The sequence below is a fragment of the Pseudomonas sp. NPDC089396 genome, from assembly GCF_044749545.1.
In the GTDB taxonomy this organism is placed as follows: Bacteria; Pseudomonadota; Gammaproteobacteria; order Pseudomonadales; family Pseudomonadaceae; genus Aquipseudomonas.
In genome coordinates, this window is sequence record NZ_JBIVIC010000002.1 from 111,687 (window position 1) to 167,163 (window position 55,477).

Consider the following 55,477-nt stretch of genomic DNA (forward strand, 5'->3'; position numbering starts at 1 on the left):
ATACCTGGAAGTAATCGCCGCTGCGGGTCAGGATCGTGCCGGGGCGCAGCAGCAACTGGTCCAGATAGCCATGGGCCTGGATGCCGTTAGCCTGCAGCAGCGCTCGGGTGGTCTGGTCGCGCCGGCTTTCGTTGATGCCGTACTCATCGTTCCAGTGCACCGCCTCGATCGCGTGCTGACGGCACACTTCAAGTACGCAGGGCGCTGCTTCATCCCACCTGTCGATCTTGCGAATCAACAGCGGAATGTTCAGCTTGCCAAGGGACTGGCGCAGGTCGCGCAGGTTGCGCAGCCAGAAGTCCACCTTGCACGCCGCGTCGTCATGGTCCTGCCATTGGCCGGGGCTGGCCAGCCACAACGCCACGACCGGGCCGCGCTCGGCGGCGGCGCTCAGGGCGGTGTTGTCGTCGATGCGCAGGTCAGTGCGCAACCAGATCAATTGCATCGTGAATTCATCTCGGTAATCCGGTGGTCATGGCGTTGCAGTAAACGCAGTGCCGCCTGGGGGGTATCGAACAGAAAAAGCTCGGGAAGATCGAACGCTTGCAACTGCGCCTGATGAAGCGAAACCGTGGCGCCGCCGAGCAACTTCACCCCGGTCATTCCCTGGAGTGTGCGCTGCAAGGTCTTTGCGTCGATACGTGGGCCCAGGTGCAGGAGCAGCGCTCTGGGTTGCAGTGCGGTTATAGCGCGTTGCAGTTGCGCGCCGCTGACGGGCTGTTCCAGCACTTCAACGGCTATACCGTTGCTGCTCAGCAGCCAGGCACATAGCCACAGGGTGGGGTCGAAGGGGCGCTCAGCGTCTTCGGCCAGCAGTACCGCTGGTCCCTGCAGCAGCAGGTTGTCATGGTAGACGCGTGCGCCCAGCTTGCTGCGCAGCCAGGTGTGGAAAAACACCTGTTCGAGCTGGGCGTTGAAATAGGTGCGCCAGCGCAGGGTCAGGCTTTCCAGCAACGGCAGCAGCAGCTGTTCGCACAGGGTGATGGCAGGGTACAAGGCCATGGCCTGGTTCAACTGCTGGTCCAGGGTGCGCTGGGAAAGGCCGGCAATGGCTTCGATGAGCTGCGCCTGCCGCACCTGCCAATCGCCCCGGGGAGTGGCGCCGGTTGGTTTGTCGATCAGTTCGCGCACCTGGCCCACCGATGCGCCGCGTTCGAGCCAGGCGAGAATCGCTTCGACCCGTTCCACCTGCTCGTCGGTATACAGGCGATGTCCTTTGGCAGTACGTTGCGGTTTCAGCAAGCCATAGCGCCGCTCCCACGCACGCAGCGTCACCGGGTTCACGCCGGTGCGGCGCGCCAGTTCACCGATGGGCAGAAGCCCTTCAGACGGCATTGCGCAGCCCCAGGCTGTCGGGGTGTGGTTGCAGGTAGGCCTGCTGCTGCAGATAGGGGTCAGGGTGCTTGCGCAGGTAGTGCTTGAGCAAGGTCAGCGGTACGACAAGGGGCACCACCCCTTGTTGGTACTGATCGATGATGTGCGCAAGCTCCGCTTTGTCCTGTTGCGTCAGTGCCCCTTTGAAATAGCCGCTCAGGTGCTGCAGGACGTTGCCGTGGGTGCCTCGGCTGGCGCATCGGCGCAGGGCCTGCATCAGCGCGCTGAAATAGCGAGGCCCGATCACCTGCGGGTCGTCATCCCGGCTCATGCTGCCGAGCAGGCGACCGAGTTGGCGATAGGCGTGTGGGTTGTTGGCCATCAACAGGTACTTGTAGCGCGAATGGAAGCGCACCAGGGCGCCGCGGCTCAAACCTTCACTCAACAGGCGTTGCCAATCGGCGTAGGCATAGACGCGGCTGATGAAGTTTTCCCGCAGCACCGGGTCGTGCAGGCGGCCTTCTTCTTCCACCGGCAGGTCAGGGCGCAGGGCGCAGAACGCCCCCGCATAGGCACCTGTGCCACCTTGTGGGGCAGGGTGGCCGTTGTCCTGGTAGACCTTGACCCGTGCGAGTCCGCACGATGGTGACTTCTGCATGAAGATATAGCCGCAGATATCATTCAGCTCACTGGCCATCTGCTCGCCATAACTGCGCAGTGGGCCAGTCAGATCCATGCCGGGGTTGCGGGTACTCACCACTGCAGGGTGGTCCGGGTCGCCAACCAGTCTTATCGGGTCGCGCGGCACGCCCAGGCCGATGGCGACTTCCGGGCAGACGGGCAGCCAGTCGAAGTGTTGTTCCAGTTGCTCGCGGCACAGTTCGGAGGCCTTGTGCCCGCCGTTGTAACGCACGCTATGCCCGCTCAGGCAGGCACTGATGGCGATACGAGGTTTGGACGTGGCAGCGACGTCGAGCATGGCTATCTCCGTAATAAACTTGTACATGGAAGATGGCATGTACAAGTTTATTCCAGCATAGCTGCGAACTTATGCAAGTGATTTCTTCTGTACAGCTTTTTCGCGCAGGCTAATCGAGGTGTTCAAGCAGCCGTCTTGCGGCTTCCTGGCCACTGAGCCAGGCGCCTTCGACGCGGCCGGACAGACACCAGTCGCCGCAGGCGTAAAGCCCCTGGTCGGCATCGGCGAGCGCGCCCCATTCATGGTTACCGGCAGGCCGTGCATACAACCAGCGATGGGCGAGGGCGAAGCTGGGCGCGGGTACGACGCAGCCGACCAGCTCGGCAAACTCCCCCCAAAGCTGCTCGATCACTTCTTCCTTGGCCAGGTCGATGTGCTGTTTGCTCCAGGCCGAAGTGGCATGCAGTACCCAGGTGTCGAGGTGTTCGTCGCGACCGGGTTTGCTGCGGTTGCGGGCGAGCCAGTCGAGGGGGCTGTCCTGCACGAAGCAGCCTTGCATCGGGGTGTCCAGTGGGGTCTGGAATGCCAGGGCGACGGCCCAGGTAGGTTCCATCACCACCCCGGCGGCCACCGCCGCGAGCTTGGGGGTGGCGGCCAGCAACGGCGTGGCCTGGGGCGCCGGTACGGCAATCACCACACGGCTGTACGGGCCGTGGCTGCAGCCTTCGGTGTCCTGCAGGTGCCAGTACTGTTTGCCACGGAACACTTCGGCAATGCGGCAGCCAAAATTCACCGTCACGTCCTTGAGCAGGCCGCGGGTAATGGCACTCATGCGCGGTACACCGACCCAGCGGGTCTGTTCGTCGGGGGAGGGCGTGAGCTCGCCATCACGGTAGTTGTACAGCTGAGGCTTCCACTGTTCCGCCCAGCCAGCTTCCACCCAGTGCTGCACCTGTTCGACGAAGCGCCGGTCGCGGGCGGTGAAGTACTGTGCGCCCAGGTCGAGGGCACCGGCTTCGCTGCGTTTGCTGGCCATGCGCCCGCCACTGCCGTGGCCTTTGTCGAACAAGTGAACGGACTGCCCGGCCTTTTGCAAGGCCTGGGCGGCGGACAGGCCGGCGATACCGGCACCGATGATGGCAATAGGTACTGTCATGATGGCCTCTTCAAACCTTGCTGTTCGCAGACTACGCTGTCAGGCAAACCTGTACAATGCACAATGTTTGTATAAGGTTATTCCGCTTATGAGGCAGGTTGGCCTATGTTTATCCGAGAGCGTTTGGTTAAAAAAGTGCCTTGTTGTTAAAAATAGACCATCGCCGCACTCTGCGAGGACACAGCCATGCATATATTGCTGACAGGCGGTACCGGCTTGATCGGCCAGCACCTGTGCCAGTTCTGGCTAGGGCAGGGCCACCGGCTTACGGTGTGGAGCCGGCGCCCCGATCAGGTGCCGCGTTTATGCGGCAAGGGCGTGCGAGGCATCGCGCAACTGCAGGAACTGGCTACGGATGACCCGCTGGACGCCGTGATCAACCTGGCGGGTGCGCCGATCGCCGACCGGCCCTGGACGGCTGCCCGACGACAGCTGTTGTGGACCAGCCGCATCACCCTTACCGAGCAATTGCTGGCCTGGTTGGAAAGCCGCGAGCAGCGCCCGGAGGTGTTGATTTCCGGTTCCGCCGTAGGTTGGTACGGCGATGGTGGCGAGCGGGAGTTGACCGAGGTCTCGCAACCCGTGCGCGAAGACTTCGCCAGCCAGTTGTGCATAGCCTGGGAAGAAACCGCCCAGCGTGCGCAAAGTCTTGGCATCCGGGTAGCGCTGGTGCGCACGGGTCTGGTGCTGGCCAGCGATGGCGGCTTTTTGTCGCGCCTGCGCCTGCCGTTCAAACTGGGGCTGGGTGGGCCGTTGGGCGATGGTCGGCAGTGGATGCCATGGGTCCATATAGACGACCAGGTCGCCCTGATTGATTTTCTCTTGCAGCACAAGGACGCCAGCGGTCCTTATAATGCCTGCGCGCCGGAGCCGGTGCGCAACCGCGAGTTCGCCAGGCGCCTGGGCCGTGCCCTGCACCGGCCGGCGTTCATGCCGATGCCGTCGCTGCTGCTCAAGGCCGGGCTTGGCGAGCTGTCGACCTTGCTGCTCGGCGGTCAGCGGGCGCGCCCGGTACGCCTGCTGGCAGCGGGCTTCACTTTCCGCTTCAACGATCTGCAATCGGCCCTGGATAATTTGTCCAGCCGCCTCTGACATAGGACGCTGCATGACCGATCACGCCCTGCTGCTGGTCAACCTGGGTTCCCCGGCCTCTACCTCGGTGGCCGATGTGCGCCGCTATCTCAACCAGTTCCTGATGGACCCCTACGTGATCGATCTGCCCTGGCCGGTGCGGCGTTTGCTGGTGTCGCTGATCCTGATCAAGCGCCCGGAACAGTCTGCCCATGCCTATGCCTCGATCTGGTGGGACGAGGGCTCGCCGCTGGTGGTGTTGACCCGTCGTCTGCAGGCAGCAATGGTCGAGTACTGGCCCCATGGCCCGGTGGAAATGGCCATGCGCTATGGCCAGCCGGCCTTGCCCGAAGTGCTTGCCCGCCTGGCCGCTCAAGGCGTGCGCAAAGTGACGCTGGCGCCGCTTTATCCACAGTTCGCCGACAGCACGGTGACCACGGTGGTGGCCCAGGCCGAACAGGCCGTCGCCGAGCGGGGCTTGCCGCTGGAATTGCGCGTGCTGCAGCCGTTCTACAATCACCCCGAGTACATCGATGCCCTGGCCGCCAGTGCCAGGCCGTATCTGCAGCAGGACTACGACCACCTGTTGCTGAGCTTCCATGGTTTGCCGGAGCGGCACTTGAAGAAGCTCGACCCTACCGGCAAGCATGACTTCCAGGCAGCGGATTGCTGCAAGGACGCCAGCGCCGAGATGCGTGCGGTGTGCTATCGCGGGCAATGCCTGGCGACGGCCAAGGCCTTTGCGGCGAAGATGGGCATCCCCGATGGCAAGTGGTCGGTGTCGTTCCAGTCAAGGTTGGGGCGGGCCAAGTGGATCGAACCCTACACCGAGACGCGCCTGGACGAACTGGGCAAGGCTGGGGTGAAGAAGCTGCTGGTGATGTGCCCGGCGTTCGTCGCCGATTGCATCGAGACGCTGGAAGAGATTGGCGATCGCGGCAAGGAGCAGTTCATCGAGGCAGGGGGCGAGGAGTTGGTGCTGGTGCCGTGCCTGAATGATCACCCGGAGTGGGTGAGGGTGTTGGCGGGGCTGTGTGAAAAGGCCTGATTTCCTGGTTGCCTGTACTGGCGCTATCGCTGGCAAGCCGGCTCCCACAGGTTGTGTGTTGTCCCTGTGGGAGCCGGCTTGCCGGTGATAGGGCCCGTGCAGTCCCTGCAGAACTGAAGGTCAGTTACCTCAAGGCAACTGATCATCCAGCTGCTTGTGCTTCCAGCTGTCGTTGCCCGGCAGGATCAGGTTCAGCGCAATAGCCACCACGGCGCACAGGGCGATGCCCTTCAGGCCCCAGTCGTCCGGGCCGTCGCCGCTGCCGATCAATACGCCACCGATACCGAACACCAGGGTCACCGAAACGATCACCAGGTTGCGCGCCTCGGACAGGTCGATCTTGTGGCGAATCATGGTATTCATGCCCACCGCCGCGATCGAACCGAACAGCAAGCACAGGATGCCGCCCATCACCGGTACCGGAATGCTCTGCAGCAGCGCGCCGAACTTGCCGATGAAGGCCAGGGTAATGGCGAAGATCGCCGCCCAGGTCATGATCTTCGGGTTGTAGTTCTTGGTCAGCATCACCGCGCCGGTGACTTCGGCGTAGGTGGTGTTGGGCGGACCGCCGAACAGGCCGGCGGCGGTGGTCGCCAGGCCGTCACCCAGCAAGGTGCGATGCAGGCCGGGCTTTTTCAGGTAGTCACGGCCGGTCACGCTGCCCACCGCAATTACCCCGCCGATGTGCTCGATCGCCGGCGCCAACGCGACCGGAACGATGAACAGGATCGCCTGCCAGTTGAACGCCGGGGCGGTGAAGTTGGGAATCTCCAGCCACGGCGCGGCGGCGATCTTGGCGGTGTCGACCACGCCGAAGGCGAACGACAGGGCAAAGCCGACCAGCACGCCGGAAATGATCGGCACCAGGCGGAAGATGCCTTTGCCGAACACGGCGACGATGAGGGTGGTCAGCAGCGCCGGCATCGAGATCAGCATGGCGGTCTGGTAGGGCAGCAGTACGCTGCCGTCACCGGCCTTGCCCATCGCCATGTTGGCGGCGATCGGCGCCATGGCCAGGCCGATGGAGATGATCACCGGGCCGATGACCACCGGGGGCAGCATGCGGTCGATGAAACCGGTGCCCTTGATCTTCACCATCAGGCCCATGAAGGTGTAGACGAAGCCTGCAGCCACCACCCCGCCCATGGTTTCGGCCAGGCCGAACTGGCCCTTGGCGAGGATGATCGGGGTGATGAAGGCAAAGCTCGAGGCCAGGAACACCGGAACCTGACGGCCGGTGACCAGCTGGAACAGCAGCGTGCCGATGCCGGCGGTGAACAGTGCGACGTTCGGATCGAGGCCGGTGATCAGCGGCATCAGCACCAGCGCGCCAAATGCCACGAAGAGCATCTGCGCGCCCGAAACGACCTGGCGCCAGAGCGGGTCGTTGAAGCCGTCCTGCATGGTCAGGCGTCCTTCTGCTTGGTGCCGAAGATCTTGTCACCGGCATCGCCCAGACCCGGCACGATATAGCCGTGTTCATTGAGGCGCTGGTCGATCGACGCGGTGTAGATATGCACGTCCGGGTGGGCTTTTTCCACCACGGCGATGCCCTCAGGCGCCGCGACCAGAACCATGGCACGGATTTCCTTGCAGCCAGCCTTCTTCAGCAGGTCGATGGTGGCGACCATCGAGTTGCCAGTGGCCAGCATCGGGTCGATGATCAGGGCCAGGCGCTGGTTGATGTCCGGCGCGAGCTTTTCCAGGTAGGTGTGGGCTTCGAGGGTTTCCTCGTTGCGCGCGACGCCGACGGCACTGACCTTGGCGCCCGGGATCAGGCTGAGGACGCCGTCGAGCATGCCGATACCGGCGCGCAGGATCGGTACCACGGTGATCTTTTTGCCGGCGATTTTTTCCACTTCGACCTTGCCACACCAGCCTTCGATCTCGTAGGTTTCGAGGGGCAGGTCCTGGGTGGCTTCATAGGTCAGAAGGGCGCCGACTTCCTGGGCGAGTTCGCGAAAATTCTTGGTGCTGATGTCGGCACGGCGCATCAGGCCGAGCTTGTGGCGGATCAGCGGGTGGCGGATCTCACGAGTGGGCATAGGGGGGCTCCGAAAGGCGGGCAAAAAAACCGCGCTAGGTTAATCTATTCAGCCTTTGCTGTCGTGCAGTCCTTTTGCACGTTAGTCCATAAATGCTTGATCTGTGACGAGCGGATGCGTACCTTTGCCCGCTTTTCCAAAATGCACCCCCCGGAGAGCGCCATGTCCGCTGATCTCGAGCACATCCGTCAAGTCATGCGCGAGGCAGACTGCCTGTACAACGAAGCCGAAGTGGAAGCGGCCATCGCCGAGGTCGGCAAGCAGATCTGCAACGACCTGCACGACAAGAACCCGGTGGTGTTCTGCGTGATGAACGGCGGCCTGATCTTCGCCGGCAAGCTGCTGACCCACTTGCAGTTTCCGCTGGAAGCTTCGTACCTGCACGCCACGCGCTACCGCAACCAGACCAGCGGTGGTGAACTGTTCTGGAAGGCCAAGCCTGAAGTGTCGTTCATCGACCGCGACGTACTGATCGTCGACGACATTCTCGACGAAGGCCACACCCTCAGTGCCATCATCGAGTTCTGCAAGCATGCCGGCGCCCGTTCGGTGCACACCGCCGTGCTGATCGACAAGGACCACGACCGCAAGGCCAGCCCGGACCTCAAGGCCACTTACGTGGGCCTGTCCTGCGTGGACCGCTATATCTTTGGTTATGGCATGGACTATAAAGCTTACTGGCGCAACGCAAACGGCATCTTCGCCGTCAAGGGAATGTAATCATGAGCCAGCCTGCTTTCATCGACCAATCGCTGTTTGCCGGGCTGGCGCTCAAAGCTGCAGAATCCCCACGTGGGCGGCATCATCACAGCTTCCATGACGCACTGGAGCCTTTCCATCGCCTGGCAGTTGGCTTGCAGCCGTCCACCTACGTTGCACCCCACCGCCACCTCAGTGATGACAAGGCTGAAACCCTGCTGGCGCTGAAGGGGCGGCTGGGTCTGCTGGTATTCGACGACCAAGGTGCGGTTATCGACAAGCGCGTCCTGGAGGCCGGTGGTGATTGCATCGGCGTGGACCTGCCGCCTGGCGTCTACCATTCGCTGGTAGTGCTCGAAGCCGACAGTGTGTTGTTCGACTGCAAGGCGGGGCCCTATATACCGCTGACCCAGGACGAGCAAGCCCAGTGGGCGCCACGCGAGGGCGAAGAGGGTATGGCCGAGTACCTCACCTGGATGCTCGCGCAGTTCGATTGACGGCGGCTGTGGTTCAGCATGCTAGAGTGCGCCTTCATGCCAAGGAGCTTCACATGCGTGCGATTGTTCCCCTGTTGTTGGCGTTCAGCCTGCCTCTGGCCGCCGCTCCCCTGCACAGCCAGTTTCTCCCCCCCGATGACCAAGCCTTGCGCCAGGAAGCGCCAACCGCCCAGCAATTGCTCCAGGTGACCGATTACTCGGTGGTGGTGGGTGCCCAGCGCCAGTCCGACCAGCAGCCCATTCCGATCACCGCCTCCCTGCAGATGCGCCTCAAGGGCAAGCCACTGAGCAAGGGCGCGACCATCGGCCAGGTGCTGCTCACCTTCGATGGCGAAGCGGGCAAGAGCCTGAAGAAACCGGTTTACGACGAAAAAAGCCGGACCCTGAGCCTCAACTACCCGGTCAGTGATTACCGGGTGATCATGGACCTGCTGCGCAACGAGACCGTCTACGTGCAGTTTCTCACCTATGCCAATGGCCATGTCTGGGCTGACCTGCACACAGGGACCGTACGTACGCGTTGAGGCGCGCCGCCTGTGGGGGGTACACTGCCGGCCTTCGAAATCCCGTGATGGTCCAGTTGGAGCCGGCAATGCGCAAAGACAAGAAGCAGGTGATTGGTGACGAGATCAGCGATGACTACGTCAAGACGTTCCTCCAGTTCGAGCCGGCCGATGGCGTGACCTCGCCGTCGCTGCACAAGCTGGTCAAGGCCTACCGCGGCCTGCGCGTCGATGACTTCGAGCGTTTCGTCGGCTTCTTCGTCGAGGCAGGCTATGACCTCGATGGCAAGGACGAGCACGGCAAGACCTTCGTCGAGCAGATCGCCGACCAGCGCAATGCGCCTGAGTATGTCGAGATCATCAATAAGGCCCGTGGCTGAGCTGTAGCCCGCACCGGCCTCATCGCCGGCAAGCCGGCTCCCACAGGTACAGCGCAGATTTCAAGAACTGAGGTGTACCTGTGGGGGCCGGCTTGCCGGCGATGAAGCCGCCGCAGTCCAGGCACAAAAAAACGCCCCGAGGGGCGTTTTTTCGTTTCAGCCGGTTCAGGCGTAATGCTTGGCCGGGCTGTCTTCCACCAGTTCCAGTGCCACATCGTTTTCGGCGCTGATCTTGCGGTACAGGGCTGCATCGGTAGCCAGGATCTTCTCGCGAGCCGGGAAGATTTCCTTGAGCTTGGCAGCCCAGGCACCTTTGGCCTGCTCGGGGAAGCAGCGTTCGATCAGCTCAAGCATGATCGACACGGTCACCGAAGCACCCGGCGAGGCGCCGAGCAGTGCCGCCAGGCTGCCGTCCTGAGCCGAGACCAGCTCGGTACCGAACTGCAGGATGCCGCCTTTCTTCGGGTCTTTCTTGATGATCTGCACGCGCTGGCCGGCCACTTCCAGGCGCCAGTCTTCTGCTTTGGCCTCTGGGTAGAAGCGGCGCAGGGATTCCAGGCGCTGTTCCATCGACTGCATCACTTCGCTGACCAGGTACTTGGTCAGGTCCATGTTGTCGCGGGCCACGGCCAGCATCGGGCCGATGTTGCCCATGCGCACCGACAGCGGCAGGTCCATCAACGAACCGTGCTTGAGGAACTTGGTGGTGAAGCCTGCGTACGGGCCGAACAGCAGCGAGGTCTTGCCGTCCACCACGCGGGTGTCCAGGTGCGGTACCGACATCGGCGGCGCACCGACCGCGGCCTGGCTGTAGACCTTGGCCTGGTGCTGCTTGACGATTTCCGGGTTGTCGCAACGCAGCCACTGGCCGCTGACCGGGAAGCCGCCGAAGCCTTTGCTCTCCGGGATGCCGGACAGTTGCAGCAACGGCAGCGCCGCGCCACCGGCGCCGAGGAACACGAAGCGGGCGTCGACTTCACGGCTGCCGCCGCTGTTGACGTCCTTGATGCTGACGGTCCAACCGCTGCCGTTACGGCGCAGGCCAACCACTTTCTTGCTGTACTTGACCTGCGCGTCCGGCGCGTCGGCCAGCACCTTGAGCAGCTTGTTGGTCAAGGCGCCGAAGTTGACGTCGGTGCCTTTCGTCACGCGGGTGGCGGCGATGCGCTGGTCGGCCGGACGGCCTGGCATCATCAGCGGGATCCAGTCCTTCATCACCGCCTGGTCTTCGGTGTATTCCATCTCGGAGAAGGCGTGGTGCTGCTTGAGCAGCTCGAAGCGCTTCTTGAGGAAGGACACACCCTTGTCACCTTCGACGTAGCTCAGGTGCGGGACCGGGTTGATGAAGGCACGGGCCGAGCCGAAATTGCCTTTCTTGCTCAGGTAGGCCCAGAACTGGCGCGAGACCTCGAACTGGGCATTGATGTGCACGGCCTTCTTGATGTCGATGCTGCCATCGGCGGCCTGAGGCGTGTAGTTAAGCTCGCACAGGCCGGCGTGGCCGGTACCTGCGTTGTTCCAGGGGTTGGAGCTTTCCGCGGCCCCGGAGTCCATCGCCTCGACGACCTCCAGCTTGAGGGTCGGGTCGAGCTCCTTGAGCAGTACGGCCAGGGTGGCACTCATGATGCCCGCGCCTACCAGTACCACATCAACCGATTCGTTCTGCGCCATTTAACGCGTCTCCACAATCTACAGCTACCTAATTGACAGCATAGGACCCCAGGGTCACCAGGATCGCCATGTCCGACTCTTCGCAGTTCTTGCAACTTCCGCGGACACCGCCAATCAGTCTTCGGGTTCGAGTATTGAACGCCGTTTGCCACGGGTGCGGCAATTCGACTTATGGTCAAGGTGTCGTGCGTGCGCTATGGGAGCGGCCTCAATTACCCATGGGGAATGAGCGTTTTAGCCGCCTGTTCAGGGCTGTTAGGGACACATCTGTCGCTTTTGCACATGCCAGACTGTTCATTGCTCGCCACACTCTCGTGAAGTTGTGAAAAACCGTTTTTTCACGCTCTTTTGGAGTCGTGAACCTCAAAAGGGGAATGCGCGATGGCAACCCATAGGTTCATGCAGTGCGAAGGGCCGGAAAAGCAGGCACGACAGCCGATGCAAGACCTGAGTGGAAGGCTCTCTGTGGGCGAAGCGTTGAAGGTGCCGGGGTCAAACGGCAAATGCGGGGCCCGATCAGGAGACGTCCTTATAATCGGGGGGAGATTATAGCGATGTCGCGGACAGAAAGGTCGTAAATCGTGGTTTTTATTGCAGCGATTGTCAGGCGGGGAGGCTGCGCTGCTGCCAGTCATGGCTTGCATGGGTGCAAATTCGGGCTTCGGCGGGCAACTCCAGGCCTAGCCAGGCCAAGCGGATTTCGCCGATCCGGACCCAGCCGCTGCCTTGCGGTAATTGGCTGCATTGCTTGAACGCCAGGCATTTGCCTGCATCGTCGAGGCGGGCATAGCAGTTGTCGCGCGGGCGTTGCATGAGCAGGTTCCAGAGCGAAGCCATGGCAGCGAGTCCTGTGCGTTTGGGCTGGCGCAAGGATAGCGGCGGGGCCATGAAACGATTGTGACAAGCGGGGCGGACCGATGACTGGTCAGCCCCTGGCTAGGTATACTGTGGGCCTTTGCCGCATTTTCTGGAGAAACGCGCATGTTGCAACGACTGTTGTTCGGTTTGATCGCCGTAGCCAGCCTCAGCCTGGCCGGTTGTGCCCACAGCCCGCAACAACTCAGCCCGCAACCCAAGCTCAATGCCCAACTCGCCCCGGTCGGCCACGGCCAGCCGGTGGTGGTCAAGGTGGTCGACGGCCGGGCTTCGCAGTCGCTGGGTACTCGGGGTGGCATGTACCCTGAAACCAGCACCATCAGCGTCAGTGGCAACGATGTCGTGCCCAAGCTGCAAGCCCAGGCCGAAGCTGCCGTGCGCCTGCTGGGCTTCACCCCGACACCGAACGCCTCCAACGCGCCGCAGTTGACCGTGACCCTGGCTGAACTCAAGTACCAGTCGCCCAAGGACAACCTGTACGTGACCGAGGCCACCATTGGCGCCACCTTCCGTGCCGACGTGTCCAACGCCAACCGCCGTTACAGCGGTCGCTATGGTGCTTCGCTGGACCAGCGCTTCGGCATGGCGCCGAATCAGGAAACCAACACCAAGCTGGTGGGTGATGTGTTGAGCGATGCGTTGACCCGCTTGTTCAAGGACCCGACCATCGGTCAGGTGCTGGGCGAGTAATCTTCGCGCTGAATTGAAAAGCCCGCTGCCTGGGATACAGGCAGCGGGCTTTTTATTTTGTCTGTACGGGTCTCAAGCTGCTTCGTTGTAGAAATCCAGCACGCTCAAGCCAGTCAGCAAGTCCACCTCTGGCAGGTGCTCATGTGCATGCCCGCCCAAGGCACAGTAGACCAGCCACTGGCGGTCCTGGACATTGATGGCGAAACCGTCGATCAGCGTCTGCTGCTCATCGCTCTGCGCCACGAGATAGAGACGGTCCTGGTTTTCGGCGTGCAGCATGAGCAAACTCCGTTGCTAAGAAGAGGCCGACAGGGTGGCCTGTTCTGATGACGAGCGTGTGACAGATGAAATTTAGTGGCACTTGGTCGCCAAGACCGGGCACCACGGGTGGACTTCGGTAGAATGCCGGCCTTCGCTGTCGTCTATCCGAGGTCGCGTGATGTCCTTGCAAGTGCTCTGGGGCTTTCTGTCTGCCCACCCAACCAAACTGATCAATCTGCTGGCGCTGGTGATGACCTGCCCGGGCGGATTGCTGCTGCACAGCGCACGACGCCGCGAGGCCGTCAGTCGTGAGAGCCTGGCAGTGGAGGAGGGAGTGGTGGATGCGTTCGACCAGCGTGTGCCGCGTTACTACTACATCCTTGGTTTTTCCTGCCTGGCCATGGCGTTGCTGCTGTCCTGGTTCAGCACCTGGATCTGAGGGCAATCGCCGGCAAGCCGGCTCCCACAATGACACTGTGGGAGCCGGCTTGCCGGCGATTGGGCTGCAACGCAGCCCCAGCAGGTCAGGCCACCGGCGCCTGTAGCTTGACCTGATACTGATTGCGCACCGGCGTTGCGTACTGCAACACCAGATACGGCCGCTGCTCCTCAGGGCAAGCGTCCAGGCGGCGCTGCCATTCCTCCTGAGCCTTCGCAAGCTCCGCTGCCGGGAACACCTTCTCGGCACTCGGCACCTGCAGCGCCTCGTCCTTCTCGCTCCACATCGCGTAGGCCAGGTAGTGCACCGGGAACAACCGGTAGCCACCCAGGATTTGTCGGTCGATCTCCTGGGCCAGCTGCTTGGTGTCCTCGAAGAAGTCGGTGACAGGCGCGGAGAAGTTGATGTGCACGCGGCCCTTGTAGCCAGTAATGCCCTTGGCGATGCTGTTGTCGTCCTCGCCCGGGGCCTTCTTGTAGGTGCCGGTCGTGGCGCGGATGTACAGCTCGCGCGCCTTGGCCTGGTCGCAAGGGTCGTACTCGTAGCTGATCGACACCGGGATCAGGTTCAGGCTCTGGATCACGGCACCGAACGGCTCGTCCTTGCGGCTCATGTGGAACATCTTGAGGATCGCCGAGTCGGTGCGGTCGTCACCATCCTTGGCCCGCCCTTCGGCCTGGGCGATCCAGATCGAAGTGCCGTCGTTGCGGATCGAATGGTTGATGTAGGCCGACAGCAACTGGTAGGCCGCGAGCTTCTCACGCCGACCGGTGATCGAGCGGTGAACGATGAAGCTTTTGTTCAGGCGCATCATGTCGCTGACGAACGGCTTTTGCAGCAAGTTATCGCCGATGGCGATGCGCGGCGTGGGCAGGCCCGCGTGGTACACCGCGTAGTTGACGAAAGCCGGATCCATGACGATGTCGCGGTGATTGGCCAGGAACAGGTAGGCAGTCCCCGACTTGAGCTGTTCGACACCGGAGTAGGTGACGCCGTCCGTGGCGCGCTCGATGGTCTGGTCGACGTAATACTCGACCTTGTCCTGCAGGGTAGAGACGCAGGTGACACCGGCGAACTCCTTGCGCAGGCGACGGGCGATCAGTGGCTTGAGCAGCCAGCCGAGGGCGCCTGCGGCGCGCGGGAAGCGGAAGTGGGTGAGGATATCGAGGAATGCCGGGTCGCTGAGCAGGCGTGCCAGAACGGCAGGGACCTCAGCGTCGTCGTACGGTCGGATGGCATCGAATTCGCCCATCATGCTCTCTTGTTGGAAACGGCTAGGGTAATAAGGTAGGGGTGGGGCCCGAAAAACGGCTCGGACACACGCAAGCCCTGTAAACAGACCGGCAATTATACGCAAAAGTCACCCCGGAGGCCGCGATGCTCGAACAAGCGATATACGATTGCCCCTATTGTGGCGAGGAAGTCGAAACCACTGTGGACCTGTCCGGGGGAGACCAGGAGTACATAGAGGACTGTCAGGTGTGCTGCAAGCCTATTCGCTTCGTGCTGCAGGTGCATGGCGAAGAGTGGATGCTGGACGTCTACGGCGAGAATGACTGATGCAGCGGATCTACGAACCGGAAAACCTGCTGGAGGCTGAAATGCTGGTCGGCATGCTGGCCAGCGAGGGCATCGAGGTGCACCTGGTCGGTCGTGACCTGATGGGCGCTGCGGGTGAGCTGCCGTTGCAGGGCCTGCTTGGACTGGCAGTGCCCGATGAGCAGGCCGGTTACGCGCGGCAGCTGATCGATGCGTACAATGGAGCCCAGCCGCTTGCCGGCGACGAACCGGAGAGTTATCCCGGTACCTTGATCTGCTAGGTTCTGAATTCGCTCATGTGTGGACGCTATGCCCTGTTTCGCTGGCCCCAGGCAATTGCCGGGCTGCCAGGTTTTCCTGTCGGCCAGCCCGCGCAGTGGAACATCTCGCCAGGTGCCTCGGTGCTGATCCAGCGCCAGCTTGACGGCCAGATGCAGCTGGCCAAGGCGCGCTGGGGGCTGACGCCGGCCTGGCTCACCGACCTCTCCCGAACGCCGGCGCACGCCCGGGCCGAAACCTTGGCCGAACAGCCAATGTTCCGCGAAGCATTCCGGCAGCGCCGTTGCCTGATGCCGGCCAATGGTTTCTACGAGTGGCGCGGAACGGTGCGCAAACGCCCCTACTGGCTGACCCCAGGGGAAGGCTCTACGTTGTGTTTCGCGGCGGTGTGGGAGGCGTATCCGGTGCAGGACCAGGTGTGGCTGAGTTGCGCGGTGGTGACTCAGGCGGCGATGAATCAGCGCCGACCGCTGATCCTCGATGAGGCAGGGCAGGCGGCCTGGCTCGACGCCGAAACGCCTTTGCCGCGGCTTCATGAACTGCTGGCCAGTCCTCCAGCCACGCTGCGCGAGCGGGCGCTAGCCAATTTCGTCAATGATCCCGGGCTGGATGCCCCGGAATGCCTGACCCCGGCCTGATGTGAAGGCCGCGCTGGGCCTGGCAAACAATTCTTCCCTGCGGCTATGGCGGCCCCACGCGACTCGGCCTAGGATACTGCCCATGTATCCAGGGAGTGTTTTCATGCGTAAGTCTTTTGTCGTCAGTCTGTTGAGTGCTGGCATCCTGCTAGCCGGCTGCCAGGCGGTGAACACCACCAGCGGCGGTGCTGTCGGCGTTGAGCGCAAACAGTACATGTTCAGCATGCTCTCGACCGATGAGGTCAACCAGATGTACGCCCAGTCGTACCAGCAGACCCTTGGCGAGGCGTCGCAAAAGGGTGTGCTGGACAAGTCCAGCGCCGATGCCAAGCGCGTTCAGGTCATCGCTGATCGCTTGATTGCCCAGGCGCCGAAGTTCCGCCCGGATGCCGCGCAGTGGCAATGGGAAGTCAACGTGATCAAGAGTGATGAGCTCAATGCCAACTGCGGTCCGGGCGGCAAGATCATCGTCTACACCGGCCTGATCGATCAGCTCAAGCTGACCGATGCCGAGATCGCCGCCGTGGTCGGTCACGAAATTGCCCACGCCTTGCGCGAGCACAGCCGTGAAGCGATGTCCAAGGCATATGGCGTGGAAATGGCCCGTCAGGGCGCCGGTGCGCTGTTTGGTCTTGGCCAGAGCAGCATCGCGCTGGCAGACCAGGTGGTGAACTACGCCATGACCCTGCCCAACAGCCGTGCCAACGAGAACGAAGCCGACCTGATCGGACTGGAGCTGTCGGCGCGTGCGGGCTACGACCCGAATGCCGCGATCACGCTGTGGAACAAGATGAGCAAGGCTTCCGAGGGTGCGCCGCCTGAGTTCATGAGCACTCACCCGGCATCCGAAAGCCGGATCGCTTCGCTGCAGGCTGCGATTCCGAAGGTGATGCCGTTGTACGAAGCGGCCAAGAAGTAAGTGCGCCAGGGGCCGCAAAGCGGCCCCGTCTTTCCCCGTTACCCCACCCAACCACTGGCCTTCATCGCCGAATACACCGCCACGATCGCCAGCACGAAGAAGGCGGCCGACGCCAGGCGGCGAATCAGTGTCAACGGCAGTTTCTCCGCCGCAAAGTTACCCGCCAGCACCACCGGCACGTTGGCGATCAGCATGCCCAGGGTGGTACCGATGATGACCATGATCAGGTGCGGATACTGCGCTGCCAGCATCACCGTGGCGACCTGGGTCTTGTCGCCGATCTCGGCCAGGAAGAACGCAATCAGCGTAGTGAGGAACGGGCCGAAGCGGCGCGCCGGGTTCTCGTCGTCATCCATCTTGTCCGGCACCAGCGTCCACAGCGCCGTGGCGGCGAAGCTCGCGGCGAGGATCCAGTGCAGCGTCGTCTCGGAGAAGAACCCACTGACCCAGGCGCCTACTGCACCCGCGGCGGCATGGTTGGCCAAGGTAGCGGCGATGATGCCCGCGATGATCGGCCAGGGTTTGCGGAAGCGTGCAGCGAGAATGAGCGCGAGCAATTGCGTCTTGTCGCCAATTTCGGCGAGGGCGACGATTGCGGTGGGGACCAACAGAGATTCCAGCATCAGGTTTCCTACGGGGGCGGGTCGACACGGCTATGACACGTACAGCCTCCCCGCCCCGGGTAAGGTGTGCGTGTCATAGGTCTTGTCAAACCCTGGATCTGTCTGCGCAGATCGTGGGTCGCACGCGCCATGGCCTGTGGGCCAAGTGTGTTGACGCGTGCCGGGCGAGCAGGGCGCTCGCGGGAGACTACTCCCCTAGGACGGAGCGGATTCTGCCTAGCTGTAACGGTTTCGGCAAGCCCTGTTTTTATCCGCGGGTTGCCCGGTAGATGCGAAAGCCATCGGCTTCAGCGCAGGTCTGGCAGTTGCCCAAAGCCCCTTCGATCAGCGGCTGGTAACGCAGGAAGCTGTTGGCAACCAAACGCATTTCGCCCCCTTTTCGCAGATGTTCGCCTGATTTTTTCAGCAGGTTTTCCGAGGCCTGGTAGTTGGTGTGCACACCCGTATGGAACGGCGGGTTGCTCAGGATCAGGCTCAGGTCGCGGGGGGCCGCGTCGATGCCGTCACCGCTGATGACCTGGCCTTCCAGCTGATTAGCCGCCAAGGTCAGGCGGCTGGCAGCCACGGCGAAGGCATCCACATCCAGCAGGGTGACCTGGCTCTGTGGATAACGGCGCTTGACCGTTGCCCCGAGCACGCCGGCGCCGCAGCCGAAGTCCAGCACATGGCCGACCGGCAGATTGTCCAGGTGCTTGAGCAACAGCGCCGTGCCGCGGTCCAGGCGGCCGTGGCTGAAGACGCCGGGCAGGCTCACCACCTGCAGCGGGCCGTCCTCCAGATCGAGGGTGAAGCGTTCGGCCAGGCTCTCCAGCGGCTTGGCTTCAGGCGCATTCTCCACGGTGACCTGCCACAGCTGGCAGTGCCGGGCGCTGTCGAGCTTGCGTGGCTTGCCGAAAGCCTGCAGCTGCTTGGCTGCGCCTTCGATGCCACCGCGCTTTTCGCCCACCAGGTAAAGTTCACGGCCGCCCAGGCGCGAGGCCAGGGCATTGAGCAGGTACGCCGCCAGTTCTCGGGATTTGGGCAGGAACAGAACGGCTGCTTCGAAAGCGACAGGCGGCGCCTCGACGCTGTAATGGCTGCGCCCGGCGAAGCGGCTGTCGAGCATGGCCTGATCACCCGCATGCCAGGTCCAGCCATGGGCCTTGGGCAGTTGGCCAAGCAGGTCGTCGGCGGGGGCGCCGGCGAGCAGCAGCGGACCCTGGAACAGGTCCGCCTGGCGGAGCAACACTTCACTGCGCGGGTCCATGGACAGACGCCTCCTGAAAAAAAGTGGCGCAGTGTAGCAGAGCCGACCGCGACGCTCAGCAGACCACGCGGCGCGGCTGGCCGGCGAAGAAGGCCTGGGCGTTCTCGCTGAGCTGGCCGACGATGCGCTGGCGCGACTCCACCGCGCCCCAGGCGCTGTGCGGGGTAATGACCAGGCCTGGGATGTCCTGGGCCAGCAGCGGGTTGCCACCGACCGGCGGCTCGACGCTCAGGACGTCGGTGGCGGCGCCGCCCAGATGGCCGTTGCGCAGGGCGTCCGCCAACGCTTGCTCGTCGATCAGGCCACCCCGGGCGGTATTGACCACCAGCGCACCCGGCTTGAGCGACGCCAGTTCGCGGGCACCGATCATGTGCCGGGTGTGTTCGTTGAGGGGGCAGTGCAGGGTCAGGGCATCCACCTGCGGCAGCAGTTCGTCCAGCGGCAGCCGGTCGTCGCGTGCCGGACGGCCAGGGATCTGACCACTCAGGACGCGCATGCCAAAGGCCTCGGCCAGCCGCGCGACAGCGCCACCGAGTTCGCCATGGCCAAGCAGGCCAAGGGTTTTGCCCTCCAGTTCGACGATTGGGTAATCCAGCAGGCAGAACTGGCTGGCCTTGGCCCATTGCCCGTCTGCCACCGCCCGGTTGTAATCGCACAGGCGCGTGGCCAGGGCCAGCAACAGGGCGATGGTGTGTTGCGCCACCGAGGGCGTGCCATAGCCTTGGCAGTTGCACACGGTGATGCCTTGGGCGCGGGCCGCCGCCAGGTCGACGTTGTTGGTGCCGGTGGCGGCCACCAGGATCAGCTTGAGCTGAGGGTTGGCTGCCAGCGCCTCGGCGTCGAGCATGACCTTGTTGCTCACCACTGCGACGGCGCCCTGCAGGCGCTCGGCCACCTGTTCGGGGCGGGTCGAGGCGAACAGGTGCAGTTCGTCGAACTGATCGTGCAGCGGGGAAAGGTCGAGGTCACCGAGGTCCAGGGACTGGTGATCGAGAAACACGGCGCGACGCGGGCTGGGCATCGGTAAGGCTCCAGAGGCATTGACGGGGGTGATCGGTCAATCCGCACAATGCCACTCATACCTTCTGCAGCCAAATCATTCCTTCGGCTGATTTGGTCGTCACATTGGCGAACTACAGTAGATGCCAGACTTGTCCGGCTCGCTTTTCAAGAAGGGATACCCATGCTGCAGACCCGCATCATCAAGCCCGCCGAGGGCGCCTATTCATTCCCCCTGTTGATCAAGCGCCTGCTGATGTCTGGCAGCCGTTACGAGAAAACCCGTGAAATCGTCTATCGCGACCAGCTGCGGCTGACTTATCCACAACTCAACGAGCGTATCGCACGCCTGGCCAACGTGCTGACCGAGGCCGGGGTCAAGGCCGGCGACACCGTGGCGGTGATGGATTGGGACAGCCACCGCTACCTCGAATGCATGTTCGCCATCCCGATGATCGGCGCAGTGGTGCACACCATCAACGTGCGCCTGTCACCCGAGCAGATCCTCTACACCATGAACCACGCCGAAGACCGCGTGGTACTGGTCAACAGCGACTTCGTCGGGCTCTACCAGGGCATTGCCGGGCAACTGACCACGGTCGACAAGACCTTGCTGCTGACCGATGGCGAGGCGAAGACGGCCGAGCTGCCCAACCTGGTGGGCGAGTACGAGCAACTGCTCGCTGCGGCCAGCCCCCAGTACGACTTCCCGGACTTCGACGAAAACTCGGTGGCCACCACCTTCTACACCACCGGCACCACCGGCAACCCGAAGGGGGTGTACTTCACCCATCGCCAGCTGGTGCTGCACACCCTCGCCGAGGCGTCGGTCACCGGCAGCATCGACAGTGTTCGCCTGCTCGGCAGCAACGACGTCTACATGCCGATCACGCCGATGTTCCACGTACATGCCTGGGGCATTCCCTACGCTGCGACCATGCTGGGCATGAAGCAGGTCTACCCCGGGCGTTACGAGCCGGACATGCTGGTCAAGCTGTGGCGTGAGGAGAAGGTCACCTTCTCCCACTGCGTACCGACCATCCTGCAGATGCTGCTCAATTGCCCGAGTTCGCAGGGCGAGGACTTCGGCGGCTGGAAGATCATCATTGGCGGCAGCGCGCTCAACCGCTCGCTGTACCAGGCTGCCCTGGCCCGTGGCATCCAGCTGACGGCGGCCTACGGCATGTCCGAAACCTGCCCGCTGATCTCCGCCGCGCACCTCAACGATGAACTGCAGGCCGGCAGCGAGGACGAGCGCGTTACCTACCGGATCAAGGCCGGCGTGCCGGTGCCGTTGGTGGAGGCGGCGATCGTCGATGGCGATGGCAACTTCCTTCCGGCCGATGGCGAGACCCAGGGTGAACTGGTGCTGCGTGCGCCCTGGCTGACCATGGGTTACTTCAAGGAGCCGCAGAAGAGCGAAGAGCTGTGGCAGGGTGGCTGGCTGCACACCGGCGACGTCGCCACGCTGGACGGCATGGGCTACATCGATATTCGCGACCGCATCAAGGATGTCATCAAGACCGGTGGCGAGTGGATCTCGTCACTCGACCTCGAGGACCTGATCAGCCGCCACCCTGCCGTGCGCGAAGTGGCGGTGGTGGGGGTGGCCGATCCGCAATGGGGCGAGCGCCCGTTCGCCCTGTTGGTGTCACGTGACGGCCAGGCCATCGATGCCAAGTCGCTCAAGGAACACCTCAAGCCTTTTGTCGAGCAAGGACATATCAACAAGTGGGCGATTCCCAGCCAGATCGCCGTTGTTACTGAAATTCCCAAGACCAGTGTCGGCAAGCTCGACAAGAAGCGCATCCGCCAGGACATCGTCCAGTGGCAGGCCAGTAACAGCGCCTTCCTGTCCACCGTTTAGGTGTAGCGCGGGTCGCGTGCGACAGAACGCGACCCGCGAGCTAGAGCGGCTTGATCCTTGCCAAACGAAAAAAATACGCCATCCTTCAGCACTGCCAGCGTGCAAACTGGAAACACCGGGGTGAAATGGCGCCCCAGCTCGCAAATCACACTTTAGAGGGATCAAGCACCTGCGCCTGCTGGCTATAGTCGGGGCCAGGGGATCTTCAGGAATGGGGGAAGGCGACGTGTGCAACATGTGTCGCCGCGGGTGCAAGCCCGCATACCGGTCTCACGGACCGTTCTTGAAAGGACTCACTGCCATAACAAAAAAAGTACATGGAGTAGCGTCGATGACATCTGCAAATACGTTCTGGCGCCGGGCCAAGCTGCCCTTGGCGGTCAGCCTTGCTTCCACGCTCGCAAGTCCTGCTTTTGCGGTCAGTTTCAACATCGGTGAAATCGAAGGCCAGTTCGACTCGTCGCTCTCTGTCGGGGCCAGCTGGTCGACTGCCAACCCGAACCAGAACCTGATCGGGGTCAACAATGGTGGCAAGGGCCTGTCGCAAACCTCCGACGATGGTCACCTGAACTTCAAGAAGGGAGAAACCTTCTCGAAGATCTTCAAGGGCATCCATGACCTGGAGCTCAAGTACGGCGACACCGGCGTGTTCGTGCGGGGCAAGTACTGGTACGACTTCGAACTCAAGGACGAGAGCCGTCCGTTCAAGGACATCAGCGATTCCGGCCGCAAGGAAGGCGCCAAATCCTCCGGCGCCCAACTGCTCGACGCCTTCGTCTACCACAACTACTCGATCGGCGATCAGCCGGGCTCGGTGCGCCTGGGCAAGCAGGTGGTGAGCTGGGGTGAGAGCACCTTCATCGGCGGTGGCATCAACTCGATCAACCCGATCGACGTGGCCGCGTTCCGCCGCCCAGGTGCCGAGATCAAGGAAGGCCTGATTCCAGTCAACATGTTCTACATCTCGCAGAGCCTCACCGACAACCTGTCGGCCGAAGCCTTCTACCAGATCGAATGGGACCAGACCGTCGTCGACAACTGCGGCACCTTCTTCTCCCAGCCCGACATCATCGCCGATGGTTGCAACAACAACCTGCGCGTGCTCAACAGCAGCCGTACCGTGCCGGTGCCGGCCCAGCAGTTCCTCGCCACCCAGGGCGTGGACATCAACGAAGAAGGCGTGATGGTGGCCCGTGGTGCTGACCGCGATGCCCGCGACAGCGGCCAGTTCGGCGTGGCCATGCGCTACATGTTCGAGCCGCTGGACACCGAGTTCGGTGCCTACTTCATGAACTACCACAGCCGCGCGCCGATCTTCAGCGCCACCGGCGCTTCGCCGGCGGTATTCGGCAGCCTAAGCAGGCTGCCTCCGCAATTGCGTGCGCTGGCGCCGTTGATCGTGGCGGGCAACTCGCAGTACTTCGTCGAGTACCCCGAGGATATCCGCCTGTATGGCCTGAGCTTCTCCACCACGCTGCCCACCGGCACCGCGTGGAGCGGCGAGCTCAGCTACCGGCCGAATGCGCCGGTGCAACTGAACACCACCGATATCCTGTTCGCCGGCGTGCGCCCTATTGGTGGCGCGCTGAGCAACGCTTCGCTGCTCACCGGCACTCCTGGAGAGGACCTGCACGGCTATCGCCGCAAGGAAATCACCCAGTTCCAGACCACCCTGACGCACTTCTTCGACCAGGTGATGGGCGCCAGCCGCATGACCGTGGTCGGCGAAGTGGGCGTCACCCACGTCGGTGGCCTCGAGAGCGCGCACGATACCCGTTATGGTCGCGACCCTGTGTTCGGCCCGGGTCCGCTGCCATCCACGGGCGGCGCCAATACCTGCCAGGCGCTCAATGCCAGCACCATCGCCGGCGCTGGCCCCGGTACCTCGACCGCCAACCTGAACCGCAACTGCGAAAACGACGGCTTCACCACCAGCACCTCCTGGGGTTATCGCGCCCGGGTCATCTGGGACTACAACGACGTGTTCGCCGGGATCAACCTCAAGCCCAACGTGGCCTGGTCCCATGACGTGTCCGGCTACTCGCCGGGCCCTGGCGCCAACTTCGAGGAAGGCCGCAAGGCGATCAGCCTGGGCTTGGACGCCGAGTACCAGAACACCTACACCGCCAGCCTGTCGTACACCAATTTCTTCGATGGCGAGTACACCACCGTGGATGATCGCGACTTCGTCGCCCTCAGCTTCGGCGTGAACTTCTAAGCACTCAGATCCAGGACGACACCACATGAACAAGACCAGAAGTCTGCTGAAAGCCGGTGTGCTGGGCCTGTCCCTGCTGGCGAGCAGCGTCATGGCGGCAGTTTCCGCCGACGAAGCGGCCAAGCTGGGCAGCACCCTCACGCCAATGGGCGCGGAAAAAGCCGGCAATGCCGATGGCTCCATCGGCCCTTGGCAGCCACTGTCCAAGACCGCGGGCAGCGTAGATGCCAGGGGTTTCCTCTCCGACCCTTATGGCAGCGACAAGCCGCTGTTCACCATCACCGCGCAGAACGCCGAGCAGTACAAGGACAAGCTGTCGCCGGGCCAGATGGCGATGCTCAAGCGCTACCCGGACACCTTCAAGATCCCGGTGTACAAGACCCACCGTGGCGCCACCGTGCCTGACGAGGTGTTCGCCGCCATCAAGAAAAACGCCACCAGCACCACCCTGGTCGAAGGCGGCAACGGGCTGAACAACTTCCAGACCGCCGTGCCGTTCCCGATTCCCAAAAGTGGGCTGGAAGTGATCTGGAACCACATCACTCGCTACCGTGGCGGCAGCGTCAGTCGCCTCGTGACCCAGGCCACCCCACAGCAGAACGGCTCCTACAGCCTGGTGTACTTCTCCGACCAATTCGTGTTCCGCGACAGGATGAAGGACTACGACCCGAACAACCCGGGCAACATCCTCTTCTACTTCAAGCAGGAAGTGACTGCGCCAGCGCGCCTGGCCGGTACCGTACTGCTGGTGCACGAGACGCTCGACCAGGTCAAGGAACCGCGCAAGGCGTGGATCTACAACGCCGGCCAGCGCCGGGTGCGCCAGGCGCCGCAAGTGTCCTACGATGGCCCGGGTACGGCTGCCGACGGCCTGCGTACCTCGGACAACCTGGACATGTACAACGGTGCCCCAGACCGTTACGACTGGAAGCTCGAAGGCAAGAAGGAGATGTACATCGCCTCGAACGCCTACAAGCTCGACGATCCGAAGCTCAAGTACGGCGACATCATCAAGGCTGGCCACATCAACCAGGATCTGGCCCGTTACGAGCTACGCCGGGTATGGCATGTGGTCGCGACGCTCAAGCCGGGCCAACGGCACATCTACGCCAAGCGTGACTTCTACATCGACGAAGACACCTGGCAGGCTGCGGTGATCGACCAGTATGACGGCCGTAACCAGCTGTGGCGTGTATCCGAGGCGCATGCCCAGGATTACTACAACGTGCAAGTGCCGTGGTACACCCTGGAAGCCATCTACGACCTGCAGTCGGGCCGCTACCTGGCCCTGGGCATGAAGAACGAAGAGAAGCGTGCCTACGACTTCGGCTTCAATGCCAGCAAGGCCGACTTCCAGCCTGCCGCCCTGCGCCAGTCCGGTATTCGCTGAGTCGAAAACCCGCAACTTCGTGTGATCTCCCAGAATGCCCCGGCTTGCCGGGGCATTTCTGTTCTGCTCCGGCAATCATTCTGCTGAATACCCCGCCAAACCCCCGCGCCAGCCCGCTGTCCAGCAGCCAAGTTGCTTTTTGTCGCAGACTTTTCGACGGTAATGGTGCCCATCATCTTCAAATGCGCCACGTTACCCGCTAGTCTCGCAACAATCCGTATCGCCGTAGTCTTCCAACCAGAACGAGCCGGCCATGACAGATTTGTCCCGTACGCATGGATTCGCCAGCCAGGCCCTGGGCCTGCTGGACGGGCGTTTCTTCCGGCCGCCATTGCCGGACGGCCACGTGGCGCGTGCACGGCTGTGCCAGCGTCTGCACGCCGGCCTGGGCGGGCGCTTGCTGCTGGTCAATGCCCCGGCGGGTTTTGGCAAAAGCTCCCTTGCCATCGAATTCTGTGAAGCGCTGCCCGACCACTGGCGCAGCCTTTGGCTCGGCCTGAGCCAGCGCGATGCCGAACCGGGCCGCTTCCTCGAACGCCTGCTTGAAGGGCTCCAGCAATACTGCCCGGCACTGGGCGGCCAGGCCATGGGGCTGCTGAAGATGCGCCAGCGCCATCAGCCGTTCGCCTTCGAGGAGTGGATCGACGGCCTGCTCGACGAGCTTGCGCTCTACTTGCAGGCCGACACGCCGTTGCTGCTGGTGCTGGACGACTATCACCTGGCCCAGGGTCCCGTGCTCGACCGCTGTCTGCAGTTCTTCCTCAATCACCTGCCCGGCGGCCTGGTCTTGCTCGTCACCAGCCGCCAGCGCCCGGACTGGCACCTGGCGCGGCTGCGCCTGTCGCGGCAGCTGGTCGAGCTGAACGAGCAGGATCTGCGCCTTACCGCCGATGAGGCCCTGGCCGTCATCGGTCGTCAGCCGACGGGCCTGCGTGGCCAGGCCCTGGACAACCTCATCCAGCGCAGTGACGGCTGGGTGGCCGGGCTGCGCTTCTGGCAACTGGCGGCCAGCGAGTGCGGCGATGAGTACGCTTTGCCCCAGGCGCTGCATGGCGGCGAAGGGCTGATTCGCGATTACCTGCTGGAAGAAGTCATCGACATACTGCCGTCGGACGTGCAGGCCTTCCTGTTCGACACCGCCTGCCAGGAGCGCTTCTGCGCGGCGTTGTGCGATGCCGTGCGCGAACGTCACGACAGTGCTGCGATCCTCAGCTACCTGCAAGCCCATCAGGTATTCCTGGTGCCGCTGGACGAGCATGGTCACTGGTATCGCTACCACCATCTGTTCTCCGACCTGCTACGCAGCCGACAGGCCAGCGAACCGCCGGCCCGCCTGCACCTTCGCGCCTGTCGCTGGTTCCAGGCCCAGGGCCTGCTTGACGAGGCCGTGGAGCAGGCATTGCGTGCCGGCCACCTGGACGTTGCCGCCAACCTGGTACAGAGCCTTTCGGAGGAGCAACTGCTGGCCGAGCAGAACGTCGGCATGCTATTGCGCTGGAAAATGGACCTGCCCGACAGCCTGCTCATCAGCACGCCGCGGCTGATCGTGCTGTACAGCTGGGCATTGGGCCTGGCCTGCCAGCTCGATGCCGCGGAAGAACTGGCAAGCCACCTCAGCCGTTTTCTGCCCGCCCCCTCAGCTACGGCGCAACGGTCGATGCTGGCGCAGTGGCTGGCGTTGAGCGGGGTCATCGCCCGTGGGCGGGGGGATCGCAAGCGCACCCTGGCCTATTGCGGCGAAGCCCTGCAGAGCCTGCCGTGCAAGCGCTATGGGCAGCGCCTGGTGTGTTTGTCGACGCTGTCGAACCTGGCCATCGCCGATGCCGACTACTGGCGCGCGCGGAGCTGGAACCGTGAAGCGCTCGAGCTTGCCCAGCGGGTCGGCAACCCTTTGTTCGAAGCCTTGGCGCACTACGATCGCGCGCGGGTGTTGCATGCCCGTGGTGAGGTGCTGCGCGCGCTGGAAGAAGTACGCCAGGGGCTGGCGCGACTGCAGGGCCTGCAGGCGCAGCGCCTGTTCGCCGTGCGTGCGCGCCTCACCTTGTACGAGGGTTATCTACTGGTGTGGCGCCTGCAACCTGCCCAAGGGCGCGCGCGCTTGCGTGCAGGGCTGGGCGAGGCGCGTGCCTGTCGCGACATCAGCGTACTGATCGGCCATTGTGTGATCGCCGGGCTCGATGGCCGGGAGGGCAATTATGCAGAGGCGTTCGCCGAGCTGGCCGAGGCCGAGCGGCTGATGCACATCTGGGATGTGCCGCCCATTTTCTACCTGGCCATGATTACGTTGGTGAAGTGTGAATTGTGGCTGGCCCAGGGGCGTACTGACCTGGCCGAGTCCTGGTTGCTGCGCCTGGGGCAGACCTATGGCGGCGAGCAACGTGCGGCGGCGCCCGAGTTTCACCCGTTGCTGCCCTTGCATATCGAATTGCAGCAGGCATTGCTCGAACGTGTTCAGGGGCGCAGCGACGAGGCCGTGGTTCGTTTGCGCGACCTGGTCGAGCGCGGGCAGGCCAGTGGCGGCATGTTGCTGGCGCTGAGCGCGTCGTGCCAGTGGATCGACCTGTTGTTGGTGCAAGGCCGCGAAACCGAGGCTGCCGAGCTGCTGCCGATAGCCCTGGCGGCAGCCCAGGGTGGCGTGGTGTTGCCGTTCCAGCGGCTGATCGAATCGCATCCGCTATGGCTGCGTGAGCAGTTGCTCGCGCGTCCCGCCTGCCCGCTGCAGGCCGAGCTGCTGGCGCGCTTGCCCGAGATAGCCATCGCGCCAGGCGGCACTGGCGAATCCCTGAGCGGCCGCGAGCTGGCGGTGCTGGAGCTGATCGCGCAGGGGTGTTCCAACCAGCAGATCAGCGAGCGGTTGTTCATCTCCCTCCATACCGTCAAGACCCACGCCAGCCATATCAACAGCAAGCTGGGTGTGGAGCGGCGAACCCAGGCGGTGGCACGGGCCAAGTCGCTGGGCCTGCTGGCCTGACAGCAGGCTGTTCAGCGAAGGGGCCGATAAAGCGCTGGCCTTGAGCCCTTCATGCTTGCCCTCATCTTTTCCGACCAACGGCCGATAAAGGAGTCGGCGGTATGCATCGCCTCACGCCATCCACCCATCATCCCAATACAGGTCGTGTTGATGCTGCAGTACGGGCAAAAGAGCTTTCTGATCGTCGACGACTTCACCGATTTCCGCACCTCGACCCGTTCGATGCTGCGAGAACTGGGCGTGCGCGACGTGGACACTGCCGACAGTGGTGAGCAGGCCCTGCGCATGTGCGGGCAGAAGCGCTATGACTACATTCTCCAGGACTTCCACCTCGGTGACGGCAAGAAGAACGGCCAGCAAGTGCTCGAGGACCTGATCCTCGACAAGCTGATCAGCCATGAGTGCGTGTTCATCATGGTCACCGCCGAAAGCAGCCAGGCCATCGTGCTCAGCGCCCTCGAGCATGAGCCTGATGCCTACCTGACCAAGCCGTTCAACCGCGTGGGCCTGGCTCAGCGCCTGGACAAGCTCACGCAACGCAAGACCTTGCTCAAGCCGATCCTCCAGGCCCTGGACCGCGGCCGCCCAGCCGAAGTGCTGGTGGCCTGTGCCGAACTGTGCAAGAAAGACCCGCGCTTCGCGCCCTTGTGCCTGCGCTACCGGGCCGATGCCTTGCGTCACCTCAACCGCTTCGAGGAGCTGGAGAAGTTCCTCAAAAGCATCCTCGCCAGCCGTCCGCAGCCATGGGTGTACTCGGCACTGGGCAGCCTGATGCACAAGCGCGGCCAGAATGCCCAGGCCCAGGGCGTCTATGAGCAGGCGCTCAAGGCCTTCCCGATCATGCCTGGGCTGTACGATGGCATGGCCGACGTATTGGTCGCCCAAGGTGACACCAAGCGTGCCCAGAACATGCTTGAAGAGGCGGTGCGCCTGTCGCCGCTGGCGGTGCGGCGTCAGGCCACGCTGGGCAAGTTGGCGCTGGCGAACGAAGACTTCGAGAGCGCCTCGAAGGCGTTCCGCCATGCAGTCAACCAAGGCAAGAGTTCTCGCTACAAGGATCCTGAAAGCAACCTTGGCCTGGTGCAGGCCTTGATGAGCAAGAATGCCGGTTTTGGCCTGGATGCCCGTGCCCGTGTCGAGATCAATACCGTGCTCAGCGAAGTGGCCAAGGACAATGCCGAAGACCAGGGGCTGCAAGTGCGTGCGCGCATGATGAAGGCCGCCAGTCTGCAGCAGGCCGGCGATGCCGAAACGGCCGCCAAGCTCACAGAGCAGGCCATTGCCCGGCTGGACAAGATGGAGCAGTTTTTCTCGGTCGAAGCCGCCCTGACCGTGGCCAGGCAGCTGCAGGCGTTTGGCCAGGAAGCCGCAAGTGGCACCATCCTCAAAAGCTGCGTGGAAACCTACGGTGACGATCCCAAGGTCATGCAGAGCGTGGCCGCACTCACCGACGACCCGAGCGTACTCAACGCTGTCACCGAGGCCGTCGACCTCAACCGCCAAGGGGTGCGCAGCTACCAGGCCGGGCAGCTCAACGAAGCGTTGCAGATGTTCCGCAAAGCCCTGTCGCTGCAACCGAAGAACATCAGCATCGCGCTCAATACGTCCCAGGCGCTGCTGCGCATCGGTGGCGAAGTCACGCCGCCGGCCATCCTGCAGGAATGCCGTAGCTGCCTGTCCAGTGTGGCCGGTATTCCCCCCAGCGACAGCCGTTACGACCGCTACCGCAAATTGCACATCAAGGTATTCGGCGCATGAGCCAGGACAATCAGGGGCTGGATTTTTCCACGGTGATCGCCTCCACCGTGCATGACCTGAAAAACTCGCTGTCAGCGCTGATCCAGTCCCACGATCAGTGGCTGGCACGCTTGCCCGAAGACCTGCGTGGCGGCACCGAGCAAGGTGTGATCGAACACGAATTCCGCCACCTCAACGGCATGCTGGTGCAGTTGCTCGGGTTGTACAAACTGGGCGTCAATCAGTTGCCGGTCTGCCCGGACTACCACGAGCTTGACGACTTCATCGAAGCCCAGCTGGCGGCCCACCAGCAAGTGCTGGAGCACAATGACATCCTCGCCACCTGGCGTATCGACAGCGACAACCCGCTGGGCTTCTTCGACCGTGAGCTGGTCGCCTCGGTGATCGCCAATGTGGTCACCAATGCCACGCGCTATGCCGGGCATGCGCTGTTGATCAGCATCGAGGAAGAAGACGAGCAACTGGTCATCAGCGTCAACGATGACGGCCCCGGTTACCCGGCACTTATGATCGAACGGCAACAGGATTATGTGCAGAGCATCGATGCGCAAAGCGGTGGCACCGGCCTCGGCCTGTACTTCGCGGCGCGGATCGCGGCGCTGCATGAGCGCGACGGGGTACGGGGGCGCATCGAGATTGCCAATGGCGGGGCGCTTGGGGGAGGGCTGTTCAAGTTGTACTTGCCGTGAGCGCCAAGTGAGCGTTTGTAAGCCGTTTCCCAAGGCATTGTGAGGAAGCGCTTTCTCGTGATATCCGGGCTTTTTTAGGGGCCCGGCGGGTGACATTGTAGATACGACGTTTCTACATTTCACTTGCAATCACTTGGAGGGTTTCTACTATGTATCTACCTTGGGAGATACTCATGCAGATCAAGATTCAGCAATGGGGCAACAGTGCCGCCATTCGCCTGCCGGCGGCAGTGCTCAAACAAATGCGCCTCGGTGTCGGTTCGACCCTGAGCCTGGACACGACAGGGGAAACGCTTGTGCTCAAGCCCGTGCGGCCCAAACCCAAGTACACCCTTGAAGAGCTGATGGCGCAATGTGACCTGAATGCTCCCGAGCCTGAGGATATGGCCGACTGGAACGCAATGCGTCCAGTGGGGCGTGAAGTGTGAAGCGGGTCAGGTTCGGCAGAGGCGATATCGTTCGAATCAACCTGGACCCTACGCTTGGCCGGGAACAACAGGGCAGTGGGCGCCCGGCCCTGGTCATCACGCCAGCTGCCTTCAATGCAGCAGGGCTCGCCGTGATCGTACCCATTTCCCAGGGCGCAGATTTCGCCAGGCATGCAGGCTTTGCGGTTACCCTTAGTGGCGCAGGCACTCAGACCCAAGGGGTAGTGCTCTGCAATCAGATTCGCACGGTCGACCTTGAAGCCCGAGGTGCCAAACGTATCGAGTCGGTTCCGGAGGTGGTTATCCTCGACGCATTGGCTCGCATTCAAACGCTATTCGATTGATTGATTCTCATGGAAAACACATCGCTAGCCCTCATCCGCGAAACCTTCCCCGTAGGCCCCCTGCAGTGCAACTGCACGCTGATCGGCGACCCGCTCACCAAGAAAGCCATCGTCGTCGACCCGGGCGGCGATCCGGATAAGATTCTCGCCCGTCTGCAGGCCCACGGCCTGACCCTGGTGAGCATCATCCACACCCATGCGCACTTCGACCATTTCCTCGCCTCGGGCAAGCTCAAGGAGCTCACCGGCGCCACGTTGCACCTGCACAAGGACGACCAGGCCCTGTGGGACAACCTTGAAATGCAATGCCAGATGTTCGGCGTGCCCTACACCCCGGTGCCCTCGCCAGACCGCTGGCTCGGTGATGACGAAGCGCTGGCCTGTGGCTGCGGTGTGGCCCTGCACACGCCGGGGCATACGCCAGGTTCGATGAGCTTCTGGTTCGCCGACGCCAAGTTGCTGATTGCCGGTGATACCCTGTTCCGCCGGGGTATCGGCCGCACCGATTTGTGGGGTGGTGACCAGCGCGCCATCGTGCGCTCGATCAAGGAGCGTCTGTATCGCCTGGATGAAGACGCCATCGTGGTCACCGGCCACGGCCCCGATACCCGACTGGGTGACGAGATGCGCGAGAACCCGTTCGTGCGGGCCTGAAACCACATGAAAGTGGTTTCATGGAATTATTTCGCCTTCATGCAATCCAAGGCTGGCATTGATCCCTCTGCGATCTGCCGCACAACTGAATTTTTGTAGGAGCTTGTCCATGTTCAACATGCGCCGTCTGATTATCGTCGCAACTGCCGCAGCCCTGATGACCGGCTGCGCCGGCCAAAATGCTTATGACAACCAAGGTCAGGCGCAGGGCGGCTCCACCGGGATGAGCAAGACCGCCAAGTACGGCGGCCTGGGCGCGCTGGCCGGCGCCATTGCCGGTGCCGCCATCGATCACGACAACCGTGGCAAGGGTGCGCTGATCGGCGCCGCCGCGGTCGGTGCCGCCGCCGCCGGCTACGGCTACTATGCCGACAAGCAGGAAGCCGAACTGCGCGCCAAAATGGCCAATACCGGCGTCGAAGTACAGCGCGAGGGTGACCAGATCAAGCTGATCATGCCGGGCAACATCACCTTCGCCACCGATTCGGCGAACATTTCCCCGAGCTTCTACGCGCCGCTGAACAACCTGGCGAACTCGTTCAAGCAGTTCAACCAGAACACCATCGAAGTGGTTGGCTTCACTGACAGCACTGGCAGCCGCCAGCACAACATGGACCTGTCCCAGCGTCGCGCCCAGGCGGTCAGCAGCTACCTGACCTCGCAGGGTATCGATGCCACGCGCATATCGGCGCGCGGCATGGGCCCGGATCAGCCGATCGCCAGCAACGCCGATACCAATGGCCGGGCGCAGAACCGCCGGGTCGAGGTCAACCTGAAGCCGATTCCTGGTCAGCAGTACTAACAGGACCGGGGTCGCTTCGCGACCCAATCGCCGGCAAGCCGGCTCCCACAGGTACTGCAGCGCCGCAGATAATGTGGGAGCCAGCCCCAGGCCTCAGCGCACCTCGCTCGCCTGAATCGCGGTCAGGGCGATGGTATGCACGATATCGTCCACCTGAGCCCCTCGCGGCAAGTCGTTCACCGGCTTGCGCAAGCCCTGCAGCATCGGCCCCAGGCTGACCCCGTCGGCACTGCGCTGCACCGCCTTGTGGGTGGTGTTGCCGGTGTTCAGGTCAGGGAATACGAACACCGTCGCGCGCCCGGCCACCGGGCTTTGCGGCGCCAGCTGACGGGCAATCTGCGGGTTGGCGGCGGCGTCGTATTGAAGCGGCCCATCGATCAGCAAACCGTGGTCTGCGGTTTGCGCCAGGCGCGTCGCTTCGCGCACTTTCTCCACTTCTTCATCGCTTGCCGAATCGCTTGAGTAACTGATCATCGCCACCCGTGGGGCAATGCCGAAGGCTTGCGCCGAATCGGCGCTCTGCCGGGCGATTTCCGCAAGCGCCTCGGCACTGGGGTGCGGGTTCATCACACAGTCGCCATACACCAGCACCTGCTCGGGAAACAGCATGAAGTACACCGACGACACCAGGCTGGCGCCCGGCGCGGTCTTGATCAACTGCAGGGCAGGGCGGATGGTGTTGGCGGTGGAGTGGACCAGGCCCGACACCAGGCCGTCGACCTCATCCAGCGCCAGCATCATGGTGCCGATCACCACCGGGTCTTCCAGCTGCTGTTCGGCCATGGGCGCGTTGAGGTTCTTGCTCTTGCGCAGGTCGACCATCGGTTCGACGTAGCGGCCGCGAATCAGCTCGGGGTCCAGCACTTCCAGGTCGGCTGGCAGGGTAATGCCCTGGGCGCGGGCGACGGCCTCGACTTCCTCGGGCTTGGCCAGCAGCACGCAGCGGGCGATGCCGCGCGCCTGGCAGATCGCGGCGGCCTGTACCAGCAGCGGCTCGGCACCTTCCGGCAGGACGATGCGCTTGTTGGCCTGCTGTGCCCGCTGGATCAGCTGGTAGCGGAATACCGCAGGCGACAGGCGCAGCTCGCGGGGCGTGCCACAACGCTGGTGCAGCCAGGCAGCATCGAGGTGGCTGGCGACGAAATCGGTGATGAACTCGGCGCGTTCGCGGTCGTCCACCGGGATTTCGCGGTTCAGCGAATTGAGCTGATTGGCCGTGTCATAGGAGCCGGTGCTGACCGACAGGATCGGCAGCCCGGCCTGCAGGGCACCACGGCACAGGCCAAGAATGCGGGCATCGGGCTTGCTGTCGCTGGTCAGCAGCAGGCCGGCCAGCGGCACGCCATTGATCGCCGCCAGGCTCACGGCCAGGATGATGTCATCGCGATCACCCGGCGTGACCACCAAGGTGCCCGGGGTGAGCAGCGGCACGGTATTGGCCACGGTGCGGGCGCAGATGATGATCTTGTTCATGCGCCGCTGCTCATAGTCGCCGGCATTGAGCACCTGGGCACCGAGCAGATCGGCCACATCGCGGGTGCGCGGGGCGTTCAGTTCGGGTTGGTAGGGGATGCAGCCGAGCAGACGGAAGTCGTTGCCGCGCAGCAATGGCGAATGTTCGCGCAAGCGAGTGGCGAAGTCGGCCATGCTTTCGTCGGTGCGCACTTTGTTGAGGATTACCCCGAGCACCTTCGGATCACGCGGGCCGCCGAACAACTGGGCCTGCAGCTCGACGCGCCCTGACAGCTCGCTGAGCACTTCGTTTTCCGGCGCCGAGACCAGGATCACCTCGGCGTCGAGGCTCTTGGCCAGGTGCAGGTTGACCCGTGCCGCATAGCTGGCATGGCGGGTCGGCACCATGCCTTCGACCACCACCACATCATTGCCGACGCAGGCTTGCTGGTAGAGACGGATGATTTCTTCGAGCAATTCGTCGAGCTGGCCATCGCCAAGCATGCGCTCGACCTGGGCCAGGCTCAGAGGCATGGGGGGCTTGATGCCGTGGGTGCGGGCGATCAGCTCGGTGGAGCGTTCCGGGCCGGTGTCGCCGGGGTGCGGCTGGGCGATCGGCTTGAAGAAGCCGACCTTGAGCCCGGCGCGCTCCAACGTGCGCACCAGGCCCAGGCTGATCGAAGTCAGGCCGACACCAAAATCGGTCGGCGCGATGAAAAATGTCTGCATGTGCTTCTCGAAATAAGCGTTGCAAGGAGTCAACGGCCAAGGGTAGCGCTATCGGCCTGCTGTGCACACCAGCCACAGGCGAAAGCCTGGCCGATGCGCTGCGCCCGTTGCTCTGGGTCGAGCACCCACGGGCGCGCCTGCCAGGGCGGCTGGTGGCGCAGGTGCTGGCTGTGGCCGCAGGACAGCTCGACCACCCAGTGGCCGTCTTCGTCCTGATGAAAGCCCGTGATCCGACTGGTGGGTCGCCCCTCGTCCGAGGCGCGTTCGCAATCAGGCGATGCCTTGGTTACACTTGTGAGTTCTACATTCTTATGCAAAAGGTCTTACCCATGCTGATCGCCGCCAACAAGGCTGTCTCCATCGACTATACCCTGACCAACGACGCTGGGGAGGTCATTGACAGCTCCTCCGGCGGTGCACCGCTGGTATACCTGCACGGTGCTGCCAACATCATCCCGGGCCTGGAAAAAGCCCTGGAAGGCAAACAGGCTGGTGACGAGCTGGAAGTTGCCATCGAGCCGGAAGAGGCCTACGGCGAATACCTGGCCGAGCTGGTCAGCACCCTGAACCGTAGCCTGTTCGAAGGCGTCGACGAGCTGGAAGTGGGCATGCAGTTCCACGCTTCGGCGCCGGACGGCCAGATGCAGATCGTTACCATCCGCGACATCGACGGCGACGACGTCACCGTCGACGGCAACCACCCACTGGCTGGCCAGCGCCTGAACTTCAAGGTCAAGGTCATCGATGTGCGTGATGCCAGCGAAGAAGAAATCGCTCACCGCCACATCCATGGCGAAGGTGGCCATCACCACTGATTTTCTGCGCTAAGCTCAGAAGGTCGCCAGGCGCTCGGACAAGCCGGCTCGCCTCCCCGAGGGAGGTGCACGGCTTGGATGAGCGCCTTTTTAGTGGGCGCAATTCGCCCCAGCGGCAACCGGGAACCTGAGAGGGGATACAACATGAGTGCATTTCACGACCTGACATTGAAGGCGCTGAACGGCCAGGACCTGCCCCTGGCTCCGTTCAAGGGCCAGGTGGTGCTGGTGGTCAATGTCGCCTCCAAGTGTGGCCTGACGCCGCAATACGCCTCGCTCGAGAAGCTCCAGCAGCAGTTCAAGGGCAAGGGGTTCAATGTGCTTGGCCTGCCCTGCAATCAGTTCGCCGGCCAGGAGCCTGGCAGCGAAAAGGAAATCCAGGATTTTTGCAGCCTCAACTATGGGGTGAGCTTCCCGCTGGGCGCCAAGCTCGAGGTCAACGGGCCGCAGCGCCACTCGTTGTACCGACTGCTGGCGGGCGAGGGAGCCGAGTTTCCTGGTGACATCACCTGGAATTTCGAGAAGTTCCTGGTGGGCAAGGATGGGCGGGTGTTGGCGCGTTTCGCCCCGCGTACCGCGCCGGATGATCCGGTCGTGCTGCAGGCTATCGAAAAGGCCTTGGGCTGAGCACAGGGGGCCGCTTCGCGCCCCAATCGCCGGCAAGCCGGCTCCCACAGGTGTTGCGGCGCCGCAGATCAGGGTGGGAGCCGGCTTGCCGGCGATTGGGGTGCGAAGCGCCCCCAGCGATACATCAGAATCACTCAAATCAATAATGCTGTGCTCAGCTCCCCTCTGCCCCTAACCTCAGGCGCATTTCCTCCCTCAGACGGAAGCGCCCATGTCCACCAATCCCCTGTTCCAGCCCTTCACCCTCGGCGCGCTCGAGCTGTCGACCCGTGTCGTCATGGCGCCCATGACCCGTACGTTCTGCCCCAGTGGCGTCCCCCATGCCGGTGTGGTCGAGTACTACCGCCGCCGCGCCGCTGCTGGCGTGGGCCTGATCATCACCGAGGGCACCACGGTCGAGCACAAGGCCGCCAACGGTTACCCCAATGTTCCGCGCTTTCACGGTGAAGACGCCTTGGCAGGCTGGAAGCAGGTGGTCGATGCGGTCCATGCCGAAGGCGGGCGAATCGTCCCGCAGCTCTGGCACGTAGGCGCGGTGCGCCGCCTGGGCACCGAGCCGGACGCCAGCGTGCCGGGCTACGGGCCGAGCGAGAAGGTCAAGGATGGCCAGGTACTGGTGCAGGGCATGAGCCACGACGATATCCGTGAAGTGATCGCCGCCTTCGCCCAGGCCGCCCGTGATGCCCAGGCCATCGGCATGGATGGCGTGGAGATCCATGGTGCCCACGGGTACCTGATCGACCAGTTCTTCTGGGCCGCCAGTAACCGCCGTGACGATGAATACGGTGGCGACCTGGCTGGCCGCTCGCGCTTCGCCATCGAGCTGATCCAGGCCGTGCGGGCGGCGGTGGGGCCAGACTTCCCGATCATCTTCCGATTCTCGCAATGGAAGCAGCAGGACTACAGTGCGCGCCTGGTGGAAACGCCAGAGGCCTTGGCTGCCTTCCTCAAGCCACTGTCCGACGCGGGTGTGGATATCTTCCACTGCTCCACTCGGCGTTTCTGGGAGCCGGAGTTCGAAGGCTCGGCATTGAACCTCGCCGGCTGGACGCGCCAGCTGACCGGCAAACCGACCATCACCGTGGGCAGCGTGGGGCTCGATGGCGAGTTTCTGCAGTTCATGGTCGATACCGACAAAGTGGCCAAGCCAGCCAGCCTGGAAGGCCTGCTGCGCCGCCTGGGCGACGAGGAGTTCGACCTGGTGGCGGTGGGCCGGGCCTTGCTGGTGGACGCCGAATGGGCGCAGAAAGTGCGCCAGGGCCGTGAGGCAGACGTGCTGCCGTTCAGCCGCGAGGCGCTGTCGACCCTGGCTTGATGGCCAAGGCAGGGTCTGTCACCGGGCTGCTGGCGGGCAGCGCGCGGCAGGCATTGCTCAGGTGCATCTCGAACTGCTCGACGATCGCTGGCCAGCCTTGACGGCTGGCATGCTGGCGAGCGTTGAGTCGAACCCGGCGCAAGGTTTCGCTTTCTTCCAGCAACCAGCAGGCCGCATCGATGAAGGCCGCCTGGTCGCCGGGCATGGCCAGGGCACCACTGTGGCCATGGCGAATGTGCTGCGCAGCGGCGGCCTCGTCATAGGCGACCACCGCCAGGCCCGAAGCCATGGCTTCGAGCACCACATTGCCGAAGGTTTCGGTCAGGCTCGGGAACAGGAACAGGTCGCCGCTGGCGTAATGTTCGGCCAGGGTCTCACCCCGCTGCGCGCCGCAGAACAGCGCTTCTGGCAGTTGTTGTTCCAGGGCTGCCCGCTGGGGGCCGTCACCGACGACGATCAAGCGCAAGCGCTGCTGTGGATAGGTTTTCTGCAGCGCCGCCATGCAAGGGCGCAGCAGTGCCAGGTTCTTTTCCGCGGCCAGGCGCCCGACATGCAGCACGGCAATGTCATCCGCACCAAGCCCCCAGGCCTCGCGCAGTGACTGGCTGCGCCGGGCCGGGTTGAACAGGCAGGCATCGACGCCACGGGCCATCAGCGCCAGGCGCTCGAAGCCGCGGCGTTCCAGTTCCACGCGTTGGCTGGCGCTGGGCACCAAGGTGGCGACGGTGCGCCGGTGGAACCAGCGCAGGTAGTGGGTGAGCAGGCGCGCTAGCAGGCCCAGGCCATACTGGCCGGAATACTGCGGAAAGTTGGTGTGGAAACCACTGACCACCGGTACGCCCAGGCGCCGGGCCGCGCGCAGCGCGCTAAGCCCCAGCGGGCCTTCCGTGGCGATATACAGCACGTCCGGGCGCTGCCTGCGCCAACGCCGCAGCAGGGTGTGCATCGACACTTCGCCCCACTGCAGGCCAGGGTAGCCGGGCAGCGCCCAGCCGCGGCACAGCAGCAGCTGCTGGTCGTTATCCACAGGCACTTCGCCCGCCTGGCGCGGCCGCACGATCTCCACAGGATGGCCACGCTGGCGCAGCCCGTCGCTCAGGCGGCCAAGGGTATTGGCCACCCCATTGATTTCGGGGGGGAAGGTCTCGCTGACCAGGGTGATGCGTAGGGCAGGTGTATTCATGAGAAAAAGTGTCCGCTTGCTGCATTGCGCGCTTGTGACGGCCGCATGACATGCAGATGACGGCTGAACGCCGGCCATTTCAGCTGTGTGAGTTTTTCCTTGCAGGCTGCTCAAGAACCCCCGCCGGGCAGCCGATGAAGTTGCATTCGATCAGGTCATGCGCTCCGGGAGAGCGGGAATGTTCAACAGCAAGCTCAAGAAAGAAATCCAGCAACTGCGTGAGGAGCTGCTGTGCGTCGAGCAGGTCAAGCACAGCCTGGACAGCGAAATGCTGGTACTGCAACTCGACCCCCAAGGTCGCATCGAGGAGGTCAATGGCAACTTCGAAAAAGAGATGCTCTACCGTGCCGAACAACTGATCGGACGCAATATCGAAGAGATCGTGCCGGCGCATGTGAAGCAGCTCGATTTCTACCAGCGCATGAAAAGCGCCATCAGCCGTGGTGAGCACCTCAACGGGGCGTTCCGCCTGCAGCGCGGCAATGGCGAGGAAGCCTGGCTGCGCTCGATCCTGCAACCGGTCAAGACCGCTGACGGCCGGATCAAGTACTTTTCCATGCATTCCAGCGACCTGACCCGCACCATCGAGACCTCGCGCGAGCACGAGAGCCTGATCAAGGCATTGATGCGCTCCACCGCCGTGATCGAATTCAACCTCGATGGCCAGGTGCTCACGGCCAACGAGCGTTTCCTGCAAACCCTGGGTTACAGCCTGGAGCAGGTACGCGGCAAGCATCACCGCATGTTCTGTGAGCCGGAGGAGGCCAGCTCTGCGGGCTACCAGGCGTTCTGGGACAAGTTGCGCCGCGGCGAATACGTGGCCGAACGATTCAAGCGCGTCGACGCCCATGGGCGCACCGTCTGGCTGGAAGCGTCCTACAACCCGATCTTCGATACCCACGACGTGCTGTACAAAGTCGTCAAGTTCGCCACCGTCATCACCGAGCAGGTCAACCAGGAGCAAGCCGTGGCGCAGGCGGCGGACATCGCCTACACCACCTCGCTGGAAACCGACCACAGTGCGCGCAAGGCCACCGATGTGGTGACCCAGACCGTGGAAGTGATGCGCGGCCTGGAGGGCTCGATGCAGGACGCCGCCGAAGGCATTCAGGCGCTGGACAAGCAGTCGAAGGTGATCGGCGCGATCATCAAGACCATCAGCGACATCGCCGGACAGACCAACCTGCTGGCGCTCAACGCCGCCATCGAGGCCGCCCGGGCCGGCGAACAGGGCCGCGGTTTTGCCGTGGTCGCCGACGAAGTCCGGCAGTTGGCATCGCGCACCAGCAGCGCCACCGAAGAGATCGCCAAGGTGGTACAGCAGAACGAGCAGCTGGCTCAGGCGGCGGTGGACATCATCGATACCAGCAAGCGCCAGGCCGAACAGGGGCTGGCGCTGGCGGCGGATACAGGTGGGGTGATCGTCGAGATTCAGGAAGGCGCGAAGAAGGTGGTGGATGCGGTGGGGCAGTTTTCCAGTCAGTTGAGTCAGTGAGCGAAGGCGCCGCGATGCGGCGCCATGGCTTTCAGTTGCGCTCGCGCACCCAGAACAACGTCGCCCCCGCCACCGCTGCAGGCATCATCAGGATATTGACGAACGGGATCATCAACGCGAGGTAGGTGATCCCACCGAAGCCCATGCTCTGCCAGCGCTTCTGCCGCAACCAGGCCAGCATGTCCTGCCAGCTCATCTTGTTGTTGTCCGCCGGGTAGTCGATGTACTGGATGGCCATCATCCACACGCCGAAGATCAGCCACAGCGGTGCGGCGATCACGTTGACCACCGGGATGAACGACAGGATGAACAGGCCGATGGCGCGCGGTAGGAAGTAGCCGAGCTTGCGCATCTCGCGGCCGAAGGTACGCGGCACCATGGCCACCAGTTCACCCCAGCTGAATGCCGGGAAGTTGTCCTGGCCGCGCACCACCACCTCGACCTTCTCGGCCAGAAACCCGTTGAACGGCGCGGCGATGATGTTGGCCACCAGGGTGAAGGTGAAGAACACCATCAGCACCAGCAAGGCGACGAACAGTGGCCAGAGGATGTAGTTGAGGAAGCTCAGCCAGTCCGGCAGGGTCGGCATCAGGGAGTCGAGCCACAGGCTGAACTGGTGCCCGGCGAAGTAGATCAGGCCGCCGAACAGCAGCAGGTTGATCGCCAAAGGCAGCAGCACGAACAACCGCAGGTTGGGGCTCAGCACCAGTTTCAGGCCTTCGCGCAGGTACTGGGTGCCAGAGAGGACAGGGGCTTGCATCGATACGCTCCGCACAGAAGGAAAACGCGCTGACCTTACCGAGTTTGTTGCGCCGACGAAAGGCAGGCGACCATGAAGAAACCACCTGTAACAAATGCTCCAGAGCGGTTTTTAACCGATGGAATCCGCAGATAGAGGATGCCTATGAGGTGGATTGTCGAAGGATATTTCCTTAATCTCTGCCACCTCGCTACAGTTCGCTCAACTTTCCGCTTTCTGGACCTGCGCGTTGTAGCCTTCCCCAAGTGCTGCGTGGGTCCTTTTTAACTTTCCAGCTGGCGCCGCCGGTATCCCGATGCTGGCCCCTGCGCCCCGCTCGACAGGAGTTCGACATGTCTGAAGTACGTCATTCGCGCGTCATCATCCTCGGTTCCGGCCCTGCCGGTTACAGCGCCGCGGTCTATGCCGCCCGTGCCAACCTCAAGCCGCTGCTGATCACCGGCATGCAGGCCGGCGGCCAGCTGACCACCACCACCGAAGTCGACAACTGGCCGGGCGACCCCCACGGCCTGACCGGCCCGGCGCTGATGCAGCGCATGCAGGAGCACGCCGAGCGCTTCGAGACCGAGATCGTCTTCGACCACATCAATGCCGTCGACCTGGCCAACAAGCCGTACACCCTGCAGGGTGACAGCGGCAAGTACACCTGCGACGCCCTGATCATCGCCACTGGCGCCAGCGCACGTTACCTGGGCCTGCCGTCGGAAGAAGCGTTCATGGGCAAAGGCGTTTCCGCCTGCGCAACCTGCGACGGCTTCTTCTACCGCAACAAGCCGGTAGCGGTTGTCGGCGGCGGCAACACCGCCGTGGAAGAGGCGCTGTACCTGGCCAACATCGCCAGCAAGGTGACCCTGGTGCACCGTCGCGAGACCTTCCGCGCCGAGAAGATCCTGGTCGACAAGCTCAACGCCCGTGTGGCCGAAGGCAAGATCGAGCTCAAGCTCAACGCCACCCTGGACGAAGTGCTGGGCGACAACATGGGCGTGACCGGTGCGCGCCTGAAGAACAACGACGGCAGCAGCGACGAAATCAAGGTCGACGGTGTGTTCATCGCCATTGGCCACACCCCGAACACCTCGCTGTTCGAAGGCCAGCTGACCCTCAAGGACGGCTACCTGGTGGTCAACGGTGGCCGTGAAGGCAATGCCACCGCGACCAACGTCGAAGGCGTATTCGCCGCCGGTGACGTGGCTGACCACGTTTACCGCCAGGCCATTACCTCGGCGGGCGCGGGCTGCATGGCGGCGCTGGATGTCGAGCGTTACCTGGACGGGCTGGCCAACGCCTCGTTCTGATCTGATATCGCCGGGGCTGCTTTGCAGCCCATCGCCGGCAAGCCGGCTCCCACAGAAAAGCAGCGCACTACCTGTGGGAGCCGGCTTGCCGGCGATAGGGCCCTCAGCCACTGCAAAAAAAAACCGGCCCATTGGCCGGTTTTTTTATTGCCCGCGATCAGTCACAAACTCAACCGCATCGACAGGTCCACAGCCTTCACATCCTTGGTCATGGCACCAATCGAGATGTAATCCACACCCGTCTCGGCGATCACCCGCAGGGTGCTCTCGTTCACCCCACCACTGGCTTCGAGCTTGGCCTTGCCCGCAGTGATGCGCACCGCTTCGCGCATTTCGTCCAGGGTCAGTTCATCGAGCATGATGATATCGGCACCGGCCGCCAGCGCCTGGCGCAACTCGTCCAGGCTTTCCACCTCGATTTCCACGGGCTTGCCCGGCGCGATGCGGTGCGCCGCCGTCACGGCCTCGGCCACGCCACCACTGGCGGCAATGTGGTTTTCCTTGATCAGGAAGGCATCGTAAAGGCCGATACGGTGGTTGTGGCAACCGCCGCAGGTCACGGCGTACTTCTGCGCCAGGCGCAGGCCGGGGAGAGTCTTGCGGGTGTCGAGCAAGCGCACCTGGGTGTCGCCGACCAGATCGGCGAGAAAGCGCGCGCGGGTGGCCACGCCCGACAGCATCTGCAGGAAGTTCAGCGCACTGCGCTCGCCGCTGAGCAGCGAACGGGCCGGGCCTTCGAGGTGGAACAGCGGCTGGTTGGCAGTGGCACGGTCGCCGTCGCTCACCTGCCAGTGCACCGCTACACGCGGGTCGAGCTGGCGGAACACGGCATCGACCCAAGCCGTGCCGGCAATCACGCAATCTTCACGGGTGATGATGGTGGCCTTGGCCAGGCGCTCGGCCGGGATCAGCTGCGCGGTGATGTCGCCACTGCCAATGTCCTCCAGCAGCGCGCGGCGCACGTTGGCTTCGATCTCGGCGGTCAGGTCGGCAAGGCGTAGGTTCGGCATGTTCGGCTCCACAAGCAAGATGCCGGCGATTATAGGGCAGGGGGCCGGTGTGTACAGCGGCCTTGCAGCTGACCTTTGGTCAGGCCGGCAGAGCATTTGCTCAAAAGCAGGGTCTTTGAGCAGCAAGCGAAGAGCCGCTGGCAGCTGTCAGTTTTTTTACCGATAATGGCGCCTAGTATTTGGCGTCATAGCTTTGACGATGTTTTGCGCCATCGCACTCATCACCCAGCAAGGAGTCCGGGATGCATAAAGAAGGCAAGGTGGTGCCCTTGGCGGCCGCCATCGATCGAGGGGCGCGCACGCCCTTGCCTTGCCTCCCGGTGTTGCTCCTGCAGATTCGCGACAAGGCCGCCGTCCAACTGCGTCTAGGCCTGCAGGCATTGTTCGACAATGCCGACGACACCCTCTTCGAGATGGCTGACAAGGCGCTCGACCGGCATGACCAGCATCTCTATTTCGAAGCCATGCGTGACCTGCGTCTGAAGCGCAAGAGCATCGAGCGGGGCTTCCTCGACAGCTTCCATGCCACCTTCGCACATATCGGCCAAGTCGATCCCTTGGGCGAGGCCGACAGCCTTGGCAACAACGCGCAACGGGAGCGCGCAGCCGCCGTCGATGGCATGGTCGCGCGGGTGCTGTCGCGTGACGGTGTTGCCTTCGCACAATTGGGCCTGCGTTTGCAAAACCTGCTCGAACGGCCGCTGGCCGAGCGGCAAAACCCACTTGGGCCAGCGGCACTGTGCAGGTACTTCCTGGATGCGGGGCGTAGCCTGGGTGTCGGTCTGCGGGTCAAGCTGATCCTGCTGACCTTGTTCGAACGCTATGTGTTGCGTGACGTCGACGTGCTCTATGGCGAGGCCAACCAGCTGCTGGCTGCCGCCGGTGTACTGCCAGCGCTCACGCCAGCGCCGCGCCGGCGTGCCGAGGACCGTCGCCAGATCGCCCAACGGGTGAAGGCCAACCTGTCGGCGGACGATGCCATTGGCGCGGACAACGCCGGCCAGGCGTTCTTCGCCTCGCTGCAAGTGCTCCTGGCGCCGGCTCGTGAGCGTATCGCGCCGCGCCTGCAAGCCCATGGTGCAGCGCAGCCGATCAATACCGCCGACCTGCTGCGCCTGCTTTCGCACCTGCAGCGCTACGTGCCTGTCACGGTCGAGGATGACGACTTCGACCTCGGCCAGCAGCTGGAGCAGTTGCTGTTGCGAGTCAGCGTGCGCAGCGGTACCCGTCGGTGCATCGCCACGGCCGACGTCGACATGATCAACCTGGTCGGCCTGCTGTTCGCGTCCATCCAGGCCGACGACAACGTGCCGCTGAGCCTGCGTGCGCTGCTCGCACGGCTGCACATCCCGCTACTCAAGGTGGCATTGCTGGACAACGGGCTGTTCAGCAAGGCCAGCCACCCGGCTCGTCGCCTGCTCAACGAGATCGCTGCCGTGGCGATCGGTTGGGATACCGGCGGCGAGGGCCTGCGGGACAGCTTGCACGTGCGGGTGGAGCGGATCGTCCAGCGCCTGCTCAACGATTTCTCCGAAGACCCGGCGGTGTTCGCCGAGCTGCTCGAAGATTTCCACGCCTTCAGCCATGACGAGCGCCGTCGTAACGAGCTGCTCGAACAACGCACCCGCGACGCCGAAGAAGGGCGCGCCCGTGCCTTGCAGGCCCGCCTGCAGGTGCAGCAGGCGCTCAACCAGCGCCTGCATGGGCGTGTGCTGCCGCAGGTGGTGGTGCAGATGCTGGTGCAGTCATGGAGCCAGGTGCTGTTGCTGGCCTGGCTGAAGCACGGCGAGGCCTCCCAGGCGTGGCACGACGCACTGGCGACCATGGACAGGCTGCTCGCCAGCATCACCCCGCACCCCGAGCCGGAGACCTTGCTGCAACAGGTGCCAGGCTTGCTCAAGGCGCTGCGCGACGGCCTGGCCGGGGTGGCGCTGGACTCGGCGGCCACCCGCGAATTCTTCCTGCAGCTGGAGCAACTGCACCTGCGCGCCTGCGTCGGGGCGCCGGGCATGGCCGGTAGCGCTGATCCGGCGCTGGCTGACGTGCAAGTGGATGAAGCGATCGTGTTGGCCATCGCCGAAGGGCCAACCTGTGCGCCGCTGCGCCCGCTCGACGAGCAGGCCGTGGAATGGCGCGTGGTGCGGCAGCTGCGTATCGGCACCTGGGTCGAGGTGCGCGACGATGACGAGCCGCTGCGCTGCAAGCTGGTGGCGCGTATCGACAGCAGCGACCGCCTGGTCTTTGCCAACCGTACCGGCATGAAGGTGCGCGAATGGAATACCGCCGGCCTGGCCCTGGCGTTGCGCCGCGGTGAAGTGCGGGTGCTGGATGACGGGCTGCTGTTCGAGCGGGCGTTGGGGGCAGTGCTCGAACGCTTGCGCCAGCAACAGGTTCATTGAAGGCAGTCGCGCTGCCGGCATTACAATGATTCACATGCAATGCGCCGCCTGGGCAGGGCATACTGCCGTTCTGTACCCGGCGTTTTTCAGGATCTTCCCCATGCAATTGGACCGTGCCACTGGCTGGTTCCACGGAATCGGAATCACCCACTGCCCCTCGCCGAACTTCAATGCCCGCCCCGAGGGCGAATCGATTTCCCTGCTGGTGATCCACAACATCAGCCTGCCGCCCGCCTGTTTTGGCAGCGGCAAGGTGCAGGCCTTCTTCCAGAACCGCCTGGACCCCGATGAACATCCCTACTTCGCCAGCATCAGCCACCTGACCGTGTCGGCGCACCTGTTCGTCGAGCGTGACGGCGCCGTGACCCAGTTCGTATCCCTGCTCGAACGCGCCTGGCATGCCGGGGTTTCGCGCTTCGACGGGCGTGAAGGCTGCAACGACTTTTCCATCGGTATCGAGCTGGAAGGTACCGACGATCTGCCCTATACCGATGCCCAGTACGCCGTGCTGGCGCAACTGACCCGGCACATCCAGGCGGCCTGGCCGGCGATCGACCTGGGGCGCATTCAGGGCCACAGCGACATCGCCCCGCAACGCAAGACCGACCCCGGCCCAGCTTTCGATTGGCCGCGCTATCGCGCCGACGTGAAGGACAACGAGGACAAGGCATGAGTTTTCTGGTGTTGTTGCTGGCACTGTGGGTCGAGAAGTTTTCTGCCCTGCGCCATCAGGTGCAACGGGATGGTTTCTTCCTGGGTGAACTGATACGCCTGGAGCGCAGCGGCAAGGTGCATCCCTGGTGGACCCTGGCCATTCTGGTACTGGCGCCGGTGGCGGTGCTGGTGTTGCTGCTGCATGTGCTCGACCCGGTGGCCTACGGCTTGCTGGCCTTGCCGGTGCACCTGCTGGTGCTGATCTACAGCCTGGGCCGTGGCGATGCCAAGGCATCCCTCGGGCCATTCCGTGATGCCTGGCGGCGGGGTGACGACCAGGCCGCGCTGCATGTGGCCGAGCGCGACCTGGGGTTGGCGGCCGACGAGCCGCACAGCCTGCTGGTGCGGGTACAGGGCAACCTGTTGTGGCAGGTGTACCAGGGCTTCTTCGCGGTGATTTTCTGGTATTTCGTGCTTGGCCCTGGGGCGGCACTGGGTTATCGGCTGCTGGCACTGACAGCCGAGCACAGCGGGCAGCCTGCGCTCAAGGCCCGTGCCGAGCAATTGCGCCATGTGATGGACTGGCTGCCGGTCCGGCTGCTGGCCATGAGTTTCGCCCTGGTGGGCAACTTCCTCGCGGTGACCCGCGTGATGCTGCACGAGGTGCTCAACTGGCATATCAGTGCGGCGCATCTGGTGGCCAGGGTCGGGCGGATTGCCGACGACATTCCCGATCAAGAAGATAGCCAGCGTGGCTTGGGGCGGCTGGATAGCCTGTGGGAATTGCTGCTGCGCGCTGCCGTGCTGTGGTATGCGGGCTTTGCCTTGTGGACGGTGCTGGTCTGACCTGACCTGCTTTCCCCTGTGGGAGCCGGCTTGCCGGCGATAGGGCCCGAACAGGCAACCCAAAAACTGTGTCGTGCCTGTACCGGCCTCATCGCCGGCAAGCCGGCTCCCACAGGAATGGGGGCAAGCCGCCGGTTAACCTTAAGTTACAAACCTCCGATTCGATCTGCGCTATAACAGGGTGGCCTAGTGCTATCTCTCGCAGAATAACAAGAATCCATGGAGGTGCCCGTGAAGCGTTCGCTCTACCCGGCAATCGCACTGATGAACCGGCTGAGCTTTGGCCAGAAGTTCAGCCTGATCAGCGTCCTGTTCTTCCTGCCCATGCTGGCCACCAGTGTTTACCTGGTCCGCGACGCCTACCGGCAGTTCCATTTCACCCGCGCCGAGTTGCAAGGCATAGGCCCGTTGAGCGGCAGCCTGGCACTGCGCGCAGACTTGGAGACCCTCGGCAACCTGGTGCAGATCAATACGGCGCTGGGCCAGTCCGGCAAGGCCGGCGACCTGGAGTCGCGCATCGCAGTCTTGCAGGACAAGGTCCAGGCGCAGCTGCAGGCGCTGGCAGGCGAGGAGTCGGTCCCACAGGACAAGCGCGAAGAACTGGCCAGCACACTGGCCAGTGCGCGGGGCGAGTCGTCGTTGCTGAGCAAGGCTGCGCTTTTCGACAAGTCGCTGGTGCAAGCCCAGGTGCTGAGCAGGCAGGTGGCCAGCCAGTCGGGGCTGAGCCTGGACAGCCAGCTTTCGGTGCGGCAGCTGATCGATTTGCTCGGTGTGGCCACGGCCCAGGCCAACCAGGCCCTGGGCGAAGGGCGCGTGATGGGTTCCGTTGCGCTTGGCCGAGGTTTCATCGACTCGTCCGGCAGCGCTCGCTTCGAAGATCTGCTGCAACGCCTGGAGCGTCTGGCCGCAGACTATTCCCTGCGCCTGGACGATGCCCTGGCCAGTGACCCTGCTGCCACGTCAGGCCTGGCGGCAGTCGCCAAGGCCAGTCAGGCAACCATCAGGCAAGCGGCTGCCTTGTTCGAGGAACAGGTGGTGGTGGCCGAAACCCTGGATGCACCCTGGCCGGCCTTTTACCAGCAGGTCACCGATCTGATGGCCCACACCTATCGCCTGAACGATGCGGTCATTGCCCATGTCCAGGGGCAACTGCAGGAGCGTCTTGTCGAGCAGCGCTGGCGAATGGTCGGCCTGGGCACCGTGTTGGCAGGCGTTTTTGCCCTGATCGTCTATCTGTACGGCGGTTTCTACGTATCGACCCGGGCGACCCTGCGCAATTTGGGTGGCGCCATGGACAAGGTGGCAGCGGGTGACATGACGGTCACTTTCCAGGCCCACAGCCGTGATGAGCTGGGCGAGTTGGGGCGGGACTTCAGCGAAACGGTGCAGCGTATCCGCGGGCTGATCGATCAGGTCGGGCGCACCGTGGTGGCCGTCGAGGAGCAGGCCGGGCAGGTGCTGGCGGTGTCGGCGCGAAGCAACCAGGCGGTCAGCGGCCAGCGCGAGCAGATCGAGCAGGTCGCCACGGCGATGAACCAGATGACGGCCACCGCCCAGGAAGTGGCGCGCAGCGCGGCGCTGGCCGCCGGTGGTGCGCAGCAGGTCAATCACGAAAGCGCCAATGGCCGTAGCCTGGTGCAAAGCCAGCAGGGCGGCATCGGCCGGCTGGCTGCCGAAATCGACCAGACGGTGTTGGCGATCAACCAGCTGGCAGACGACAGTCAGGCGATTGGCCAGGTGCTGGAGGTGATCCGCAGCATTGCCGAACAGACCAACTTGCTGGCGCTCAATGCCGCCATCGAGGCGGCCCGGGCCGGTGAGCAGGGCAGGGGTTTTGCCGTGGTCGCCGACGAGGTGCGCACGTTGGCAAGGCGTACCCAGGACTCCACGGCGCAGATCGCGCAGATGATCCAGCGCCTGCAGGACGGAGTCGGCGCGGCCGTGCGGGCCATGGGCAGCAGCCATCAGATGGCGACGGCGACGGTCGAGGAAGCGCGCCAGGTGCAGCAGGCGCTGGGCAATATCCTGGGGGCGGTGGGAGGCATCGTCGAGCAGAACCAGCAGATCGCGGCGGCGGTCGAGCAGCAGACGGCGGTGGCCCATGACATCGATCGCAATATTGTCGCGATCAACCGGGCGGCGCAGGACACCACGCTGGGTGCTTGCCAGACCGAGGATGCCAGCCGGGCGTTGTCGCAGCAGGTGGTGGAGTTGAAGCGGGTGATTGGGGCATTCAAGGTCTAGGTCGGTCAGTGCCGGCGCTATCGCCGGCAAGCCGGCTCCCACAGTGTCCGCGGCGCTGCGAAACCTGTGGGAGCTGGCTTGCCAGCGATAGGGCCAGTACTACCAGCCAAACAACTCACAGGCATTCTTGCTGCTGGCGTCCGCCAAGACTTCTGCCTCGATGCCCATCAGCTCGGCCAGCGCCCCGGCAATCTCAGGCAAGTGCTCGGGGCTGTTGCGCTGCCCGGCGAACATCGCTGGCGCCATGTCCGGCGAGTCGGTCTCCAGCACGATGCTTTCCAGCGGCAACCGCGCAATGGTCTTGCGCAACCGCAACGCCTGCGGCCAGGTCGCCGCACCGCCCAGCCCAAGTCTGAAACCCAGCTTGATGTACTCGCGCGCCTCTTCATAACTGCCGGCGAAGGCATGAATGACCCCCGCCCGCGCAGGCTTGTAGCGCTTGAGCGTGGCAATCACCTGGGCATGGCTGCGACGCACATGCAGCAGGACGGGCAGGGCGAAGTCACAGCCCATTTGCAACTGTGCTTCGAACAATGCCTGCTGGCGCGCCTTGTCCAGGTCTTCGAGGTAATAGTCCAGGCCGAACTCGCCCACGGCGCACAGCCGCGGGTCACCCTGCAGGCGCTCCAGCCATTCGCGCAACTGAACCAGGTGTTCGGGGCGATGCTGGTCCAGGTAGACCGGATGCAACCCAAGTGCCGCCTGCACGCGCGCTTCGCTGCACGCCAGGTCCCAGACCCGCTGGAAATTGGCCTGGTACACCCCAAGCACCACCATCCGCTGCACACCGCGCGCCGCCGCATTGGCCAGCAGGCGCGAGCGGTCGGCGTCGAAGTCAGGGAAGTCCAGGTGCGTGTGGGTGTCGATCAGGCGCATGTTCAGCCTGCTGCAATGCGTTGCTTGAAGGTTCGACCAATGGCATGCACGCCGGGTTCGTAGCGTTTTTCTTCGATCGCGGCCAAGGCCAGTTCCAGCGCTGTGGCGGCGATCAGGCCATGCTGCTGGGCCATGGCATTGACCGGCAGCGGCAGGAAGTCGAGCAGCTGGTTGTCACCGAAGGTGCCCAGTTGCAGGTGGCGCGAATCGGCCGGGCGCGCTTGCAGGGTGTCGAACACGCCTTGCAGCAGCACATAGGAGGTGGTCACCAGGGCTTCTGGCAACCCGCCCAGCTCATCGATCAGTTGCGCCATCAGGCGTTGACCGCACGCACGGCTGAAGGCCTCGCCCTCGTAGCGACGCACATCGCCGGCAAACCCTTGCAAGGCTTCGTCGAAACCGCCGGCGCGGGCCTGGCTGACCGACAGCTCCGGACGCGCACCGATCAACGCGATGCTGCGCGGCGCGGTGGCCAACAGGCTGCCGGCCAACTGGCGGCTGGCATCGCGGTCGTCACTGATGACCGAGCAGAAGTGCGTCGGGTCCAGGCGTCGGTCGATGGCGATCACCGGCAGGCCTTTGTCCTGCAATTCGCGGTAGCTGTCGTCTTCTGGCGGCAGGCAGCTGGCGACGAACAGGGCATCGCAGCGCCGGGCACGGAACAGCTGCTGCAGTTGGCGCTCGCTGTCCGGTTGGTCGTCGCTGCTGGCAATCAGCAACTGGTAGCCACGGGCGCGGGCGCCTTGTTCCAGTTGTTTGGCGATGCGGGCGTAGCTGGGGTTCTCCAGATCCGGGAGAATGAAGCCCAGGGTACGGGTGTGCCGGCTGCGCAGGCCTGCGGCCTGAGGGTTGGGCGTGAAGCCATGGGCCTCGACCACCGCGCGCACACGCTCGACAGTGCTGTTGCTGATGCGCTGCTGTTCGGCCTTGCCATTGATGACGTAACTGGCAGTGGTCACGGACACACCGGCCAGACGGGCGATATCGCTGAGTTTCACCGAGTTTTCCTTGTTATTACCGGGACTGGTCGTGGGACAGGACCGAGTAGTTTGACCCGAGCAGGCTGCCACGCGCAGACGACCATTGTCGCAATTGTCCGACAGGATGGGGCTTTTTCCCTGGAAGATTATCGAGTAACGTGGCCACTTGGTCAGGTTAAACGTTTCAGCTGAATATTTTTCTGCCTCGGCTGCCGCGCGTGCAAGGCTGCTGAACTGGCTGAATACGTGAATTTCACAACAATACCTCAGTACCCGGCATTTAGAGCAAGGGGCTGCAAAAGGAGAAGGTCATGCTCGAGCTCGCCAAAGAGCAGATAGCCATGGGCCAGACGGCCGCCGACAAGGCCGAGGCATTGCGCTTGCTGGCGCAGTGGCTGGTGGCCGATGGCCTGGTCGCCGAAGGCTACCTGCAAGGGCTGCAGGCGCGGGAGGCGCAAGGCTCGACATTCCTAGGCCAGGGCATCGCCATCCCCCACGGCACCCCGCAGACCCGTGACCTGGTGCATGCCACCGGGGTGCGCTTGCTGCAGTTTCCCGAGGGTGTCGATTGGGGTGACGGACAAATCGTCTACCTGGCCATTGGCATTGCAGCCCGCTCCGATGAGCACCTGCGCCTGTTGCAATTGCTGACCCGTGCCCTGGGCGAGACCGATTTGGCCGAGGCTCTGCGCCGGGCCAATTCCGCCGAGGCGCTGCTCAAGCTGCTGCAAAGCGCGCCACAGGAGCTGGCCCTGGATGCGCAACTGGTCGGCCTGAACCTGCCCGCCGAGGATTTCGACGAGCTGGCCTGGCGCGGTGCGCGCTTGCTGCAACGCGCCGGTTGCGTCGACAGCGGCTTTACCGCCGTGTTGCAGCAGGCCGAGCCGTTGCCCCTGGGCGAGGGCCTGTGGTGGCTGCACAGCGAGCGCCAGGTACGCCAGCCGGGGCTGGCGTTCGTCACTCCGCAGCAACCCTTGCGTCATCGCGATCAGCCCTTGAATGGCGTGTTCTGCCTGGCCAGCCTCGGGGCTGCGCACCAGGCGCTACTGGAGCGTCTTTGCGAAGTGCTGATCGAAGGTCGGGGTCAGACGCTGTACCAGGCGACCAGCAGCCGCGCGGTGCTCGAAGTGCTGGGTGGCGAGGCGCCGGCAGACTGGCCCAGTGCGCGCATCGCCTTGGCCAACCCTCACGGCCTGCACGCCCGCCCGGCGAAGATCCTCGCGCAACTGGCCAAGGGCTTCGACGGCGAGATTCGCCTGCGCGTGCTGGACAGCGCGCAACCGGCAGTGTCGGTCAAAAGCCTCAGCAAGTTGCTCAGCCTGGGTGCCCGTCGAGGGCAAGTACTCGAACTGACCGCCGAACCGTCCATCGCCAACGACGCCTTGCCAGTGCTGCTGACGGCGATCAAGGAAGGCCTGGGCGAGGAGGTGGAACCACTGCCTGAAGCTGCGGTGCAGGTTCCGCCAGCACCCGTCGAAGTGCTTCAGGCACCGGCTGCGGGCAGCCGCATCCAGGCCGTGGGCGCGGCACCGGGCATTGCCAGTGGGCCGGCGCATGTCTGCGTCGAACGCGAGATCGACTACCCATTGCGTGGCGAGTCGCCCGCGCAAGAACGGCTGAAGCTGCAGCAGGCCATGGCAGCGGTGAACAACGCGCTGCAGGCGCTTGTACAGCGCAGCGACAAAGCCATCGGCGAGATCTTCGTCACCCACCAGGAAATGCTCGCCGACCCAGCGCTGAGCGACGATGTCGAACTGCGCCTGGCCCAGGGCGAGAGTGCCGCAGCCGCGTGGATGGCCGTCATCGAAGCGGCGGCACGCCAGCAGGAGGCGCTGCACGATGCGCTGCTGGCCGAGCGCGCTGCCGACCTGCGCGATGTCGGGCGTCGGGTGCTGGCGCAGTTGTGTGGCGTGCAGGCCCAGGCCGAACCCGAGCAAGCCTACGTGCTGGTGATGGCCGAAGTCGGCCCTTCCGATGTCGCTCGCCTGGACCCGGCACGGGTCGCCGGCATCGTCACCGCCCATGGCGGTGCCACTGCCCATAGCGCGATTGTCGCCAGGGCCCTGGGCATTCCGGCAGTGGTCGGCGCGGGGGCGGCGGTGCTGCAGCTGCAGGCCGGCACCCCGTTGCTGCTCGATGGCCAGCGCGGCACCCTCAGCGTTGCGCCGCCAGCGGCTGAATTGCAGCGCGCGCTGGCCGAACGCGACCAGCGCGAGCAACGTCTGCAAGCGGCCTGGGCCGATCGCCACGCACCGGCAGTGACCCGCGACGGCCATGCCGTCGAGGTGTTCGCCAACATCGGCGAAAGCAGCGGCATCGACAAGGTGGTGGAACAGGGCGCCGAAGGCATCGGCCTGCTGCGCACCGAGCTGCTGTTCATGGCCCACCCTCAGGCACCGGACGTCGCCACCCAGGAAGTCGAGTACCGCCGTGTGCTCGACGGTCTGGGCGGGCGTCCGTTGGTGGTACGGACCCTCGATGTGGGCGGCGACAAGCCCTTGCCCTACTGGCCGATCCCCACTGAAGACAACCCGTTCCTCGGCGTGCGCGGGGTGCGTCTGACCCTGCAGCGGCCGCAGATCATGGAAGACCAGCTGCGCGCCCTGCTGCGCGCTGCCGACCAACGCCCGCTGCGGATCATGTTCCCGATGGTCGGCCAGGTGCACGAATGGCGTGAAGCGCGGGCGATGGTCGAACGCTTGCGCGCAGAAATTCCGGTCGCCGACCTGCAACTGGGGATCATGGTCGAGGTGCCATCCGCGGCGTTGCTGGCGCCACAGCTGGCGCGCGAGGTGGACTTCTTCAGCATCGGCACCAACGACCTGACCCAGTACACCCTGGCCATCGACCGTGGCCACCCGAGTCTCTCGGCCCAGGCGGATGGCCTGCACCCGGCGGTGCTGAGCCTGATCGACATGACCGTGCGCGCCGCCCATGCCCACGGCAAGTGGGTGGGGGTGTGCGGCGAACTGGCCGCCGACCCGCAGGCCGTGGCAGTGCTGCTGGGCCTGGATGTCGATGAACTGAGCGTGGCCGCCCGCAGCGTTGCCGAAGTCAAAGCCCTGGTTCGCCAGGCCGATCACCCGACGGCCCGCGCCCTGGCGCGCGAGGCCCTGCAACAGGACAGCGCCGCGGCGGTTCGCGCGCTGGTGGAGCGTTACTGAATGGCCAAGATCCTCACCCTGACCCTGAACCCGGCACTGGACATCACCGTCAGCCTCGACACCTTGCGCCCGGGGCACGTCAACCGTGCCCACGACCAGCTCAGCCACGCTGCCGGCAAAGGCCTGAACGTGGCCCAGGTACTGGCCGACCTGGGGCACAGCGTGACCGTCGGTGGCTTCCTTGGCCAAGACAACCTGCAGCCGTTCGAGGCGCTGATCGAGCGGCGCGGGTTTGCCGACTGCTTTGTCCGCGTCCCCGGCGAAACCCGCAGCAACCTCAAGCTGGTCGAGGCCGATGGCCGGGTCACCGACATCAATGGGCAAGGGCCGCAGGTCGATGATGCCGCCCGCGCGGCGCTGCTGCATCGGCTGCAGGCGATAGCACCGGGGCATGACGCCGTGGTGGTGGCCGGCAGCTTGCCGCGTGGCATCAGCCCGGAGTGGTTTCGCCAATTGCTCGAACAACTGAAGGCGCAGGGCCTGAAGGTCGCCCTCGACAGCAGCGGCGACGCTCTGCGCGCCGGTCTGCAGAGCGCACCTTGGCTGGTCAAGCCCAATACCGAAGAGCTCGGTGAAGTGCTCGGCCTGGTCGTGGACGGTCCTGCCGAACAGCGCGCCGCCGCCGAGCAGTTGCTGGCCAGTGGTGTCGCGCATGTGGTGGTGTCGGCGGGCGAGCAGGGCGTCAGCTGGTTCGCGGCTG

At 63.8% G+C, this 55,477-nt stretch carries 53 protein-coding genes, 1 pseudogene and 1 riboswitch (2 of these 55 only partly in view); of the genes and pseudogenes, 34 read left to right on the forward strand and 20 right to left on the reverse strand.

Going from position 1 to position 55,477, the window contains the following annotated elements:
- The 4 genes from phrB to ACIPZB_RS03560 all read right to left on the reverse strand — a co-directional run.
- Window positions 1–445: the start of a deoxyribodipyrimidine photo-lyase gene (gene phrB, locus ACIPZB_RS03545; RefSeq protein WP_400639022.1), read on the reverse strand. The gene continues 974 nt to the left of window position 1, outside the view; the window shows 445 of its 1,419 coding nt (coding positions 1–445); it begins with the start codon at window positions 443–445; its stop codon lies beyond the left edge, outside the window.
- Window positions 436–1,335 carry a MerR family transcriptional regulator gene (locus tag ACIPZB_RS03550; protein WP_400639023.1) on the reverse strand — a complete coding sequence of 300 codons (900 nt, stop codon included), beginning with the start codon at window positions 1,333–1,335 and terminating at the stop codon, window positions 436–438. Before ACIPZB_RS03550 ends, phrB begins: the two co-directional genes overlap by 10 nt.
- Window positions 1,325–2,293: a YbgA family protein gene (locus tag ACIPZB_RS03555; protein ID WP_400639024.1), complete on the reverse strand. Its 969-nt coding sequence runs from the start codon at window positions 2,291–2,293 to the stop codon at window positions 1,325–1,327. The genes ACIPZB_RS03550 and ACIPZB_RS03555 overlap by 11 nt, the downstream gene beginning before the upstream one ends.
- A 109-nt stretch (window positions 2,294–2,402) precedes the next feature.
- Window positions 2,403–3,389: an NAD(P)/FAD-dependent oxidoreductase gene (locus ACIPZB_RS03560; RefSeq protein ID WP_400639025.1), complete on the reverse strand. Its 987-nt coding sequence runs from the start codon at window positions 3,387–3,389 to the stop codon at window positions 2,403–2,405.
- Window positions 3,390–3,575: 186 nt separating this feature from the next.
- Here ACIPZB_RS03560 and ACIPZB_RS03565 point away from each other — a divergent pair, with 186 nt between their 5' ends.
- Window positions 3,576–4,481, forward strand: a complete 906-nt coding sequence (locus ACIPZB_RS03565) for a TIGR01777 family oxidoreductase (protein ID WP_400639026.1) — start codon at window positions 3,576–3,578, stop codon at window positions 4,479–4,481.
- Between the two features lie 13 nt (window positions 4,482–4,494).
- Entirely contained in the window at window positions 4,495–5,508 is a 1,014-nt protein-coding gene (gene hemH, locus ACIPZB_RS03570) for a ferrochelatase (RefSeq protein WP_400639027.1), read from the forward strand.
- A gap of 129 nt (window positions 5,509–5,637) precedes the next feature.
- Here hemH and ACIPZB_RS03575 read toward each other — a convergent pair whose 3' ends face one another.
- Both ACIPZB_RS03575 and upp read right to left on the reverse strand, forming a co-directional pair.
- Window positions 5,638–6,912: a uracil-xanthine permease family protein gene (locus ACIPZB_RS03575; protein WP_400639028.1), complete on the reverse strand. Its 1,275-nt coding sequence runs from the start codon at window positions 6,910–6,912 to the stop codon at window positions 5,638–5,640.
- 2 nt (window positions 6,913–6,914) lie between these two features.
- Window positions 6,915–7,553 (reverse strand): uracil phosphoribosyltransferase, encoded by a 639-nt coding sequence (upp, locus tag ACIPZB_RS03580; RefSeq protein WP_400639029.1) that lies wholly within the window; start codon window positions 7,551–7,553, stop codon window positions 6,915–6,917.
- 162 nt (window positions 7,554–7,715) lie between these two features.
- Here upp and ACIPZB_RS03585 point away from each other — a divergent pair, with 162 nt between their 5' ends.
- The 4 genes from ACIPZB_RS03585 (at window position 7,716) to ACIPZB_RS03600 (ending at window position 9,632) form a co-directional block, all read left to right on the forward strand.
- Window positions 7,716–8,273, forward strand: coding sequence for a hypoxanthine-guanine phosphoribosyltransferase (locus tag ACIPZB_RS03585; protein ID WP_008099091.1), 558 nt, complete (start codon window positions 7,716–7,718; stop codon window positions 8,271–8,273).
- Between the two features lie 2 nt (window positions 8,274–8,275).
- On the forward strand, window positions 8,276–8,749 hold the full coding sequence (locus ACIPZB_RS03590; RefSeq protein ID WP_400639030.1) for a WbuC family cupin fold metalloprotein: 474 nt from the start codon (window positions 8,276–8,278) through the stop codon (window positions 8,747–8,749).
- Between the two features lie 53 nt (window positions 8,750–8,802).
- Complete coding sequence (locus ACIPZB_RS03595; protein ID WP_400639031.1) at window positions 8,803–9,273, forward strand: hypothetical protein; 471 nt, start codon at window positions 8,803–8,805, stop codon at window positions 9,271–9,273.
- 68 nt (window positions 9,274–9,341) lie between these two features.
- Window positions 9,342–9,632 (forward strand): PA4642 family protein, encoded by a 291-nt coding sequence (locus ACIPZB_RS03600; RefSeq protein WP_008099096.1) that lies wholly within the window; start codon window positions 9,342–9,344, stop codon window positions 9,630–9,632.
- Between the two features lie 165 nt (window positions 9,633–9,797).
- On the opposite strand, the gene mqo is transcribed toward ACIPZB_RS03600, so the two are convergent.
- Entirely contained in the window at window positions 9,798–11,303 is a 1,506-nt protein-coding gene (mqo, locus tag ACIPZB_RS03605) for a malate dehydrogenase (quinone) (protein WP_400639032.1), read from the reverse strand.
- 603 nt (window positions 11,304–11,906) lie between these two features.
- On the reverse strand, window positions 11,907–12,140 hold the full coding sequence (locus tag ACIPZB_RS03610) for a hypothetical protein (protein WP_400639033.1): 234 nt from the start codon (window positions 12,138–12,140) through the stop codon (window positions 11,907–11,909).
- A gap of 144 nt (window positions 12,141–12,284) precedes the next feature.
- On the opposite strand from ACIPZB_RS03610, the gene ACIPZB_RS03615 reads away from it, so the two are divergent.
- Window positions 12,285–12,869 (forward strand): YajG family lipoprotein, encoded by a 585-nt coding sequence (locus ACIPZB_RS03615; RefSeq protein WP_008099102.1) that lies wholly within the window; start codon window positions 12,285–12,287, stop codon window positions 12,867–12,869.
- A 72-nt stretch (window positions 12,870–12,941) separates the two neighbouring features.
- On the opposite strand, the gene ACIPZB_RS03620 is transcribed toward ACIPZB_RS03615, so the two are convergent.
- A complete protein-coding gene (locus ACIPZB_RS03620; protein WP_400639034.1) occupies window positions 12,942–13,148 on the reverse strand; it encodes a hypothetical protein in 207 nt (68 codons plus the stop codon).
- Window positions 13,149–13,308: 160 nt separating this feature from the next.
- Here ACIPZB_RS03620 and ACIPZB_RS03625 point away from each other — a divergent pair, with 160 nt between their 5' ends.
- A complete protein-coding gene (locus ACIPZB_RS03625) occupies window positions 13,309–13,569 on the forward strand; it encodes a hypothetical protein (protein ID WP_008099106.1) in 261 nt (86 codons plus the stop codon).
- Window positions 13,570–13,654: 85 nt separating this feature from the next.
- On the opposite strand, the gene ACIPZB_RS03630 is transcribed toward ACIPZB_RS03625, so the two are convergent.
- On the reverse strand, window positions 13,655–14,824 hold the full coding sequence (locus tag ACIPZB_RS03630) for a 1-acyl-sn-glycerol-3-phosphate acyltransferase (RefSeq protein WP_050548623.1): 1,170 nt from the start codon (window positions 14,822–14,824) through the stop codon (window positions 13,655–13,657).
- Between the two features lie 122 nt (window positions 14,825–14,946).
- Between ACIPZB_RS03630 and ACIPZB_RS03635 the strand changes: the two genes are divergently transcribed.
- The 4 genes from ACIPZB_RS03635 (at window position 14,947) to ACIPZB_RS03650 (ending at window position 16,944) form a co-directional block, all read left to right on the forward strand.
- The gene (locus ACIPZB_RS03635) at window positions 14,947–15,129 is read left to right on the forward strand and encodes a CPXCG motif-containing cysteine-rich protein (protein WP_400639035.1); all 183 of its coding nucleotides are present in this window, start codon (window positions 14,947–14,949) and stop codon (window positions 15,127–15,129) included.
- A complete protein-coding gene (locus ACIPZB_RS03640) occupies window positions 15,129–15,389 on the forward strand; it encodes a putative signal transducing protein (protein ID WP_400639036.1) in 261 nt (86 codons plus the stop codon). Before ACIPZB_RS03635 ends, ACIPZB_RS03640 begins: the two co-directional genes overlap by 1 nt.
- Window positions 15,390–15,404: 15 nt before the next feature.
- Window positions 15,405–16,025, forward strand: a complete 621-nt coding sequence (locus tag ACIPZB_RS03645) for an SOS response-associated peptidase (RefSeq protein WP_008096584.1) — start codon at window positions 15,405–15,407, stop codon at window positions 16,023–16,025.
- A gap of 103 nt (window positions 16,026–16,128) precedes the next feature.
- Entirely contained in the window at window positions 16,129–16,944 is an 816-nt protein-coding gene (locus ACIPZB_RS03650; protein WP_008096582.1) for a M48 family metallopeptidase, read from the forward strand.
- A gap of 38 nt (window positions 16,945–16,982) precedes the next feature.
- Here ACIPZB_RS03650 and ACIPZB_RS03655 read toward each other — a convergent pair whose 3' ends face one another.
- The 3 genes from ACIPZB_RS03655 to ACIPZB_RS03665 all read right to left on the reverse strand — a co-directional run bounded on the left by ACIPZB_RS03655 (window position 16,983) and on the right by ACIPZB_RS03665 (window position 19,834).
- Window positions 16,983–17,564: a TMEM165/GDT1 family protein gene (locus ACIPZB_RS03655; RefSeq protein WP_400639353.1), complete on the reverse strand. Its 582-nt coding sequence runs from the start codon at window positions 17,562–17,564 to the stop codon at window positions 16,983–16,985.
- A 91-nt stretch (window positions 17,565–17,655) separates the two neighbouring features.
- Window positions 17,656–17,775: riboswitch (yybP-ykoY riboswitch) on the reverse strand.
- 39 nt (window positions 17,776–17,814) lie between these two features.
- A complete protein-coding gene (locus tag ACIPZB_RS03660; RefSeq protein ID WP_400639037.1) occupies window positions 17,815–18,813 on the reverse strand; it encodes a methyltransferase in 999 nt (332 codons plus the stop codon).
- Window positions 18,814–18,868: 55 nt separating this feature from the next.
- Complete coding sequence (locus ACIPZB_RS03665; protein ID WP_400639038.1) at window positions 18,869–19,834, reverse strand: 2-hydroxyacid dehydrogenase; 966 nt, start codon at window positions 19,832–19,834, stop codon at window positions 18,869–18,871.
- Window positions 19,835–19,996: 162 nt separating this feature from the next.
- Between ACIPZB_RS03665 and ACIPZB_RS03670 the strand changes: the two genes are divergently transcribed.
- From ACIPZB_RS03670 to ACIPZB_RS03715, 10 genes are all read left to right on the forward strand, one after another.
- Complete coding sequence (locus tag ACIPZB_RS03670; RefSeq protein ID WP_400639039.1) at window positions 19,997–21,679, forward strand: fatty acid--CoA ligase; 1,683 nt, start codon at window positions 19,997–19,999, stop codon at window positions 21,677–21,679.
- 331 nt (window positions 21,680–22,010) lie between these two features.
- Window positions 22,011–23,897 (forward strand): DUF1302 domain-containing protein, encoded by a 1,887-nt coding sequence (locus ACIPZB_RS03675; protein ID WP_400639040.1) that lies wholly within the window; start codon window positions 22,011–22,013, stop codon window positions 23,895–23,897.
- Between the two features lie 25 nt (window positions 23,898–23,922).
- Complete coding sequence (locus ACIPZB_RS03680; RefSeq protein WP_400639041.1) at window positions 23,923–25,287, forward strand: DUF1329 domain-containing protein; 1,365 nt, start codon at window positions 23,923–23,925, stop codon at window positions 25,285–25,287.
- A gap of 253 nt (window positions 25,288–25,540) precedes the next feature.
- Window positions 25,541–28,258: a LuxR C-terminal-related transcriptional regulator gene (locus ACIPZB_RS03685; RefSeq protein WP_400639042.1), complete on the forward strand. Its 2,718-nt coding sequence runs from the start codon at window positions 25,541–25,543 to the stop codon at window positions 28,256–28,258.
- Between the two features lie 150 nt (window positions 28,259–28,408).
- On the forward strand, window positions 28,409–30,016 hold the full coding sequence (locus ACIPZB_RS03690) for a tetratricopeptide repeat protein (protein WP_400639354.1): 1,608 nt from the start codon (window positions 28,409–28,411) through the stop codon (window positions 30,014–30,016).
- Window positions 30,013–30,705 carry a sensor histidine kinase gene (locus ACIPZB_RS03695; protein WP_400639043.1) on the forward strand — a complete coding sequence of 231 codons (693 nt, stop codon included), beginning with the start codon at window positions 30,013–30,015 and terminating at the stop codon, window positions 30,703–30,705. Before ACIPZB_RS03690 ends, ACIPZB_RS03695 begins: the two co-directional genes overlap by 4 nt.
- A gap of 149 nt (window positions 30,706–30,854) precedes the next feature.
- Entirely contained in the window at window positions 30,855–31,133 is a 279-nt protein-coding gene (locus ACIPZB_RS03700) for an AbrB/MazE/SpoVT family DNA-binding domain-containing protein (protein WP_400639044.1), read from the forward strand.
- Window positions 31,130–31,477 carry a type II toxin-antitoxin system ChpB family toxin gene (locus tag ACIPZB_RS03705; RefSeq protein WP_400639045.1) on the forward strand — a complete coding sequence of 116 codons (348 nt, stop codon included), beginning with the start codon at window positions 31,130–31,132 and terminating at the stop codon, window positions 31,475–31,477. The genes ACIPZB_RS03700 and ACIPZB_RS03705 overlap by 4 nt, the downstream gene beginning before the upstream one ends.
- Before the next feature lie 9 nt (window positions 31,478–31,486).
- The gene (locus tag ACIPZB_RS03710) at window positions 31,487–32,131 is read left to right on the forward strand and encodes an MBL fold metallo-hydrolase (RefSeq protein WP_400639046.1); all 645 of its coding nucleotides are present in this window, start codon (window positions 31,487–31,489) and stop codon (window positions 32,129–32,131) included.
- A 109-nt stretch (window positions 32,132–32,240) separates the two neighbouring features.
- Window positions 32,241–32,933 carry an OmpA family protein gene (locus tag ACIPZB_RS03715; RefSeq protein ID WP_400639047.1) on the forward strand — a complete coding sequence of 231 codons (693 nt, stop codon included), beginning with the start codon at window positions 32,241–32,243 and terminating at the stop codon, window positions 32,931–32,933.
- 93 nt (window positions 32,934–33,026) lie between these two features.
- Here the strand turns inward: ACIPZB_RS03715 and pta are convergent, their stop codons facing one another.
- Both pta and ACIPZB_RS03725 read right to left on the reverse strand, forming a co-directional pair.
- Window positions 33,027–35,114, reverse strand: a complete 2,088-nt coding sequence (gene pta, locus ACIPZB_RS03720; RefSeq protein ID WP_400639048.1) for a phosphate acetyltransferase — start codon at window positions 35,112–35,114, stop codon at window positions 33,027–33,029.
- Window positions 35,115–35,143: 29 nt separating this feature from the next.
- Entirely contained in the window at window positions 35,144–35,431 is a 288-nt protein-coding gene (locus ACIPZB_RS03725; protein WP_400639049.1) for a DUF3565 domain-containing protein, read from the reverse strand.
- Window positions 35,432–35,443: 12 nt separating this feature from the next.
- Here ACIPZB_RS03725 and ACIPZB_RS03730 point away from each other — a divergent pair, with 12 nt between their 5' ends.
- From ACIPZB_RS03730 to ACIPZB_RS03740, 3 genes are all read left to right on the forward strand, one after another.
- Window positions 35,444–35,929: a peptidylprolyl isomerase gene (locus ACIPZB_RS03730; protein WP_400639050.1), complete on the forward strand. Its 486-nt coding sequence runs from the start codon at window positions 35,444–35,446 to the stop codon at window positions 35,927–35,929.
- 144 nt (window positions 35,930–36,073) lie between these two features.
- Window positions 36,074–36,556: a glutathione peroxidase gene (locus tag ACIPZB_RS03735; RefSeq protein WP_400639051.1), complete on the forward strand. Its 483-nt coding sequence runs from the start codon at window positions 36,074–36,076 to the stop codon at window positions 36,554–36,556.
- A gap of 211 nt (window positions 36,557–36,767) precedes the next feature.
- Entirely contained in the window at window positions 36,768–37,871 is a 1,104-nt protein-coding gene (locus ACIPZB_RS03740) for an NADH:flavin oxidoreductase (RefSeq protein ID WP_400639052.1), read from the forward strand.
- On the opposite strand, the gene ACIPZB_RS03745 is transcribed toward ACIPZB_RS03740, so the two are convergent.
- Entirely contained in the window at window positions 37,840–39,054 is a 1,215-nt protein-coding gene (locus ACIPZB_RS03745; protein WP_400639053.1) for a glycosyltransferase family 4 protein, read from the reverse strand. The genes ACIPZB_RS03740 and ACIPZB_RS03745 overlap by 32 nt on opposite strands.
- 178 nt (window positions 39,055–39,232) lie before the next feature.
- Here ACIPZB_RS03745 and ACIPZB_RS03750 point away from each other — a divergent pair, with 178 nt between their 5' ends.
- On the forward strand, window positions 39,233–40,549 hold the full coding sequence (locus tag ACIPZB_RS03750) for a methyl-accepting chemotaxis protein (protein ID WP_400639054.1): 1,317 nt from the start codon (window positions 39,233–39,235) through the stop codon (window positions 40,547–40,549).
- Window positions 40,550–40,580: 31 nt separating this feature from the next.
- On the opposite strand, the gene cysZ is transcribed toward ACIPZB_RS03750, so the two are convergent.
- Window positions 40,581–41,309: a sulfate transporter CysZ gene (gene cysZ, locus ACIPZB_RS03755; protein ID WP_400639055.1), complete on the reverse strand. Its 729-nt coding sequence runs from the start codon at window positions 41,307–41,309 to the stop codon at window positions 40,581–40,583.
- Window positions 41,310–41,641: 332 nt separating this feature from the next.
- On the opposite strand from cysZ, the gene trxB reads away from it, so the two are divergent.
- Window positions 41,642–42,604 (forward strand): thioredoxin-disulfide reductase, encoded by a 963-nt coding sequence (gene trxB, locus ACIPZB_RS03760; RefSeq protein ID WP_008097075.1) that lies wholly within the window; start codon window positions 41,642–41,644, stop codon window positions 42,602–42,604.
- Between the two features lie 161 nt (window positions 42,605–42,765).
- On the opposite strand, the gene nadC is transcribed toward trxB, so the two are convergent.
- Window positions 42,766–43,614: a carboxylating nicotinate-nucleotide diphosphorylase gene (nadC, locus tag ACIPZB_RS03765; RefSeq protein ID WP_008097079.1), complete on the reverse strand. Its 849-nt coding sequence runs from the start codon at window positions 43,612–43,614 to the stop codon at window positions 42,766–42,768.
- A gap of 242 nt (window positions 43,615–43,856) precedes the next feature.
- Here nadC and ACIPZB_RS03770 point away from each other — a divergent pair, with 242 nt between their 5' ends.
- The 5 genes and pseudogenes from ACIPZB_RS03770 to ACIPZB_RS03790 all read left to right on the forward strand — a co-directional run bounded on the left by ACIPZB_RS03770 (window position 43,857) and on the right by ACIPZB_RS03790 (window position 49,757).
- Window positions 43,857–46,013 (forward strand): DUF1631 domain-containing protein, encoded by a 2,157-nt coding sequence (locus ACIPZB_RS03770; RefSeq protein ID WP_400639056.1) that lies wholly within the window; start codon window positions 43,857–43,859, stop codon window positions 46,011–46,013.
- Between the two features lie 100 nt (window positions 46,014–46,113).
- The gene (gene ampD, locus ACIPZB_RS03775) at window positions 46,114–46,686 is read left to right on the forward strand and encodes a 1,6-anhydro-N-acetylmuramyl-L-alanine amidase AmpD (protein ID WP_008097084.1); all 573 of its coding nucleotides are present in this window, start codon (window positions 46,114–46,116) and stop codon (window positions 46,684–46,686) included.
- Entirely contained in the window at window positions 46,683–47,513 is an 831-nt protein-coding gene (ampE, locus tag ACIPZB_RS03780; RefSeq protein ID WP_400639057.1) for a regulatory signaling modulator protein AmpE, read from the forward strand. Before ampD ends, ampE begins: the two co-directional genes overlap by 4 nt.
- A 1,182-nt stretch (window positions 47,514–48,695) precedes the next feature.
- A pseudogene (locus ACIPZB_RS03785) lies at window positions 48,696–48,899 on the forward strand (HAMP domain-containing protein); the annotation flags it as partial.
- A gap of 153 nt (window positions 48,900–49,052) precedes the next feature.
- Window positions 49,053–49,757: a methyl-accepting chemotaxis protein gene (locus ACIPZB_RS03790; protein WP_400639355.1), complete on the forward strand. Its 705-nt coding sequence runs from the start codon at window positions 49,053–49,055 to the stop codon at window positions 49,755–49,757.
- A gap of 99 nt (window positions 49,758–49,856) precedes the next feature.
- On the opposite strand, the gene ACIPZB_RS03795 is transcribed toward ACIPZB_RS03790, so the two are convergent.
- Window positions 49,857–50,633 carry a TatD family hydrolase gene (locus ACIPZB_RS03795; RefSeq protein WP_400639058.1) on the reverse strand — a complete coding sequence of 259 codons (777 nt, stop codon included), beginning with the start codon at window positions 50,631–50,633 and terminating at the stop codon, window positions 49,857–49,859.
- Between the two features lie 2 nt (window positions 50,634–50,635).
- Window positions 50,636–51,631, reverse strand: a complete 996-nt coding sequence (cra, locus tag ACIPZB_RS03800; RefSeq protein WP_008097089.1) for a catabolite repressor/activator — start codon at window positions 51,629–51,631, stop codon at window positions 50,636–50,638.
- Between the two features lie 293 nt (window positions 51,632–51,924).
- On the opposite strand from cra, the gene ptsP reads away from it, so the two are divergent.
- Both ptsP and pfkB read left to right on the forward strand, forming a co-directional pair.
- Window positions 51,925–54,777 (forward strand): phosphoenolpyruvate--protein phosphotransferase, encoded by a 2,853-nt coding sequence (gene ptsP / locus ACIPZB_RS03805; protein ID WP_400639059.1) that lies wholly within the window; start codon window positions 51,925–51,927, stop codon window positions 54,775–54,777.
- Window positions 54,778–55,477, forward strand: partial view of a 1-phosphofructokinase gene (gene pfkB, locus ACIPZB_RS03810; RefSeq protein WP_400639060.1) — the 5' portion only. Its footprint extends 248 nt past the window's final position; 700 of the gene's 948 nt are visible here — the first part of the coding sequence; it begins with the start codon at window positions 54,778–54,780; its stop codon lies beyond the right edge, outside the window.

Bases quoted from the DNA above. Each gene is read 5' to 3' on its own strand.
- ACIPZB_RS03670 (WP_400639039.1), top strand. From the start codon at position 19,997: ATGCTGCAGACCCGCATCATCAAGCCCGCCGAGGGCGCCTATTCATTC.
- ampE (WP_400639057.1), top strand. From the start codon at position 46,683: ATGAGTTTTCTGGTGTTGTTGCTGGCACTGTGGGTCGAGAAGTTTTCT.
- ACIPZB_RS03620 (WP_400639034.1), bottom strand. From the start codon at position 13,148: ATGCTGCACGCCGAAAACCAGGACCGTCTCTATCTCGTGGCGCAGAGC.
- ACIPZB_RS03710 (WP_400639046.1), top strand. From the start codon at position 31,487: ATGGAAAACACATCGCTAGCCCTCATCCGCGAAACCTTCCCCGTAGGC.
- ACIPZB_RS03675 (WP_400639040.1), top strand. From the start codon at position 22,011: ATGACATCTGCAAATACGTTCTGGCGCCGGGCCAAGCTGCCCTTGGCG.
- ACIPZB_RS03575 (WP_400639028.1), bottom strand. From the start codon at position 6,912: ATGCAGGACGGCTTCAACGACCCGCTCTGGCGCCAGGTCGTTTCGGGC.
- ACIPZB_RS03585 (WP_008099091.1), top strand. From the start codon at position 7,716: ATGTCCGCTGATCTCGAGCACATCCGTCAAGTCATGCGCGAGGCAGAC.
- ACIPZB_RS03660 (WP_400639037.1), bottom strand. From the start codon at position 18,813: ATGGACCCGCGCAGTGAAGTGTTGCTCCGCCAGGCGGACCTGTTCCAG.
- ACIPZB_RS03595 (WP_400639031.1), top strand. From the start codon at position 8,803: ATGCGTGCGATTGTTCCCCTGTTGTTGGCGTTCAGCCTGCCTCTGGCC.
- ACIPZB_RS03735 (WP_400639051.1), top strand. From the start codon at position 36,074: ATGAGTGCATTTCACGACCTGACATTGAAGGCGCTGAACGGCCAGGAC.
- ACIPZB_RS03650 (WP_008096582.1), top strand. From the start codon at position 16,129: ATGCGTAAGTCTTTTGTCGTCAGTCTGTTGAGTGCTGGCATCCTGCTA.
- ACIPZB_RS03680 (WP_400639041.1), top strand. From the start codon at position 23,923: ATGAACAAGACCAGAAGTCTGCTGAAAGCCGGTGTGCTGGGCCTGTCC.
- nadC (WP_008097079.1), bottom strand. From the start codon at position 43,614: ATGCCGAACCTACGCCTTGCCGACCTGACCGCCGAGATCGAAGCCAAC.
- hemH (WP_400639027.1), top strand. From the start codon at position 4,495: ATGACCGATCACGCCCTGCTGCTGGTCAACCTGGGTTCCCCGGCCTCT.
- ACIPZB_RS03550 (WP_400639023.1), bottom strand. From the start codon at position 1,335: ATGCCGTCTGAAGGGCTTCTGCCCATCGGTGAACTGGCGCGCCGCACC.
- ACIPZB_RS03560 (WP_400639025.1), bottom strand. From the start codon at position 3,389: ATGACAGTACCTATTGCCATCATCGGTGCCGGTATCGCCGGCCTGTCC.
- ACIPZB_RS03645 (WP_008096584.1), top strand. From the start codon at position 15,405: ATGTGTGGACGCTATGCCCTGTTTCGCTGGCCCCAGGCAATTGCCGGG.
- ACIPZB_RS03555 (WP_400639024.1), bottom strand. From the start codon at position 2,293: ATGCTCGACGTCGCTGCCACGTCCAAACCTCGTATCGCCATCAGTGCC.
- ACIPZB_RS03695 (WP_400639043.1), top strand. From the start codon at position 30,013: ATGAGCCAGGACAATCAGGGGCTGGATTTTTCCACGGTGATCGCCTCC.
- ACIPZB_RS03730 (WP_400639050.1), top strand. From the start codon at position 35,444: ATGCTGATCGCCGCCAACAAGGCTGTCTCCATCGACTATACCCTGACC.
- ptsP (WP_400639059.1), top strand. From the start codon at position 51,925: ATGCTCGAGCTCGCCAAAGAGCAGATAGCCATGGGCCAGACGGCCGCC.
- ACIPZB_RS03745 (WP_400639053.1), bottom strand. From the start codon at position 39,054: ATGAATACACCTGCCCTACGCATCACCCTGGTCAGCGAGACCTTCCCC.
- ACIPZB_RS03665 (WP_400639038.1), bottom strand. From the start codon at position 19,834: ATGCCCAGCCCGCGTCGCGCCGTGTTTCTCGATCACCAGTCCCTGGAC.
- ACIPZB_RS03625 (WP_008099106.1), top strand. From the start codon at position 13,309: ATGTCCTTGCAAGTGCTCTGGGGCTTTCTGTCTGCCCACCCAACCAAA.
- upp (WP_400639029.1), bottom strand. From the start codon at position 7,553: ATGCCCACTCGTGAGATCCGCCACCCGCTGATCCGCCACAAGCTCGGC.
- trxB (WP_008097075.1), top strand. From the start codon at position 41,642: ATGTCTGAAGTACGTCATTCGCGCGTCATCATCCTCGGTTCCGGCCCT.
- ACIPZB_RS03600 (WP_008099096.1), top strand. From the start codon at position 9,342: ATGCGCAAAGACAAGAAGCAGGTGATTGGTGACGAGATCAGCGATGAC.
- ACIPZB_RS03640 (WP_400639036.1), top strand. From the start codon at position 15,129: ATGCAGCGGATCTACGAACCGGAAAACCTGCTGGAGGCTGAAATGCTG.
- ACIPZB_RS03770 (WP_400639056.1), top strand. From the start codon at position 43,857: ATGCATAAAGAAGGCAAGGTGGTGCCCTTGGCGGCCGCCATCGATCGA.
- ACIPZB_RS03565 (WP_400639026.1), top strand. From the start codon at position 3,576: ATGCATATATTGCTGACAGGCGGTACCGGCTTGATCGGCCAGCACCTG.
- ACIPZB_RS03630 (WP_050548623.1), bottom strand. From the start codon at position 14,824: ATGATGGGCGAATTCGATGCCATCCGACCGTACGACGACGCTGAGGTC.
- pta (WP_400639048.1), bottom strand. From the start codon at position 35,114: ATGCAGACATTTTTCATCGCGCCGACCGATTTTGGTGTCGGCCTGACT.
- mqo (WP_400639032.1), bottom strand. From the start codon at position 11,303: ATGGCGCAGAACGAATCGGTTGATGTGGTACTGGTAGGCGCGGGCATC.
- ACIPZB_RS03685 (WP_400639042.1), top strand. From the start codon at position 25,541: ATGACAGATTTGTCCCGTACGCATGGATTCGCCAGCCAGGCCCTGGGC.
- ACIPZB_RS03615 (WP_008099102.1), top strand. From the start codon at position 12,285: ATGTTGCAACGACTGTTGTTCGGTTTGATCGCCGTAGCCAGCCTCAGC.
- ACIPZB_RS03690 (WP_400639354.1), top strand. From the start codon at position 28,409: ATGCTGCAGTACGGGCAAAAGAGCTTTCTGATCGTCGACGACTTCACC.
- ACIPZB_RS03715 (WP_400639047.1), top strand. From the start codon at position 32,241: ATGTTCAACATGCGCCGTCTGATTATCGTCGCAACTGCCGCAGCCCTG.
- ampD (WP_008097084.1), top strand. From the start codon at position 46,114: ATGCAATTGGACCGTGCCACTGGCTGGTTCCACGGAATCGGAATCACC.
- ACIPZB_RS03590 (WP_400639030.1), top strand. From the start codon at position 8,276: ATGAGCCAGCCTGCTTTCATCGACCAATCGCTGTTTGCCGGGCTGGCG.
- ACIPZB_RS03740 (WP_400639052.1), top strand. From the start codon at position 36,768: ATGTCCACCAATCCCCTGTTCCAGCCCTTCACCCTCGGCGCGCTCGAG.
- ACIPZB_RS03790 (WP_400639355.1), top strand. From the start codon at position 49,053: ATGACGGCCACCGCCCAGGAAGTGGCGCGCAGCGCGGCGCTGGCCGCC.
- cysZ (WP_400639055.1), bottom strand. From the start codon at position 41,309: ATGCAAGCCCCTGTCCTCTCTGGCACCCAGTACCTGCGCGAAGGCCTG.
- ACIPZB_RS03700 (WP_400639044.1), top strand. From the start codon at position 30,855: ATGTATCTACCTTGGGAGATACTCATGCAGATCAAGATTCAGCAATGG.
- ACIPZB_RS03795 (WP_400639058.1), bottom strand. From the start codon at position 50,633: ATGCGCCTGATCGACACCCACACGCACCTGGACTTCCCTGACTTCGAC.
- ACIPZB_RS03635 (WP_400639035.1), top strand. From the start codon at position 14,947: ATGCTCGAACAAGCGATATACGATTGCCCCTATTGTGGCGAGGAAGTC.
- ACIPZB_RS03610 (WP_400639033.1), bottom strand. From the start codon at position 12,140: ATGGCTTCGCTCTGGAACCTGCTCATGCAACGCCCGCGCGACAACTGC.
- ACIPZB_RS03750 (WP_400639054.1), top strand. From the start codon at position 39,233: ATGTTCAACAGCAAGCTCAAGAAAGAAATCCAGCAACTGCGTGAGGAG.